51 protein-coding genes are annotated in these 56,486 nt (G+C 63.6%); 34 read left to right on the top strand and 17 right to left on the bottom strand.

The features are described 5' to 3' along the window. Positions 1–204 precede the first annotated feature (204 nt). The 3 genes from KUO17_RS18310 to plsB are packed head-to-tail and all read right to left on the bottom strand — an operon-like array spanning position 205 to position 3,835. Positions 205–894, bottom strand: a complete 690-nt coding sequence (locus KUO17_RS18310) for a DUF4197 domain-containing protein (protein ID WP_217976940.1) — start codon at positions 892–894, stop codon at positions 205–207. Between the two features lie 34 nt (positions 895–928). After that, positions 929–1,327: a YbaY family lipoprotein gene (locus KUO17_RS18315; RefSeq protein ID WP_217976941.1), complete on the bottom strand. Its 399-nt coding sequence runs from the start codon at positions 1,325–1,327 to the stop codon at positions 929–931. Between the two features lie 12 nt (positions 1,328–1,339). Continuing rightward, complete coding sequence (gene plsB, locus KUO17_RS18320; protein WP_217976942.1) at positions 1,340–3,835, bottom strand: glycerol-3-phosphate 1-O-acyltransferase PlsB; 2,496 nt, start codon at positions 3,833–3,835, stop codon at positions 1,340–1,342. A 223-nt stretch (positions 3,836–4,058) separates the two neighbouring features. Here plsB and KUO17_RS18325 point away from each other — a divergent pair, with 223 nt between their 5' ends. Continuing rightward, positions 4,059–4,268, top strand: a complete 210-nt coding sequence (locus KUO17_RS18325) for a cold-shock protein (protein WP_217976943.1) — start codon at positions 4,059–4,061, stop codon at positions 4,266–4,268. Positions 4,269–4,335: 67 nt separating this feature from the next. On the opposite strand, the gene KUO17_RS18330 is transcribed toward KUO17_RS18325, so the two are convergent. The 4 genes from KUO17_RS18330 to KUO17_RS18345 all read right to left on the bottom strand — a co-directional run bounded on the left by KUO17_RS18330 (position 4,336) and on the right by KUO17_RS18345 (position 9,508). Next, positions 4,336–4,713 (bottom strand): hypothetical protein, encoded by a 378-nt coding sequence (locus tag KUO17_RS18330; protein ID WP_217976944.1) that lies wholly within the window; start codon positions 4,711–4,713, stop codon positions 4,336–4,338. Positions 4,714–4,732: 19 nt separating this feature from the next. Beyond that, a complete protein-coding gene (locus KUO17_RS18335; RefSeq protein ID WP_217976945.1) occupies positions 4,733–5,545 on the bottom strand; it encodes a putative RNA methyltransferase in 813 nt (270 codons plus the stop codon). Continuing rightward, a complete protein-coding gene (gene dapE, locus KUO17_RS18340; protein WP_217976946.1) occupies positions 5,545–6,696 on the bottom strand; it encodes a succinyl-diaminopimelate desuccinylase in 1,152 nt (383 codons plus the stop codon). Before dapE ends, KUO17_RS18335 begins: the two co-directional genes overlap by 1 nt. Positions 6,697–6,880: 184 nt before the next feature. Next, positions 6,881–9,508, bottom strand: coding sequence for a glycosyltransferase (locus tag KUO17_RS18345; protein ID WP_217976947.1), 2,628 nt, complete (start codon positions 9,506–9,508; stop codon positions 6,881–6,883). 164 nt (positions 9,509–9,672) lie between these two features. Between KUO17_RS18345 and tcdA the strand changes: the two genes are divergently transcribed. Continuing rightward, a complete protein-coding gene (gene tcdA / locus KUO17_RS18350) occupies positions 9,673–10,497 on the top strand; it encodes a tRNA cyclic N6-threonylcarbamoyladenosine(37) synthase TcdA (protein ID WP_217976948.1) in 825 nt (274 codons plus the stop codon). Here tcdA and KUO17_RS18355 read toward each other — a convergent pair. The 5 genes from KUO17_RS18355 to pncA form a co-directional block, all read right to left on the bottom strand. Next, entirely contained in the window at positions 10,476–10,886 is a 411-nt protein-coding gene (locus KUO17_RS18355; RefSeq protein WP_217976949.1) for a SufE family protein, read from the bottom strand. The two genes, tcdA and KUO17_RS18355, sit on opposite strands and share 22 nt — an antisense overlap. Next, a complete protein-coding gene (locus tag KUO17_RS18360; protein WP_217976950.1) occupies positions 10,883–12,088 on the bottom strand; it encodes a cysteine desulfurase in 1,206 nt (401 codons plus the stop codon). The genes KUO17_RS18355 and KUO17_RS18360 overlap by 4 nt, the downstream gene beginning before the upstream one ends. Positions 12,089–12,142: 54 nt before the next feature. Continuing rightward, on the bottom strand, positions 12,143–13,177 hold the full coding sequence (gene dapD / locus KUO17_RS18365) for a 2,3,4,5-tetrahydropyridine-2,6-dicarboxylate N-succinyltransferase (protein ID WP_217976951.1): 1,035 nt from the start codon (positions 13,175–13,177) through the stop codon (positions 12,143–12,145). A gap of 39 nt (positions 13,178–13,216) precedes the next feature. After that, the gene (locus KUO17_RS18370) at positions 13,217–13,564 is read right to left on the bottom strand and encodes an ArsC family reductase (RefSeq protein ID WP_217976952.1); all 348 of its coding nucleotides are present in this window, start codon (positions 13,562–13,564) and stop codon (positions 13,217–13,219) included. Between the two features lie 68 nt (positions 13,565–13,632). Continuing rightward, positions 13,633–14,310 (bottom strand): bifunctional nicotinamidase/pyrazinamidase, encoded by a 678-nt coding sequence (gene pncA / locus KUO17_RS18375; protein WP_217976953.1) that lies wholly within the window; start codon positions 14,308–14,310, stop codon positions 13,633–13,635. Between the two features lie 159 nt (positions 14,311–14,469). Between pncA and KUO17_RS18380 the strand changes: the two genes are divergently transcribed. After that, positions 14,470–16,116: a Na+/H+ antiporter gene (locus KUO17_RS18380; RefSeq protein ID WP_217976954.1), complete on the top strand. Its 1,647-nt coding sequence runs from the start codon at positions 14,470–14,472 to the stop codon at positions 16,114–16,116. A 94-nt stretch (positions 16,117–16,210) separates the two neighbouring features. Here the strand turns inward: KUO17_RS18380 and KUO17_RS18385 are convergent, their stop codons facing one another. The 4 genes from KUO17_RS18385 to map form a co-directional block, all read right to left on the bottom strand. Continuing rightward, the gene (locus KUO17_RS18385) at positions 16,211–16,960 is read right to left on the bottom strand and encodes a M12 family metallopeptidase (protein WP_217976955.1); all 750 of its coding nucleotides are present in this window, start codon (positions 16,958–16,960) and stop codon (positions 16,211–16,213) included. A gap of 172 nt (positions 16,961–17,132) precedes the next feature. Then, positions 17,133–18,326 carry a succinyldiaminopimelate transaminase gene (gene dapC, locus KUO17_RS18390; RefSeq protein WP_217976956.1) on the bottom strand — a complete coding sequence of 398 codons (1,194 nt, stop codon included), beginning with the start codon at positions 18,324–18,326 and terminating at the stop codon, positions 17,133–17,135. A 23-nt stretch (positions 18,327–18,349) separates the two neighbouring features. Further along, positions 18,350–21,052 carry a [protein-PII] uridylyltransferase gene (locus tag KUO17_RS18395; RefSeq protein WP_217976957.1) on the bottom strand — a complete coding sequence of 901 codons (2,703 nt, stop codon included), beginning with the start codon at positions 21,050–21,052 and terminating at the stop codon, positions 18,350–18,352. Positions 21,053–21,072: 20 nt separating this feature from the next. Then, on the bottom strand, positions 21,073–21,855 hold the full coding sequence (gene map / locus KUO17_RS18400; protein ID WP_217976958.1) for a type I methionyl aminopeptidase: 783 nt from the start codon (positions 21,853–21,855) through the stop codon (positions 21,073–21,075). A gap of 336 nt (positions 21,856–22,191) precedes the next feature. Between map and rpsB the strand changes: the two genes are divergently transcribed. The 23 genes from rpsB to ispD all read left to right on the top strand — a co-directional run bounded on the left by rpsB (position 22,192) and on the right by ispD (position 48,207). Further along, complete coding sequence (gene rpsB, locus KUO17_RS18405) at positions 22,192–22,932, top strand: 30S ribosomal protein S2 (RefSeq protein WP_163940218.1); 741 nt, start codon at positions 22,192–22,194, stop codon at positions 22,930–22,932. Between the two features lie 193 nt (positions 22,933–23,125). Further along, a complete protein-coding gene (gene tsf, locus KUO17_RS18410; RefSeq protein ID WP_217976959.1) occupies positions 23,126–23,989 on the top strand; it encodes a translation elongation factor Ts in 864 nt (287 codons plus the stop codon). Positions 23,990–24,168: 179 nt separating this feature from the next. Continuing rightward, entirely contained in the window at positions 24,169–24,912 is a 744-nt protein-coding gene (gene pyrH / locus KUO17_RS18415) for a UMP kinase (protein WP_038614006.1), read from the top strand. Then, entirely contained in the window at positions 24,909–25,466 is a 558-nt protein-coding gene (frr, locus tag KUO17_RS18420) for a ribosome recycling factor (protein ID WP_217976960.1), read from the top strand. The genes pyrH and frr overlap by 4 nt, the downstream gene beginning before the upstream one ends. A gap of 18 nt (positions 25,467–25,484) precedes the next feature. Beyond that, positions 25,485–26,240 carry a polyprenyl diphosphate synthase gene (uppS, locus tag KUO17_RS18425; RefSeq protein WP_163940212.1) on the top strand — a complete coding sequence of 252 codons (756 nt, stop codon included), beginning with the start codon at positions 25,485–25,487 and terminating at the stop codon, positions 26,238–26,240. Beyond that, positions 26,240–27,055 (top strand): phosphatidate cytidylyltransferase, encoded by an 816-nt coding sequence (locus tag KUO17_RS18430; RefSeq protein ID WP_217976961.1) that lies wholly within the window; start codon positions 26,240–26,242, stop codon positions 27,053–27,055. Before uppS ends, KUO17_RS18430 begins: the two co-directional genes overlap by 1 nt. Next, a complete protein-coding gene (gene ispC, locus KUO17_RS18435; protein WP_217976962.1) occupies positions 27,052–28,242 on the top strand; it encodes a 1-deoxy-D-xylulose-5-phosphate reductoisomerase in 1,191 nt (396 codons plus the stop codon). Before KUO17_RS18430 ends, ispC begins: the two co-directional genes overlap by 4 nt. Before the next feature lie 57 nt (positions 28,243–28,299). Continuing rightward, a complete protein-coding gene (rseP, locus tag KUO17_RS18440; RefSeq protein ID WP_217976963.1) occupies positions 28,300–29,652 on the top strand; it encodes an RIP metalloprotease RseP in 1,353 nt (450 codons plus the stop codon). Positions 29,653–29,727: 75 nt separating this feature from the next. Further along, positions 29,728–32,076 carry an outer membrane protein assembly factor BamA gene (bamA, locus tag KUO17_RS18445; protein WP_217976964.1) on the top strand — a complete coding sequence of 783 codons (2,349 nt, stop codon included), beginning with the start codon at positions 29,728–29,730 and terminating at the stop codon, positions 32,074–32,076. Positions 32,077–32,121: 45 nt separating this feature from the next. Then, a complete protein-coding gene (locus KUO17_RS18450) occupies positions 32,122–32,625 on the top strand; it encodes an OmpH family outer membrane protein (RefSeq protein ID WP_163940206.1) in 504 nt (167 codons plus the stop codon). A 2-nt stretch (positions 32,626–32,627) separates the two neighbouring features. Then, complete coding sequence (lpxD, locus tag KUO17_RS18455) at positions 32,628–33,683, top strand: UDP-3-O-(3-hydroxymyristoyl)glucosamine N-acyltransferase (protein WP_217976986.1); 1,056 nt, start codon at positions 32,628–32,630, stop codon at positions 33,681–33,683. A gap of 111 nt (positions 33,684–33,794) precedes the next feature. Further along, positions 33,795–34,235, top strand: a complete 441-nt coding sequence (gene fabZ, locus KUO17_RS18460; protein WP_217976965.1) for a 3-hydroxyacyl-ACP dehydratase FabZ — start codon at positions 33,795–33,797, stop codon at positions 34,233–34,235. After that, the gene (lpxA, locus tag KUO17_RS18465) at positions 34,232–35,008 is read left to right on the top strand and encodes an acyl-ACP--UDP-N-acetylglucosamine O-acyltransferase (protein ID WP_217976966.1); all 777 of its coding nucleotides are present in this window, start codon (positions 34,232–34,234) and stop codon (positions 35,006–35,008) included. The genes fabZ and lpxA overlap by 4 nt, the downstream gene beginning before the upstream one ends. Position 35,009: 1 nt before the next feature. Beyond that, positions 35,010–36,137, top strand: a complete 1,128-nt coding sequence (gene lpxB, locus KUO17_RS18470) for a lipid-A-disaccharide synthase (protein WP_217976967.1) — start codon at positions 35,010–35,012, stop codon at positions 36,135–36,137. Continuing rightward, complete coding sequence (gene rnhB, locus KUO17_RS18475; protein WP_217976968.1) at positions 36,138–36,767, top strand: ribonuclease HII; 630 nt, start codon at positions 36,138–36,140, stop codon at positions 36,765–36,767. Positions 36,768–36,869: 102 nt separating this feature from the next. Then, positions 36,870–40,391 (top strand): DNA polymerase III subunit alpha, encoded by a 3,522-nt coding sequence (gene dnaE / locus KUO17_RS18480; protein ID WP_217976969.1) that lies wholly within the window; start codon positions 36,870–36,872, stop codon positions 40,389–40,391. A gap of 106 nt (positions 40,392–40,497) precedes the next feature. Further along, positions 40,498–41,445 carry an acetyl-CoA carboxylase carboxyltransferase subunit alpha gene (locus KUO17_RS18485; protein ID WP_217976970.1) on the top strand — a complete coding sequence of 316 codons (948 nt, stop codon included), beginning with the start codon at positions 40,498–40,500 and terminating at the stop codon, positions 41,443–41,445. Positions 41,446–41,585: 140 nt separating this feature from the next. Further along, positions 41,586–42,869 carry a tRNA lysidine(34) synthetase TilS gene (tilS, locus tag KUO17_RS18490; protein ID WP_217976971.1) on the top strand — a complete coding sequence of 428 codons (1,284 nt, stop codon included), beginning with the start codon at positions 41,586–41,588 and terminating at the stop codon, positions 42,867–42,869. A 271-nt stretch (positions 42,870–43,140) separates the two neighbouring features. Then, a complete protein-coding gene (locus tag KUO17_RS18495; RefSeq protein ID WP_217976972.1) occupies positions 43,141–44,769 on the top strand; it encodes a CTP synthase in 1,629 nt (542 codons plus the stop codon). A gap of 3 nt (positions 44,770–44,772) precedes the next feature. After that, the gene (gene kdsA, locus KUO17_RS18500; RefSeq protein WP_217976973.1) at positions 44,773–45,618 is read left to right on the top strand and encodes a 3-deoxy-8-phosphooctulonate synthase; all 846 of its coding nucleotides are present in this window, start codon (positions 44,773–44,775) and stop codon (positions 45,616–45,618) included. A gap of 154 nt (positions 45,619–45,772) precedes the next feature. Then, positions 45,773–47,062 carry a phosphopyruvate hydratase gene (gene eno, locus KUO17_RS18505; protein WP_217976974.1) on the top strand — a complete coding sequence of 430 codons (1,290 nt, stop codon included), beginning with the start codon at positions 45,773–45,775 and terminating at the stop codon, positions 47,060–47,062. Positions 47,063–47,221: 159 nt separating this feature from the next. After that, the gene (gene ftsB / locus KUO17_RS18510; RefSeq protein ID WP_163949056.1) at positions 47,222–47,500 is read left to right on the top strand and encodes a cell division protein FtsB; all 279 of its coding nucleotides are present in this window, start codon (positions 47,222–47,224) and stop codon (positions 47,498–47,500) included. After that, positions 47,497–48,207, top strand: coding sequence for a 2-C-methyl-D-erythritol 4-phosphate cytidylyltransferase (ispD, locus tag KUO17_RS18515; RefSeq protein ID WP_217976975.1), 711 nt, complete (start codon positions 47,497–47,499; stop codon positions 48,205–48,207). Before ftsB ends, ispD begins: the two co-directional genes overlap by 4 nt. 103 nt (positions 48,208–48,310) lie before the next feature. Here ispD and KUO17_RS18520 read toward each other — a convergent pair whose 3' ends face one another. Then, entirely contained in the window at positions 48,311–49,207 is an 897-nt protein-coding gene (locus KUO17_RS18520; protein WP_217976976.1) for a LysR substrate-binding domain-containing protein, read from the bottom strand. 106 nt (positions 49,208–49,313) lie between these two features. Here KUO17_RS18520 and KUO17_RS18525 point away from each other — a divergent pair, with 106 nt between their 5' ends. The 8 genes from KUO17_RS18525 (at position 49,314) to rpoS (ending at position 56,455) form a co-directional block, all read left to right on the top strand. Next, complete coding sequence (locus tag KUO17_RS18525; RefSeq protein ID WP_217976977.1) at positions 49,314–50,426, top strand: S-(hydroxymethyl)glutathione dehydrogenase/class III alcohol dehydrogenase; 1,113 nt, start codon at positions 49,314–49,316, stop codon at positions 50,424–50,426. Between the two features lie 8 nt (positions 50,427–50,434). Next, positions 50,435–51,283: an S-formylglutathione hydrolase gene (gene fghA, locus KUO17_RS18530; RefSeq protein WP_217976978.1), complete on the top strand. Its 849-nt coding sequence runs from the start codon at positions 50,435–50,437 to the stop codon at positions 51,281–51,283. 76 nt (positions 51,284–51,359) lie between these two features. Further along, entirely contained in the window at positions 51,360–51,833 is a 474-nt protein-coding gene (ispF, locus tag KUO17_RS18535) for a 2-C-methyl-D-erythritol 2,4-cyclodiphosphate synthase (RefSeq protein WP_217976979.1), read from the top strand. Next, positions 51,830–52,888 (top strand): tRNA pseudouridine(13) synthase TruD, encoded by a 1,059-nt coding sequence (gene truD, locus KUO17_RS18540; protein WP_217976980.1) that lies wholly within the window; start codon positions 51,830–51,832, stop codon positions 52,886–52,888. The genes ispF and truD overlap by 4 nt, the downstream gene beginning before the upstream one ends. Then, complete coding sequence (surE, locus tag KUO17_RS18545) at positions 52,876–53,625, top strand: 5'/3'-nucleotidase SurE (RefSeq protein ID WP_217976981.1); 750 nt, start codon at positions 52,876–52,878, stop codon at positions 53,623–53,625. The genes truD and surE overlap by 13 nt, the downstream gene beginning before the upstream one ends. Next, positions 53,625–54,302, top strand: a complete 678-nt coding sequence (locus KUO17_RS18550; protein ID WP_217976982.1) for a protein-L-isoaspartate(D-aspartate) O-methyltransferase — start codon at positions 53,625–53,627, stop codon at positions 54,300–54,302. The genes surE and KUO17_RS18550 overlap by 1 nt, the downstream gene beginning before the upstream one ends. Before the next feature lie 175 nt (positions 54,303–54,477). Beyond that, positions 54,478–55,338, top strand: a complete 861-nt coding sequence (locus KUO17_RS18555; RefSeq protein WP_217976983.1) for a peptidoglycan DD-metalloendopeptidase family protein — start codon at positions 54,478–54,480, stop codon at positions 55,336–55,338. 109 nt (positions 55,339–55,447) lie between these two features. After that, positions 55,448–56,455, top strand: a complete 1,008-nt coding sequence (rpoS, locus tag KUO17_RS18560) for an RNA polymerase sigma factor RpoS (protein WP_217976984.1) — start codon at positions 55,448–55,450, stop codon at positions 56,453–56,455. The last annotated feature ends 31 nt before the right edge of the window (positions 56,456–56,486 follow it).

The following is a 56,486-nucleotide window of genomic DNA, read 5'->3' on the forward strand; positions in this document are numbered from 1 at the left end:
ATGGAGAGACAACATCTGCTTGCAATCCAACCCGGCCGAATGTGCATTCGATTGAGCCTCGATTGACGCTGTAACGCAACGATCGCAGCTCAAACCGAAGCGACCTGGCGGGCTCCCACAGGTACACCACTTGCCTCAAGAACAGTGGTGTACCTGTGGGAGCTGGCTTGCCAGCGAATGGGCCGCATAGCGGCCCCAAAGGCCCTAGAGGGCGCCGAAGACCTTCTTGGCCAGGCTCGTTGCCGCAGCCGCCGGGTTCTCGCGGATCGTCGCTTCCTGCTTGCCGATCATCTCGAACAGGCCGTTGAGCGCCTGCTCGGTCACATACCCCTCGACGTTGGCATTCTTGCTGTCCAGCAAGCCCATCGACGATGCCTGACCGGCAAAGCTGTTGTACTGCTTGGCCAGCCCGACCTGGTCGGTGGCCTGCTTGACGATCGGCAGGAACTTGGCGCGGATCTGCTCGCGGCTGGTCTTGCTCAGGTACTGGGTGGCGGAGTCATCGCCGCCGCTCAGGATGCTCTTGGCATCGGCCACGGTCATCTTCTTCACCGCATCCACCAGCAGCGCCTGGGCCTGCGGTACCGCCGCCTCGGCAGCCTTGTTCATGCTCGCTTCCAGCTGGTCGACCTGCGCGCCCATGCCGAATTTCTTCATGGCCTTGGCCGCCTTGCCGAGGTTGCCCGGCAATTCGATGCGCACGTCCGGGTTATTGCTGAAGCCCCCCGGGGTACCCAGTTGCTTGACTGCAATCTGCGCACCCTGGGTCAGGGCGTCTTTCAGGCCGCCCGAGGCGTCTTTCTGCGACAGGTCACTCAACGACAGGGCCAGTGCACTGGCCGACAACAGCAGGCCGGCACACAGGCCGGTAAAGGTTAGAGCAGGGCGCAACATGGCAGCATCCTTATCCAGGGGCAAAAAAACAGGTTCAGCGAACCGCGTCGAGCTTGATCCGCACAGGTTGCGTATCGGTGCCGTCGAGCTGCACGCCGTGGTGCTCGGTAGTGATGAACAATAGCTCGCCGTCCAGTTCGATGCGTGCGCTCACGGCATAGCGATGGCCCGGCTTGACCTGCGCCGGGTCGTAGCTGAGGTGGAAGGCCAGCGGCACCTGGCCCTTGACCGGGCCACGCTGGTTGGCCAGGGTCACGGCCGGGGCATCGGCCAGCGACACGTCCTGCAGGCTCACACTCAAGGTGGCCGCCGGTGGCAGGGCGATGCGTTGCAGGTAGTACACTTCGCCGTCCAGGCTGGCCTTGGACGGTGCCGGGATGCTGCTGCAGGCAGCCAGCAGGCTGCCCAGCACAGCCAGGGTCAATGTTTTCATCAGCTTCTCCAATCAGGCCTCTTCTGAAGCGTGTTCAATGATTTCTTCGCTGCGCTGCAGGGCCACCTGGCGAATCGACAGGCGCACCTCCGCCGAAAGCACGCGCTTGGCGGCGCCCTCGGCCAGCTCGCTCAGTTTTTCATGGTAGCCGAGCTTGCCGGCCGCATCCGGGCGCAATACGCCCTGCTCGATCTGGGTCTGGATAAAGTGGCGGAACAGGCTCTTGTCGAAGAACTCCGGGGCATTCAGGCCATGCAGGATCGACAGGCGCTGGGCCATGACCACACACAGGTCTTCCAGCTCTTCGGCGCTCAGGGTGTGCTGGCCGCTGTTGAGCAGCAGGGCGGTGGCCATGTAGAAGCGCTGCAGGGTCTGGGTGATGGCCCGCGCCAGCAGGGTCAACAGCACGAACTGGCGCGAACTCGGTGCCGGGCGCAGGTACACGCCGTTCTCGTAACGCAGCAGGCCCTGTTCGACGAACGCCTCCAGCCATTGGTCGATCACGCCATCCAGCTCGTTCGCGTCCCAGCGTATGAACAGTTCCGACTGCAGGTACGGGTACAGCGCATGGGTGTACTTGCCGATCAGGTCGCGGCTGATCCGCGAACTGCTCTGGAAGAAGCTTGCCAGCAACGCCGGCAGGGCGAAGATGTGCAATACGTTGTTGCGGTAGTAGGTCATCAGTACCGCGTTGTTTTCGTCCAGGTACAGGATGCGCCCCAGTGCGTCCTGTTGCTCGGCCAGCAGGTCCATGCCGCGCACATGGCTGATCAGGGCCAGGCCGTCGCCTTCGGGCAGTGTGGTGTGCGCCGAGTAAGGCACATGGCGCAGCAGCGCCAGGTACAGGTCCAGCACCCGCGCCAGCGCGCGTTCGTCCAGCGCCAGGCGGCTGGTGGACAGCAGCGCCAGGGCCACCAGGTTGACCGGGTTGATCGCTGCCGCTTCGTTCAGGTGCCGGGCGACCTTTGCACCCAGGCGCGAGGTGGTTTCGTTGAGCCAGGCCGGGCGGAACTGCGGGCCGTGCTCCTGTTCGCGCCAGCCCGGTTGCTGCTGGTCGAGGAAGCTGGCCAGGCGGATCGGTTCGCCGAAGTTCACCGCGACCTGGCCGAAGCGCTGCTTGAGCGCGCCAATGACCTTGAAGATGTCGAAGATCGATTCCTTTTTCTTGCTCGCCCCGCGCAGTTCGCCCAGGTAGGTGCGGCCCTCGAGCACGCGCTCGTAGCCGATGTACACCGGCACGAACACGATCGGGGTGCGCGAGGAGCGCAGAAAACTGCGCAGGGTGATCGCCAGCATGCCGGTCTTGGGCTGCAGCATGCGCCCGGTGCGTGAGCGCCCGCCCTCGACGAAGTACTCCACGGGGAAACCCTTGGTGAACAGGGTGTGCAGGTACTCGTTGAACACTGCGGTGTACAGCGGGTTGCCCTTGAAGGTACGGCGCATGAAGAATGCACCGCCCCTGCGCAGCAGGCTGCCGATCACCGGCATGTTGAGGTTGATCCCGGCGGCGATGTGCGGCGGCGTCAGGCCGTTGCGAAACAGCAGGTAGGACAGCAGCAGGTAGTCGATGTGGCTGCGATGGCACGGCACGTAGATCACTTCGTGGCCGGGGGCGATGCCTTGCACCTGTTCGATATGGTTGACCTTGATGCCGTCGTAGATCTTGTTCCAGAACCAGCTCAGCACCACTTCCAGGAAGCGGATGGCGGTGTAGGTGTAGTCCGAGGCGATCTCGTTGCCGTAGCGCAGGGCCAGGGCTTCGGCCTTGGCCAGCGGGATCTTCTCGCGCTCGGCTTCGTCGCTGATGGCCTGGCGTACCAGCGGGTCGTGGACCAGGCCCTTGACCAGGTTGCGTCGGTGCGAGATGTCGGGGCCGATGACGGCGGTCTTGAGGTTGCGAAAGTGCACCCGCAGCAGGCGCTGGGCCATGCGCACGGTGCGCTCGTGGCCCTTGTTGTGGTCGACCAGCTCGCGCAGGTGGATGGGCGCCGAGAACTGCACGCGGGTCTTGCGCCCCAGGATCAGCACGGTGAGCAGGCGTCGCAGGCGCCCGGTGACGGCCCAGCTGTCGGCGAACAGCAGCTTCCACGGGCTGGACTCGCTGGCCGGCGACTGGCCCCAGAACACGCTGACCGGAATGATCTGCGCGTCCTGCTCGGCATGCTGGCTGATCAGGTCGACCAGGCGCGTCAACGTCGGCGGCGCACCGCGCTTGTCGTGGCGGCCAAGCCAGTCGGGCTCGGGGGTGAGGTAGAAGAACGCCGCAGGCTCCATCAGTGGGCCCACCGAAACGGGCAGCACCGGGCGTGGCAGCCCGGCTTTGGTGCATTCGCGATCGAGCACGGCCAGGTCTGTGAGCGCGGGCGACTGCAGCACATAGAACACCGGACGGCTGCGGTCCAGGTTCAGCGAAAAGGAGGACGGGTTGATGGTCTCGGAGCGCACCCACAGGTACAGCAGACGACGCAGGGCGCCGAAGATCAGGCGGCGCAAGGGGGATCGGGTCATTCGGTAGGTGCCCTGGGTGATGAGAGGCGAGTACTGGCTCGGACGGTTAGTGTGCCGTATCCGCGCAAGTTCAGCAAAAAGCGGCCGGGTCATAAAAATTAATGAATGGCTGCGTTATAGTCGGTCCGCCGCTTGCAGGATAAATCCGCAAGCGGCGTAGGCAGGTGCCTGGTGAGGCCCTGTCGACAAGGCGATTCCAAAATAAAAATCCGGAGTAGTTCAGATGTCGTCTCGTGAGACTGGAAGTGTGAAGTGGTTCAATGACGCCAAGGGCTATGGCTTCATTCAGCGTGAAGGCGGGGCTGACGTGTTCGTGCATTACCGCGCAATCCGCGGTGAAGGGCATCGCACCCTGCTTGAGGGGCAACAGGTTGAATACAACCTGACCGAGGGGCAGAAGGGCTTGCAGGCTGAAGATGTAGTGGGGCTCTAAAGCGGCAAGCTATCAGCTGCAAGCTGCAAGTTGACCGTGCTCACTTGCAGCTTGCAGCCAGCGCCGTCTATTGCGTGCGCCAGGTGATCTCTTCCTCGCCGTCGGCACTGACGCGAATCCAGCGGTCGGCGTCTTCCTCGCCTTCCTCTTCCACCCAGCTGCCCGGGGCGCAACGCACTTCGACGTTGAGCGCGGCAAACGCGGCGCGGGCGCAGGCGATGTCGTCTTCCCATGGGGTCTGGTCGCTCTCCAGGTACAGGCTGTTCCACTTGCCTACGGCCTTGGGCAACCAGGTAACAGGCACGCTACCGGCGGTGCACTTGTAGGTCTGGCCTTTCTGCTGCCAGTCGCTGCACGGGCCAAGGGCCTCGCCCAGCCAGGCGGCGATCTGCTTGTGATCGACGTCGGCGTCCTTCAGGTAAATCTCGATATCGGGTTGGCGCATGGGGCTCTCCGGGTGCGGCTCAGTCTTGCAGCACAAAGTAATCGTAACGCATGGACACCGTGACCTCTAAAGGTTCGGCCTGGTCGATGACGGCAGCGCGCTTGTCGGCGCTGGCCCGCCAGCCATGTGGGGTCATGGCCAGCAGGTTGGCCCGGTCGGCCGGGGCCGCCAGGCTCAGGCCAAAGCTCAGCACTTCGCTGTGGGCGTGTTGCATGCCTTCGGGCACCAGGGCCAGGTGCTTGTCATCGGCATAGTCGCGCACTTCATCATAGAGCTGCTCGCGCAGCTCCATCAGGTGGCCGCGGGTGGGGCCGACGCGCATCAGGCCGCCGCCAGGGCTGAGCAGGCGCCTGGCCTCCTGCCAGTCGAGCGGGCTGAACACGCTGGCCAGGAATTGGCAGCTGGCATCGGCCAGCGGTACGCGCGCCATGCTCGCCACCAGCCAGGTCAGCGCCGGGTTGCGTCGGCACGCACGCTTGACCGCCTCGCGCGAGATGTCCAGCGCATAGCCGTCAGCCTCGGGCAGCGCGTCGGCCAGTTGCGCGGTGTAGTAACCCTCGCCGCAGCCGATGTCGAGCCAGCGTGCGGCGGCGCGTTCGGCGGCAAGCTCGGCCAGGCGGCGTGCCACCGGAGCATAGTGCCCGGCGTTGAGAAAGTCGCGGCGCGCCTCGACCATCGCCTGGTTGTCACCGGGGTCGCGGCTGTTCTTGTGTTGCACCGGCAACAGGTTCAGGTAACCCTGGCGCGCACGGTCGAAACGGTGCCCGGCCGGGCAGCCGACACCGTTGTCCAGGGTGCTGAGTGCAGCGCTGCAGATCGGGCAGATGAGCATCAGGCAAGCAGCCGGGTCAGGGTCTGGTAGTAGATCTCGGTCAGCACGTCGAGGTCGCTGGCCAGCACCCGCTCGTTGACCTGGTGAATCGTGGCATTGACCGGGCCCAGCTCGACCACCTGGGTACCCAGGGTGGCGATGAAGCGCCCGTCCGAGGTGCCGCCGCTGGTGGAGGCCTGGGTGTCGCGACCGGTCACCGCCTTGATGCTGGCCGAGACGGCGTCGAGCAGTTCGCCCGGCTCGGTGAGGAACGGCAGGCCCGACAGTGCCCAGTCTACCTGCCAGTCCAGCCCATGCTTGTCGAGGATGGTCGCCACGCGTGCCTGCAGGCCTTCAACGGTCGATTCAGTGGAGAAGCGGAAGTTGAACAGCGCGCTCAGCTCGCCCGGTACCACGTTGGTGGCGCCGGTGCCGGAATTGAGATTGGAGATCTGGAAGCTGGTCGGCGGGAAGAATGCGTTGCCTTCGTCCCAGTGCTCGGCAGCCAGTTCGGCCAGGGCCGGGGCGGCCAGGTGGATCGGGTTCTTCGCCAGGTGCGGGTAGGCCACGTGGCCCTGCACGCCGCGTACGGTGAGCCTGGCACCGAGCGAGCCGCGTCGGCCGTTCTTGACCACGTCACCGACCAGGGTAGTGCTCGACGGCTCGCCGACGATGCACCAGTCCAGGCGCTCGTTGCGCGCGGCCAGGCGCTCGATCACGGCCTTGGTGCCGTGGTGGGCCGGGCCTTCCTCGTCACTGGTGATCAGGTAGGCGACCTTGCCCTTGTGGTTGGGGTAGTCGGCGACGAAGCGTTCGGTGGCCACCACCATGGCGGCCAGGCTGCCCTTCATGTCGGCCGCGCCGCGCCCGCAGAGCATGCCGTCGGCATCGATCAGGGCATCGAACGGGTCGTTGGCCCAGGCCTGCACGGGGCCGGTGGGCACCACGTCGGTGTGGCCGGCGAAGCACAGCACGGGGCCGTCGTCGCTGCCGTGGGTGGCCCAGAAGTTGTCGACGTCTTCGATGCGCATGGGTTCGAGCATGAAGCCGGCATCGCCCAGGCGCTGCATCATCTGTTTCTGGCAGTCGAAGTCGAGCGGCGTCACCGAAGGACGACGGATCAGGTCGCAGGCCAGTTCAAGGGTAGGCGAGAGGTCGGCTGGGGCCGTCATGAAAGACTCCGGGGTACAAGGCTGGGGTGCAAAAAGAAGGGGCGTTATCTTATAGCAAAAGTGCGGGGAAGGGACTGTGGATCTGTGCTGTCTGTCCGGGCCTCTTCGCTGGCAAGCCAGCTCCCACAGGGATTCGGGTACGCCGAGGACCCCGTGGGAGCTGGCTTGCCAGCGAAGCGTTTAATCAGGCCGCAGGCGCAGGCTGCGTGGCATCCGCAGGCTTGGGCAGCGACGACAGCAGCGCCATGATCAGCGCCGCCAGGTAAGGCAGCGACTGCACCAGCAGCATCGCCACCCAGAAACGCATGTCATTGCTCGGCAGGCCCTGCACCAGGAAGATCCCCAGCGCCGCGCCCCACAGCAGCAACATGATGAACAGTTCCTCGCGCGCCTCCGACAGCGCCACCAGCACGCCATGGCTGTCGGCGTTCTTGGGGGTGCGGAAGAACGGAATGCTGCTGGTGAAGAAGCCGTACAGCACCGCCTTGGCGATGGTGTGCGACAACGCCAGCCCCGCCAGCGCCGCCGAGAAGGCATCCTTGAGGTTGACCCCCACCGCGCGGCGGTACAGGAACACGATCTTGCCTACCTTGAACACGAACAGTGCCAGCGGCGGGATTGCGAAGATCAGCAGCGGCGGATCGACCCGCTGCGGCACGATGATCATCGCCGCCGACCACAGCAGCGCACCCACGGTGAAGAAGATGTTCATGCCGTCGGCCACCCACGGCAGCCAGCCCGCCAGGAAGTGGTAACGCTGGCCACGGGTCAGTTCGGTGTCCTTGCCGCGCAGCAGGCTGGCGGTGTGGCGCTTGATGATCTGGATCGCGCCATAGGCCCAGCGAAAGCGCTGCTTCTTGAAGTCGATGAAGGTGTCGGGCATCAGGCCCTTGCCATAGCTCTCGTGGGAGTAGGCGGCCGACAGCCCCTTCTCGAACACGCGCAGGCCAAGCTCGGCGTCCTCGCAGATGCACCAGTCGGCCCAGCCCAGCTCTTCGAGCACCGAGCGCCGGGTCATGGTCATGGTGCCGTGCTGGATGATCGCGTCACGGTCGTTGCGGGTGACCATGCCGATGTGGAAGAAGCCCTTGTACTCGGCGTAGCAGAGCTTCTTGAAGGTGCTCTCGTTCTGGTCGCGGTAGTCCTGCGGCGACTGCACCACGGCGATCTTCGGGTCGGCGAAGTGCGGCACCATGTGCTTGAGCCAGTTGCGATCGACGCAGTAGTCCGAGTCGATCACCGCAATCACTTCGGCATCCTTGGCGGTGTGCGGGATCAGGTAGTTCAGCGCGCCGCCCTTGAAGCCGGCCAATGGCGCGACGTGGAAGAACTTGAAGCGCTCGCCCAGCAGTTCGCAGTGCGCCTTGATCGGCTCCCACACCGCCGGGTCCTTGGTGTTGTTGTCGATGATCAGCACTTCGTAGTCGGGGTAGTCCAGTGCTGCCAGCGCATTGAGCGTCTGTTTGACCATTTCCGGCGGTTCGTTGTAGCACGGCACATGCACCGACACTTTCGGTCGGTATGCGCTGTCGGCCTCCACCGGCAGGAACAGCCGTCGGCGCTTGTGCGTCCACACGGCCTCGGCCAGTTCATGGGCTTCGGTGAGCAGCACGATGAACACCCCGAGTGCACCCAGCGCCAGCAGGCAGCCCACCGTCAGGCTGAACCAGGTGCTGTATTGCTGGCTGTAGTCATAGCCGATCCATACCAGCACCGAGCCGCACAGGAACGCGATGAACGTGAGGAAGGTGCGCCCGCGCTGTCGCAGCGCCGAGCCGTCGATCAGCAGCAGGGTCAGCGAGAGCATCGCCAGCACCACCGAGCCGACCGCCAGCACCCGCCATTGCGGGATGGCTACCACCGGGCCCTCGAAGTTGAACTTCTGCTGGCGGCTGGCGTTGAACACGCCCCAGTAGGCACCGGCCGAACCTTCGTCGCTGGCCTTCCAGGGCTGGTCGTAGGCTTCGATCACGAAGTAGTTGTAGCCACGCCGGTTGAGTGTGTTGACCAGCGTGCGCAGGTAGATGGCCTGGTCGGCCTGGGAGGCATCGGCGCCACCGCGCTCGCGCGCGTCGTTGCTGGAGTTGATGTCCGAACGGCGTCGACCATTGCTCGGCCAGCCGACCTCCGAGAGCAGCAACGGCTTGCGCGGGAACAGTTGCTTGAGGTCGCGGGCACGGTCGAGCACGAACTGTCCGGCGTCCTTCATGGGGATGAACTCCCAGTACGGCAGGATGTGCGCGGCGATCAGGTCGGCATGCCTGGCCAGTTCCGGGTTTTCTTTCCAGATATGCCACTGCTCGCTGGTGGTCACCGGCACCTTGACGGCGGCGCGCACCCGGTCCATGTACTCGATCAGTGCCTGAGGGGTAACGTCATCGCGAAACAGCGCCTCGTTGCCGACCATCACCCGCACGACGCTGCGCGAGGTGTTGGCCAGTTGGATGGCGGTTTCGATTTCGCGCTCGTTGCGCTCAAGGTCGGGGCTGATCCATACGCCCAGGGTCACGCGCAGGCCGAACTCTTCGGCCAGGCGCGGGATCAGTGCCTGTGTGCCCTCCACGGTGTAGATACGGATGCTGTCGGTGAGCTTGCTCATCTGCTCGAGGTCTTCGCGCAGTTCAGCCTCGCTCGGGTACTGGGCCTTTTGCGGGCTTTGTCCCAGGCGGAACGGCGAATACGAGAAGCCTGAGATCTGCTCCGGCCAGTTGGGGGCGGACACCGGGCGGTTGATCAGCGCCCAGAACCCGGTGAACAGCGCAGCAATCGCCATGACTACCACCAGGTTGATACCAAATTTACGCGATGACATAGATAGTTCGGGTTCCGAAGGGGGGAACAGGCGGGGATGACCTCACACATTAAAGCAGGGTTGGCGCCGATCTGGCCAATCGGCGCCGTACGGTCTGTCTATTGCAGGCTGTCATCCTGCGCTGTGGGGCCTATAATGCGCGCCGGTTTTTTCAGGGTTCGGCCATGACTACAGAAGATCCACGCTTTGCCGGTGTTGCCCGGTTGTACGGCCAGCAGGGCTTGCAGCGCCTGCGCACGGCGCATGTGGCGGTTGTCGGTATCGGCGGTGTCGGCTCGTGGGCGGCCGAGGCCATGGCGCGCAGTGGGGTTGGCGAAATCTCGCTGTTCGACCTGGATGACGTTTGCGTCAGCAATACCAATCGTCAGTTGCATGCCATGCAGGGCAACATCGGTAAATCCAAGGTCGAGGTGATGGCCGAGCGCCTGCGTGCGATCAACCCCGCGTGCACGGTGCACGCGGTGGTGGATTTCGTCACGCGTGAAAACCTGGCCCAGACCATTACCGACCATATCGATTGCGTGATCGACTGCATCGACAGCGTGATGGCCAAGGCCGCACTGATCGCCTGGTGCAAGCGGCGCAAGATCCAGGTGATCAGCACCGGCGGGGCCGGCGGGCAACTGGACCCCACGCAGATCCAGGTGGCGGACCTGAACCGTACGGTGAATGACCCGCTGGCGTCCAAGGTGCGTTCCACGCTGCGTCGCGACCACGGATTCTCGCGCAATGTCAGCCGCAACTACGGCGTGCCTTGTGTGTTCTCCACCGAACAGTTGCGCTACCCGCTGCCTGACGGCGGTATCTGCCTGCAGAAGAGCTTTGTCGGGGATGGCGTCAAGCTCGACTGCTCGGGGGGCTTTGGCGCGGTGATGATGGTCACCGCGACCTTCGGCATGGTCGCGGCGAGCAAGGCGGTGGAAAAACTGGTGGGCGGCAAGCGTCGCCCGGCCGACCGTGCGCTGGCTCAGGCGCCTGCAGCGAGCTGAGCCATGCGTTGCAGCACGGCGTTCAGGCCGTTGCTGCGTGAAGGCGAAAGCTGACGGCCCAGGCCCAGCTGGGTGAACCAGGCGGGCAGGTCGAGTTGCTGAAGGTCGGTACTGCTCAGCCCTTCGACGCGCACCAGCAGCAAGGCCAGCAGGCCGCGGATCAGGCGCGCGTCACTGGCGGCATTGAAGTGCCAGCACCCCTCGTGCAGCTCGGCCACCAGCCACACCTGGCTCTCGCAGCCGTGTACCCGGTTAGCCTCGCACTGTTGCGCCGGGCTCAGCGGCGCCAGGCGCTCGCCCCACTGCATCAGCAGGCGCGCGCGCTGTTCCCAGCCGGCAGCCTGCTCGAACGCGCTCAGCGCTTGCTGTGCAGCGCTCGGCAGGCTCATCGCAGCAGATCCAGGGCCTGGTCCAGGGCGCCGAATAGGCGCTCCAGGTCGTCGGAATCGTTGTACAACCCCAGCGAAACACGCAAGGCCCCGTCCAGGCCGAGGCTGTTGACCAGCGGCATGGCGCAGTGGTGCCCGGCGCGCACGGCGATTCCCTGCTCGGTGAGCAGGTGGGCGAGGTCGGCGTTGTGCACGCCCTCGACGACGAAACTGGCCAGCGCCAGTTCCGGCGCGCCCAGCACGCGCACCCCTTCACGGTCGTGCAGGCCGCGCAGCAGATGGCGGTGCAGGGCGGCTTCGTGGTCGAGCACGGCCGCACCGTCCAGGCTGGCCAGGTAGTCCAGGCTCGCACCCAGGCCGATCACACTGGCAATCGGCGGCGTTCCGGCTTCAAAACCCAGCGGGGCGGGGCGAAAGCTCGACTGCTGGTAGCCGGCCAGTTGCACCATCTCGCCACCGAACTGCCAGTGGCGCAGCAGGCTCAGCGCCTCGCTGCGCCCATAGAGCACACCAAGGCCATCCGGGCCATACAGCTTGTGGCTGGAGAACACGTAGAAGTCGCAGCCCAGTTGCTGCACGTCATGCCGGCCGTGCACCACGCCCTGGGCGCCATCGACCACGCTCAGGGCGCCCTGGGCGCGGGCATGTTCGAGCAGTGGCTGCAGCGGCTGCCAGGTACCCAGCACGTTCGACAACTGGCTCACGGCCAGCACCCGGGTACGCGGGCCGATCAGTTGCAGCGCCGCGTCCAGGTCGATATGGCCCTGTGCATCGATCGGCAGGATCACCAGCTTCAGGCTGCGGCGCTGGGCCAACTGCTGCCAGGGCAGCAGGTTGGCGTGGTGCTCCAGGGCGCTCACGGCGATCTCGTCGCCGGCCTCCAGGCGCCATTCCAGGCCGTAGGCCAGCAGGTTCAGCGCCGAAGTGGCGCCGTGGGTGAAGACGATCTGCTGCGCGTCGGCGGCATTCAGCCACGCAGCGACCTTCTCGCGACTGGCTTCGAACGCCTGGGTGGCGAGGGCACCGGGCAGGTGCTGGGCACGGTGCACATTGGCGGCACCATGGGTGTAATAGTGGCTCAGGGCATCGAGCAGGGCTTGGGGTTTCTGCGTGGTGGCCGCGTTGTCCAGGTAGGTCTGGTGCTGGCGTTGCAGGGCGGCGATGGCAGGGAAGTCTGCGCGCCAGGGAGAGGGCTGGAACATGATGTATAGGGCCTGATATCGGGTCTGGCAGAGGGCCAGACCCGATCGTACCACTTAGTTGTGGGCGTGCAGCGCTTCGTTCAGTTCGATGGCCGACTTGTGAGTCTTGCACTCGACAGCGCCGTTGAGCGAATTGCGGCGGAACAGCAGGTCGGTCTGGCCAGCCAGGTCACGGGCCTTGACCACCTTGACCAGCTCGTTGTTCTCGTCGAGCAGGTTTACCTTGGTGCCCGCGGTGATGTACAGGCCGGCCTCGACGGTGTTGCGGTCGCCCAGCGGGATGCCGATGCCGGCGTTGGCGCCGATCAGGCAGCCTTCGCCGACCTTGATGATGATGTTGCCGCCGCCCGACAGGGTGCCCATGGTCGAGCAGCCGCCGCCCAGGTCCGAGCCCTTGCCGACGAATACGCCGGCCGACACGCGGCCTTCGATCATGCCCGGGCCTTCGGTGCCGGCGTTAAAGTTGACGAAGCCTTCGTGCATGATGGTGGTGCCTTCGCCGATGTAGGCACCCAGGCGCACGCGGGCGCTGTCGGCGATACGCACACCGGTCGGCACCACGTAGTCGGTCATTTTCGGGAACTTGTCCACCGAGAACACTTCCAGCAGCTCGCCCTTGAGGCGGGCTTCGAGTTGCTGTTCGGCGAGTTCGACCAGGTCGATGGCGCCCTGGCTGGTCCAGGCCACGTTCGGCAGCAGCGGGAAGATGCCGGCCAGGCTCAGGCCGTGCGGCTTGACCAGGCGGTGCGACAGCAGGTGCAGCTTCAGGTAGGCCTCTGGCGTGGAGCTCAGGGTAGCGTCTTCGGCGAGCAGGGTGGCGACCAGCGGCTTGTTGCTTTCGGCCAGGCGGGTCAGCAGGGCAGCCTGGGCAGCGTCGACGCCCTTGAGGGCCTCGGCCAGTTGCGCGGCTTGCGCGTTGCTGAAGGCGATGGCCTGGTTGCCACCTTCGTAGCCCAGGATCGGGGCGACGGCCGCGACCAGCTCGGCGGTCGGGTTGAGCAGTGGCTGCGCGTAGAAGACTTCCAGCCAGGCGCCTTGACGGTTTTGAGTGCCGACGCCGAAGGCCAGGCTGAACAGGGAAGTGGACATGCAGATACCTCTTGCGAAATTAAGTGAAAGCGACGCGGCTCAGCGCACGGCTGCCGCGTACAGGTCCGGTTTGAAGCCGACCAGGGTCTTGTCGCCCAGGTCGAGTACCGGGCGCTTGATCATCGAGGGTTGCGCCAGCATCAGCTCGACGGCCTTGGCCTGGTCGAGGTTGGCCTTCTGCGCGTCATCGAGCTTGCGGAAGGTGGTGCCCGCACGGTTCAGGACCACGTCCCAGCCGTGCTCGTCGCACCAGCGATCGAGGTGCTCCCGGTCGATGCCCTGGGTCTTGTAATCGTGAAAGTCGTACTGGATGTGCTGTTCTTCAAGCCAGGTACGGGCTTTCTTCATGGTGTCACAGGCTTTGATGCCAAAAAGAATATAAGCCATTGAACGTCAAGGGCGTACGGGTAATCCCGCAGCAGCCCCGAAACTCCTCGAAGAATGGGTGGGCTGGATTATGCGACATCATCGGGCAGGGCGCCACGGCTGCTGGCGCCCAGTTGCTGCGCCTGGATGAACTGCACCCCGGCGGCCTGCATCTGCGCCAGGGCGCTGGCCTGCGAGCCGTCGGTATCGATGGCGCGGCAGGCATCGAGCACCACGAAGGTGGTGAAGCCCTCGCGGCGCGCGTGCAGGGCCGACCAGGCTACACAGAAGTCCAGCGCCAGGCCGCACAGGTACAGGGTGTCGACGCCCTGCTCGCGCAGGTAGCCGGCCAGGCCCGTAGGGGTTTGCTGGTCGGCCTCGGTGAACGCCGAATAGCTGTCGACCCTTGGGTTACCGCCCTTGCGCACGATCAATTGCGCGTGGGCAATGTCCAGTTGCGGGTGGAACTGCGCGCCCTGACTGCCTTGTAGGCAGTGGTCGGGCCAGAGTGTCTGCGCGCCGTATGACAGTTCGATGACCTCGAACGGTTTTTTGCCCAAGTGGCTCGAGGCGAACGAGGCATGCCCGGCCGGGTGCCAGTCCTGGGCCAGTACCACACGCTGGAACTGGCGGCCGAGCTGGTTGATCAACGGCACGATCTGGTCACCGCCAGGCACCGCCAACGCGCCGCCCGGAATGAAATCGTTCTGTACATCGATGACCAGCAGGGCGCGGGTACGGCTATCGTGGTGGGAGGCATCGGTCATGGTGCACGGGTTCCTTGAAGTATCGTGTTACAGATTGCCGGGCCCTCTGCGACTTAGGTGCAGCGGCCGGCGACGCCCCGTAACCGGTAACATGTTGTTTCAATGGCGCATCTGCCAGCCCTTGAGCGTATGTGAAAACGAAAAGGAAAAACACGCCGTATGCAGTCAGCCTATACCGTCCTCATCCTGTTGATGCTGGTCAGTGTCTCGAAACTGGTCGGGCGGGTGGTCCCGCTACCGTTGCCGCTGGTGCAGATCGCTGCCGGCGCGTTGCTGGCCTGGCCGACCCTGGGCCTGCACGTGGCACTGGACCCGGAGCTGTTCCTGTTTCTGTTCCTGCCGCCGCTGCTGTTCTCCGATGGCTGGCGCATGCCCAAGCGCGCGCTGTGGCGCCTGCGCGGGCCGATCCTGACCCTGGCGGTGGGGCTGGTGCTGTTCACCGTGGTCGGTGCCGGTTACTTCATCCACTGGATACTGCCCAGCGTTCCCTTGCCGGTGGCTTTTGCGCTGGCGGCGGTGCTGTCGCCCACCGATGCCGTGGCGGTGTCGGCAATCACTCAGGACCGCCTGCCCACGCCACTGATGCACATGTTGCAGGGTGAGGCATTGATGAACGATGCGTCGGGCCTGGTGACGTTCAAGTTCGCCCTGGCAGCGGCCATCACCGGGGTGTTCTCGCTGACCGAGGCCAGCCTGACCTTCGTGCTGGTGGCCCTGGGCGGCCTGGCGATCGGCGTGGCGCTGAGCTGGCTGGTGGGGCGCGGGCGCATGTGGATGATCGCGCGCGGCTGGGACGACCCGGCCACCCATGTGGTGTTCATGCTGCTGTTGCCGTTTGCCGCGTATGTGCTGGCCGAGCGCCTTGGCGCTTCAGGCATTCTCTCGGCGGTGGCCGCTGGGATGATGCAGAGCTGGCTCGACCTGTTGCCGCGCCAGACCAGCACGCGACTGCTCAACCGCAGCGTGTGGTCGCTGCTGGAGTTCGCCTTCAACGGCCTGATCTTCCTGCTGCTGGGCCTGCAGTTGCCGGACATCATCAAGGCGGTGACCAGTCATGAGGTCTCGCTGTGGCCGACCTTGTTCTACCGTTGTCTGGATGTGGTAGCGATCTTTCTGGTGTTGCTGGCGCTGCGGTTCATCTGGGTGCAGAGCATCTGGCGGCTGATCGGGGTGATCCGGCGCTGGCGCGGCAAGGAAGACCTGGTGCTGGTGCCCAACGCACGGTCTTGCTGGCTGCTGACCGTGGGCGGCGTGCGCGGGGCGGTGACCCTGGCGGGCGTGATGTCGGTGCCGCTGCTGATCGGCGCCGGCCAGGCGTTTCCCGAGCGCGACCTGCTGATCTTCATTGCGGCGGGGGTGATCCTGCTGTCGCTGGTATCGGCCTGTATCGCGTTGCCGTTGCTGCTGCGCGGGGTGCAGAAGAGCCCGGACGACGCAGTGCTGCACGAGGCCCAGGAGGCCTGGCGGCGCACGGCCGAGGCGGCGATCCATGCGCTGGAGGCCGAGGAACTGGTGGAGCCGGGGGCGCCACAGGATGCAGCCCAGGCGGCATTGGCCGCGGAATTGAAGGCACGCCTGATGGCCGAATACCGGCAGCAGTTGGACGCCTTCAACGACAGTGCCGAGGCCCAGGCGCTGGCGGCGCAGATGGATCAGCTGGAGCGGCGCCTGCGCCTGCGTGCGCTGCGGGCGCAGCGCCTGGAATTGTACAAGCTGCACCGTCAGCACCAGATCGGCGATGACGTGGTGCGTCAGGTGCTGGGCGAGCTGGACATGAGCGAGGCCAACCTGGGCCCGGTCAGGTAAACCGTCGGGGCCGCGTGGCGGCCCCGTCGTATCCCATGAGTGGCGTGGCCCGGTGGCTGGAGGATCTGCACCGGCGTGAGGTCGGTTCGCCTGGTCAGTCGTGCGGGTAGGCCAGGCGCATGAATTCGCAGTCTTTCTCGCTGAGTGCGTTGTTGATTCCGCATTCCCAGTCGCCGACCGTGAACCGCTGCTCGACGGGGTAGTGCATTACCGAGCTGGTGTCATAGTCGGTTTTGATCAGCCCGACGTCCTCGCGTTTATCAAGAAAATTGCTGCGCACGTCTTGCTCGGTGGTGCTCCACTCGGCCATGTAGGTACTGATAACCATGGCTTCGTCCCAGGGGATGTCGGCGTCAGGGTGCAGGTGCTCGTGGTCGGCACCGAACACGTGACCGAACTCGTGCAGCGCGTTGTATTGGTACAGTTCGTGTTCACTGGTCAGGCCAAGGCTCACGTTCGGGAGGTTGGCGTGTTCAGGGCTCAGGGCATCGGTGCCGCAGGCCGCCCAGCTGTAATAGGCTCCCGGATTCGTCGCCACCCGCAGGTCGGCCTGCATGTCGTCATCGTCCACCAGCTCCAGGTTCAGGTTGGCGTTGGACAGATCGATCCATTGGCGAGCCAAGGCATAGAAGTCCGACTTCAGTGACGGGGTTTTGACCTTCAGGAACGACACCGTCAGCGTACGCCCTGGCAGCCAGAGCTTGCCAGTGGCGCCCAGTGAGCGCTTGCGACGACCACCACTGCCTGTGCTGCCGGCGTTGCGAGGGTTTTCAGTGACTGCCAGCTCGTAGGATGCGTGCGGGTCGATTGCGATGGCTGGTCGGGGAAGGTAGAGGCTGAACATGCGAAACTCCTTTGGTTGGAAGCCTGGAGTCTGCGGGTGGGGCACTGCGTGCGGGCGGTAGTTATGTAGTGCTGGCCGGCCTGAGGCTGCCCCTTTGCAAGGCAGCCCCAGGTCTGGAGGTGTGGGTGTGACAGCGCTGCGAGTCTATCCGCTGGCTGTCTGGGCGCTGGCCTCAGCCTTCGACGAATGCACGGATGCGCTGCGCCGCTTCGACACATTCGGCCAGCGGTGCAACCAGTGCCAGGCGCACGCGCCCGGCCCCCGGATTCACACCGTCGACTTCACGTGACAGGTAGGAGCCCGGCACCACGGTCACGTGCTGCTGCTCGAACAGGTCGCGGCAGAACTGTGCATCGTCACCCTTCACCTTGGGCCACAGGTAGAAACCGCCGTCAGGCTTTTGCACGTCCAGCACCGGCCCGAGGATCTCCAGCACGGCGTCGAATTTCTCGCGATACAGGTCGCGGTTCTGCAGCACGTGGGCTTCGTCGTTCCAGGCCGCGATGCTCGCCAGCTGGGTCTGCACGGGCATGGCGCAGCCATGGTAGGTGCGGTACAGCAGGAACGCCTTGAGCACATCGGCGTCACCGGCCACGAAGCCCGAGCGCAGGCCCGGCAGGTTGGAGCGCTTGGACAAACTATGGAACACCACGCAGCGCTTGAAGTCGCTGCGGCCCAGTTCGACGCAGGCACTGAGCAGGCCGGGCGGCGGGGTTTGCTCGTCGAAGTACAGCTCGCTGTAGCACTCGTCGGCCGCAATCACGAAATCGTGTTGGTCGGCCAGGGCGATGAGTTTTTTCAAAGTGTCCAGCGGCACCAGCGCGCCGGTCGGGTTGCCTGGCGAGCACAGGAACAGGATCTGGCAGCGCTGCCAGATCTGGGCCGGCACCGCGTCGAAGTCCGGGTTGAAGCCGTTGCTGTCCAGGCACGGCAGGTAGTGCGGCTGGGCGCCGGCCAGAAACGCTGCGCCCTCGTAGATCTGGTAGAACGGGTTGGGGCTGACGATCAGTGCGTCTTCAGCGCGATTGACCACGGCCTGGGTAAAGGCGAACAGCGCTTCGCGGGTGCCATTGACCGGCAGCACATGGCGCGCGGCGTCGAGCCAGCCGCCTGGTACGCCAAAACGCCGCTCGCACCAGTGCGCGATGCTCTCGCGCAGCGCGGGCAGGCCCAGGGTGGTCGGGTACACCGCCATCTTGTCGAGGTTGTCGGCCAGCGCCTTGGCCACGAACGCCGGCGAGGCGTGCTTGGGCTCGCCGATCGACAGGGCGATGGCGCGCTTGTCCGCGGCCGGCGTCACGCTACCCAGCAGGGCACGCAGTTTCTCGAACGGGTAGGGCTGGAGCTGGTTCAAAGCGTTGTTCATTGGCGCTGGGTCTCGTCAATCGTTCAAAGGGTGAGGCGGGTCATCTCGACGCCGCTGGCCTGGTCGACGCGCAATTGCTCGACGATCGCGGCCTGCAGGCGACGGCACAGTTCGGGGTCGGACAGCGGCTGGTTGTCGGCGTCGGTGATGAAGAACACGTCTTCCACCCGTTCGCCCAGGGTCGCGATCTTGGCGTTCTGCAGCGACAGGTCGAACTCCAGGAAGATCTTGCCGATACGCGCCAGCAGGCCCGGTCGATCGGGGGCGCTGAGCTCCAGGATGGTCACCGGGCGGTGCGCATCGTTGAGGATGGTCACCTGCGGCGCGAAGGTGAAGTGCTTGAGCTGGCGCGGTACCCGGCGCTGGATGATGGTCGGGTAGTCGTCGGGGTTGCGCAGCGCCTCGGTCAGGCCCTCGCGGATCTGCTTGATGCGCTGGGGGTTGTCACCGATCGAGCCGCCATCATTGTCGAGCACGATATAGGTGTCGAGGGTGAACTGGCTGCTGGAGGTGATGATGCGTGCATCGTGGATGTTCAGGTTGAGCTGGTCCATCGCGGCCACGGTCACGGCGAAGAAATCGTGCTGGTCGGGGGCATAGATGAAGATCTGCGTGCCGCCCTCGAATTCGCGCTGGGTGGTCTCCTTGATCAGCACCAGCGGGCCGCCATCGGCGGGCTGCTGCAGGATCGCGTCGGAGTGCCAGGCAACGTCCGCGGCGGTGTGGCGCAGGAAATAGTCATCGCCCAGTTGCGACCACAGCTGTTCGACGTCGTCCGGGTCGGTGCCCTCGCGCACCAGGATGTCGAGTGCGGCGCTCTGGGTCTGGCGGATCTGCTCTTCGCGCTCCAGCGGGTTTTCCAGGCCGCGGCGCAGCGCGCGCTTGGTCTCGGTGTAGAGTTGGCGCAGCAGGCTGGCACGCCAGGAGTTCCACAGGCTCGGGTTGGTTGCGTTGATATCGGCCACGGTGAGCACGTAGAGGTAGTCCAGGTGCACCAGGTCGCCCACCAACTGGGCGAAGTCATGGATCACCTGCGGGTCGGACAGGTCCTTGCGCTGGGCGGTGGTCGACATCACCAGGTGGTTCTGCACCAGCCACACGATCAGCCGGCTGTCCCAGGCCGGCAGTTGATGCCGGTCGCAGAACACCTGCGCATCGACCGCGCCCAGTTCAGAGTGATCGCCCTGGCGGCCCTTGCCGATGTCGTGGTACAGGCCGGCCAGGTAGATCAGCTCGGGCTTGGGCAGGCGGCCCATGAGCTTGCTGGCCAGCGGGAATTTCTCCGACACCGGGGTGTACTGCAGTTTGCGCAGGTGCTTGATCAGGTTCAGGGTGTGCGCATCGACCGTATAGATGTGGAACAGGTCGTGCTGCATCTGCCCGATGATCAGGCCGAACTCCGGCAGGTAGCGCCCCAGGATGCCGTAGCGGTTCATGCGACGCAGGTTGCGATGGATGCCGATCTCGCACTTGAACAGCTCGATGAACAGGCTGGTGTTGCGAATGTCGTTGCGAAACGCTTCGTCGATCAGGTGCCGGTGCTCGCGCAGCAGGCGGATGGTATCGGCGCGCACCCCCTTGATCTCCGGATGCTGGGCCATCAGCACGAAGATCTCCAGCATCGCGAACGGGGTGCGCTTGAACACGTTGCTGCGCACCGCCTCGATGTAACCGTCATGCAGCTGGAAGCGCGGGTTCAGCGGTTGCGTGCTGCTGGAGCTGTCATCGGCGAGGATCACTTCCTCGAAGTGCTGGATGATCAGGTCACTGAGCTCGGCAATGCTCATCACCACCCGGTAGTACTGCTGCATGAACTGTTCGATGGCGCGCTTGGGGTTCTCGTCGGCAAAGCCCAGCAGCGCGGCGATGCTGCGCTGGTGGTCGAACAGCAAGCGGTCTTCGGCACGCCCGGCCAGCATGTGCAGGGCGTAGCGCACCTTCCACAGGAATTCCTGGGACGAGGCCAGCAGGTTGTTTTCGCTCTCGAGCAGAAAGCCTTCGCCGGCCAGCGCGTGCAGGTTGAGCGTGCCGTACTGGCGGCGGGCCACCCACAGCACGGTCTGGATGTCGCGCAGGCCGCCCGGCGAGCCCTTGACGTTGGGCTCCAGGTTGTATTCGGTGTCGTTGTACTTGTGGTGCCGGGCCTTCTGCTCGGCGCGCTTGGCCAGGAAGAATTCCTTGCTTGGCCACATGTGGGCAGTGCTGGTGACCTCGAGCATGCGCTGGCGCAGGCGCTCGGGGCCGCAAATGGTGCGACTTTCCATCAGGTTGGTGACAACCGTGAGGTCGGCCCGCGCCTGCTCGGCGCATTCATCTACCGAGCGCACGCTCTGGCCGACTTCCAGGCCGATGTCCCAGAGCAGGGTCAGGAAACGCTCGATGGAGTCGCGAAACACCTCGTGGTCGGCGCTGTCGAGCAGGATCAGCAGGTCGATGTCGGAGTAGGGGTGCAGTTCGCCGCGCCCGTAGCCGCCGACCGCGATCAGGGCGATATCGGCCTCGTCGCTCCAGTCGAACTGATGCCAGGCCTGGTGCAGGATGTTGTCGACGAACCAGGCGCGGTCCTCGATCAGCCGGCGGATCTCGCGGCCGCTGCGAAAGCGCCCGTCGAGCACCTCGCCGGCCTGGCGGATGGCTTTCTTGAAGGCCGCGATAGGGCTGGCCTTGAGAGCCAGTTCCGCCTGGAACTGGCCGCGGTCGAACAGCTCGGGATCCACCTGGGGCATCGATTAGCGTTCCTGTCGGGTCAGGCCGAAGTGCGAGGGATGGTGTCGTCTTTGCGCAGGGTGAAGATCTCGTAGCCGCTGGCAGTGACCACCAGGGTGTGTTCCCACTGTGCCGAGAGCTTGCGGTCCTTGGTGATGGCAGTCCAGCCGTCGCCCAGTACCTTGGTGTCGGCCTTGCCCTGGTTGATCATCGGCTCGATGGTGAAGGTCATGCCTTCCTTGAGTTCCATGCCGGTGCCGGCGCGGCCGTAGTGCAGGATCTGCGGCTCTTCGTGGAACACCTTGCCGATGCCGTGGCCGCAGAACTCGCGCACCACCGAAAAGCCGTTCTTTTCGGCATGCTTCTGGATCACTTCGCCGATGTCGCCCAGGCGGCAGCCCGGCTTGACCAGCTCGATGGCCTTGTACATGCATTCCTGGGTGACCTGCGACAGGCGCTCGGCCCAGACCGGCACGTTGCCGACGTGGAACATGCGGCTGGTGTCGCCGTGGTAGCCGTCCTTGATCACGGTCACGTCGATGTTCAGGGTGTCGCCATCCTTGAGCGGCTTGTCGCCGGGGATGCCGTGGCACACCACGTGGTTGACCGAGGTGCAGATCGACTTGGGGAAGCCCTTGTAGTTGAGCGGCGCCGGGATCGCGCCCTGCACGTTGACGATATAGTCGTGGCACAGGCGGTCGAGGGTTTCGGTGGTCACGCCGGGTTTGACGTGCTCTTCGATCATCTCCAGGACTTCAGCGGCCAGGCGGCCGGCGACGCGCATCTTTTCGATGTCTTCGGCGGTTTTGATGTTGACGGTCATTGCAGGCTCTCTACACGGCGCGCGCAGGCGCAGATAAACGGGAAAGTCGCGATTCTAGCAGAGCGCGGCGGCTGGCTGGGGCTTGGGCTGGCGGGCTTTGCCTCTTTTTATGTTCACGGGCCTGGGCCCCTCGCGCGCAAGTCTCTGGGCTCGATTGTTTTTTCCGGTTTCTCTCGGCCCACTTGTGTGGTATAAAATGCGCCGCTTTCGGGGATAGCCCCGTCAGCTCAAACCCACACACGTGTCGACACGATGGCCTGGGTGCTCCTGATTCTCGAATCCGGGGTTGGTCATTGGGATACGTGGAGGCCCAACCCGACTTATCAAGGAACTATCATGTCCCAAGTCAACATGCGCGATATGCTGAAGGCCGGTGTGCACTTCGGTCACCAAACCCGTTACTGGAATCCGAAAATGGGTAAATACATTTTCGGCGCGCGCAACAAGATTCACATCATCAACCTTGAAAAAACCCTGCCAATGTTCAACGAGGCACTGACCTTCGTAGAGCGTCTGGCCCAGGGCAAAAACAAGATTCTGTTCGTCGGCACCAAGCGTTCCGCTGGCAAGATCGTTGCTGAAGAAGCAGCACGTTGCGGTTCGCCGTACGTCGATCACCGCTGGTTGGGCGGCATGCTGACCAACTACAAGACCATCCGTGCTTCGATCAAGCGTCTGCGCGACCTGGAAACCCAGGCCGAAGATGGTACTTTCACCAAGCTGACCAAGAAAGAAGCGCTGATGCGCAGCCGCGATCTGGAAAAACTGGATCGCAGCCTGGGTGGTATCAAGGACATGGGCGGCCTGCCTGATGCCCTGTTCGTGATCGACGTTGACCACGAGCGCATCGCTATCACCGAAGCCAACAAGCTGGGCATCCCGGTCATCGGCGTTGTCGATACCAACAGCAGCCCGGAAGGCGTTGACTACATCATCCCAGGCAACGATGACGCCATTCGCGCCATCCAGCTGTACATGGGTTCGATGGCTGACGCCGTTATCCGTGGTCGCAACAATGTTGCCGGCGGCACCGAAGTGTTCGCAGAAGAAGCAGCTGCACCGGCTGCTGAAGCCTGAGTAACTGACGCTTAGCGTCGACTCGGCACGCAAAAAGGGGGCTTGGCCCCCTTTTTGCCACCTTGAAATCCTCTTGTCAGCGTCGCCGTTGCATCATTGCTGACTGCATGTGCTCTGGCAGTGGATTTCCAGAATTGAACGCCCGTCAAGTATCGGGTGGAATGGTTGAAAACCTATCCAAGAGGAATTTGAAATGGCAGCAATTACTGCAGCGCTGGTCAAAGAACTGCGTGAGCGTACCGGCGAAGGCATGATGGATTGCAAGAAAGCCCTGGAAAAGGCTGACGGCGACATCGAAAAAGCCATTGATGACATGCGTGCTTCGGGCGCCATCAAGGCTGCTAAAAAGGCTGGCAACGTTGCCGCCGAAGGCGCCATCGCCATCAAGGCCGACGACAAGTCCGCCGTCCTGCTGGAAGTCAACTCGCAGACCGACTTCCTGGCCCTGCAAGACGACTTCAAGAACTTCGTCGCTGAAAGCGTTGAAGCGGCTTTCGCTGAAAAACTGACCGACGCCGCGCCGCTGATCGCTTCGCGCGAAGCAGCCCGTGAAGCCCTGGTCGCCAAGGTTGGCGAGAACGTCAACATCCGTCGCCTGGTGCGCGTTGAGGGTGACGTTGTCGGTACCTACCTGCACGGCAACAAGATCGGTGTTGCTGTTGTCCTGAAGGGCGGCGACGTCCAGCTGGCCAAAGAAATCGCCATGCACGTGGCTGCAAGCAACCCTGAGTTCCTGCTGCCGTCGGAAGTTTCGGCTGAAGCGATCGAACGCGAAAAAGCGGTGTTCCTGCAGCTGAACGAAGAGAAGATCAAAGGCAAGCCTGAGAACATCGTCGAGAACATGGTCAAGGGCCGTATCTCGAAGTTCCTGGCCGAAGCCAGCCTGGTCGAGCAAGCGTTCGTCATGAACCCGGAAATCAAGGTCGGCGAACTGGCCAAGAAAGCCGGTGCTGAAATCGTTTCCTTCACCTACTTCAAGGTAGGCGAAGGCATCGAGAAGCCAGTCGACAACTTCGCTGAAGAAGTTGCCGCACAGCTGGCTGCTGCCAAGCAGTAAGACAGAGTCACCTCTGTCGCCCCAAAGAGGCTGCCCGCTCACGCGCGCAGCCTCTTTGTCAAAGCGGGGGCGGTTTACAAGATCGCCCCATGCTGGCGCAGTCGCTGCGCCACGCTACAGTTAGCAGGCTGAAAACAGCCCGCCAGATTTTTTTCAAAACGCCGCAGGAGAGATTCGCAATGGCTCAGCAGGGCAGTGGTTATCAAGCTCGCTATAAACGCATTCTACTCAAGCTTAGCGGCGAGGCCCTGATGGGCTCGGAAGAGTTCGGCATCGATCCCAAGGTGCTGGACCGCATGGCGCTGGAAGTCGGCCAACTGGTCGGTATCGGTGTTCAGGTCGGCCTGGTCATCGGCGGTGGCAACCTGTTCCGTGGCGCCGCGCTCAGCGCAGCGGGCATGGACCGCGTTACCGGCGACCACATGGGCATGCTGGCCACGGTGATGAATGCACTGGCCATGCGTGACGCGCTGGAACGGGCCAACATTACCGCCATCGTCATGTCGGCGATCTCCATGGTGGGCGTGACCGATCACTACGATCGGCGCAAGGCCATGCGCCACTTGAACTCGAAAGAAGTTGTGATTTTCGCTGCGGGTACCGGCAACCCGTTCTTCACCACCGACTCCGCCGCTTGCCTGCGCGCCATCGAAATCGATGCCGACGTGGTATTGAAGGCAACCAAGGTCGATGGTGTATACACTGCAGACCCATTCAAGGACCCGCATGCCGAGAAGTTCGATCATCTGACCTACGATGAAGTGCTGGATCGCAAGCTGGGGGTAATGGACCTGACGGCAATCTGCCTGTGCCGCGACCACAAGATGCCGTTGCGCGTCTTCAACATGAACAAGCCTGGCGCCCTGCTGAACATCGTGCACGGTGGCGCTGAAGGAACCCTGATCGAGGAAGTTCAAAAATGATCAACGAAATCAAGAAAGACGCCCAAGAGCGCATGCACAAATCGCTGGAATCGCTGGCCCACGCGTTCAGCCGCATCCGTACCGGTCAGGCGCACCCCAGCGTCCTGGAAGGCGTCATGGTGCCTTACTACGGTACCGACACGCCGATCAAGCAAGTGGCCAACATCACCGTGAAAGATGCCCGTACCCTGCAGGTCGTGGCGTTCGAGCGCAACATGCTCGGTGCTGTCGACAAGGCCATCGGCAGTGCCGGCCTGAACCTCAACCCGACCAACCTGGGCGAGTTGCTGCTGATCACCATGCCGGCCCTGACCGAAGAGACCCGCAAGGGCTTCACCAAGCAGGCCCGTGAAGCGGCTGAAGATGCTCGCGTTGCCGTGCGCAACATCCGTCGCGACGCCATCAGCCAGTTCAAGGACCTGGTCAAGGAAAAGGAAATCAGCGAAGACGACGAGCGTCGTGCCGCTGACGACATCCAGAAGCTGACCGACAAATTCGTGGCCGACATCGAAGTGGCCGTGAAGCAGAAAGAAAAGGACCTGATGGCCGTTTAAGGGCCGGGACTTTTTTCAATGGAAAAGACCAAGCAGGGTGTGCCGTCCGTGGTGCCGCGCCATGTCGCGATCATCATGGACGGAAATAATCGCTGGGCGAAAAAACGCCTGTTGCCGGGCGTTGCCGGGCACAAGGCGGGTGTCGACGCGGTGCGCGCGGTCATCGAGGTGTGCGCCGAGGCCAAGGTCGAGGTGCTGACCCTGTTCGCCTTCTCCAGCGAAAACTGGCAGCGCCCGGCCGAAGAGGTCGGCGCGCTGATGGAGCTGTTCTTCACGGCGCTGCGCCGTGAGGCCAGGCGGCTCAATGAAAACAACATCAGCCTGCGTATCATCGGTGATCGCTCGCGCTTTCATCCCGAGTTGCAGGCTGCCATGCGCGAAGCCGAGGCGCTGACCGCCGGCAGCAACCGCTTCATCCTGCAGATCGCCGCCAACTATGGGGGGCAGTGGGATATCGCCCAGGCCGCCCAGCGCCTGGCGCGTGAAGTACAGGCCGGGCATCTGCGCCCGGAAGACATCACCCCCGAATTGCTGCAGCCGTGCCTGGCCACGGGCGACCTGCCGTTGCCGGACCTGTGCATTCGCACCGGTGGCGAGCACCGCATCAGCAATTTCCTGCTGTGGCAGCTGGCGTACGCCGAGCTGTACTTCTCCGACCTGTTCTGGCCGGACTTCAAACACGAGGCCATGCGCACTGCATTGGCCGATTTCGCTTCGCGCCAGCGCCGCTTCGGTAAAACCAGCGAGCAGGTCGAAGCTGGAGCCCGTGCTTAATGCTTAAACAACGCATCATCACTGCGCTGATCCTGTTGCCGATTGCCCTGTGCGGGTTCTTTTTGCTGGATGGGGCGAGCTTCGCCCTGTTCATCGGCCTGGTGGTTACCCTGGGCGCCTGGGAATGGGCACGCCTGGCCGGGCTTGTCGCCCAGGGCCTGCGTGTGGCCTATGCGGCCGTGGTCGCCGGGCTGCTGATGCTGCTGCACCTGATGCCCGACCTTGCGCCCTGGGTGCTGGGGGCGTCGGTACTGTGGTGGGGGCTGGCCACCTGGCTGGTGCTCACTTACCCGCGCAGCAGTGAACTCTGGGCGAGTGCGGCGTGCCGCCTGCTGATCGGCCTGCTGGTGTTGCTGCCGGCCTGGCAGGGGCTGGTGCTGATCAAACACTGGCCAATGGGCAACTGGCTGATCCTGGCGGTCATGGTGCTGGTGTGGGGCGCCGACATCGGTGCGTATTTCTCGGGCCGGGCCTTCGGCAAGCGCAAGCTGGCACCACAGGTCAGCCCGGGCAAGAGCTGGGAAGGGGTCTACGGTGGCCTGGCGCTGAGCCTGGTGATCACGGCGGTGGTCGGTGTGAGCCGCGACTGGAGTGCCGGTGAACTGATCCTTGGCCTGATCGGCGCTGCCGTGGTGGTGCTGGTGTCAGTGGTGGGCGACCTGACCGAAAGCATGTTCAAGCGTCGCTCCGGGATCAAGGACAGCAGCAATCTGTTGCCGGGCCATGGCGGCGTTCTGGACCGTATCGACAGCCTGACGGCGGCGATCCCGGTGTTTGCGGTGCTGTTGTGGGCTGCCAATTGGGGCGCACTGTGAGCCGTGCTCAGCGTATTACCGTGCTGGGCGCTACAGGCTCGATCGGCTTGAGTACGCTGGACGTCATTGCGCGCCATCCCGAGCGCTACCAGGTGTTTGCCTTGAGCGGCTATTCGCGCCTGGCCGAGCTGTTGGCCTTGTGCCTGCGTCATGCGCCGGCGTTTGCCGTGGTGCCTGGCGCGGCGGCGGCGCAACAGCTGCAGGCCGATCTGCGTGCCGCCGGCTCGCGCACCGAGGTGCTGGTGGGCGAAGCAGGCTTGTGTCAGGTGGCGGCCGACCCGCAGGTGGATGCGGTGATGGCGGCCATCGTCGGTGCGGCGGGCCTGCGCCCGACCCTGGCGGCGGTGGAGGCCGGCAAGAAGGTGTTGCTGGCCAACAAGGAAGCGCTGGTGATGTCCGGTGCGCTGTTCATGCAGGCGGTCCAGCGCAGTGGCGCGGTGCTGCTGCCGATCGACAGCGAGCACAATGCGATCTTCCAGTGCCTGCCTGGCGATTATGCCCGTGGCCTGGCCCAGGTGGGCGTGCGCCGTATCCTGCTGACGGCCTCGGGCGGGCCATTTCGCCAGACCCCGCTGGAGCAGTTGGCGCACGTCACGCCCGAGCAGGCCTGTGCTCACCCGAACTGGTCGATGGGGCGCAAGATTTCCGTCGACTCGGCGAGCATGATGAACAAGGGCCTGGAGCTGATCGAAGCGTGCTGGCTGTTCGATGCGAAGCCGGCCCAGGTCGAGGTGGTGATCCACCCGCAAAGCGTCATCCACTCGCTGGTCGACTATGTCGACGGCTCGGTGCTGGCGCAGTTGGGCAACCCGGACATGCGCACGCCGATCGCCAACGCGCTGGCCTGGCCCGAGCGGATCGACTCGGGCGTGGCGCCGCTGGATCTGTTCGCCATTGCCCGGCTGGACTTCGAGGCGCCGGATGAGCAGCGCTTCCCGTGCCTGCGTCTGACACGCGAAGCGGCCGAGGCGGGCAATAGCGCGCCGGCGATGCTCAATGCTGCCAACGAAGTGGCAGTCGAGGCATTTCTTCAGGGGCGCATCCGCTTTGTGCAGATCGCGAGTATCATCGAACACGTGCTCGATCAGGAGCCGGTCGTTGCAGTGCCTACGCTGGGCGCGGTGTTTGCCGCCGACCAATGTGCGCGCCGCCTGGCCGGGCACTGGTTGGAGCGTCACGGGTGCTGACGTGAAACGCCGCCATGGGTTGCGCCAGCACCTGCTGAACGTCATTCGGAGAAAGACATGAGTGCGCTCTACATGATTATCGGCACCCTGGTGGCATTGGGTGTGCTGGTCACCTTTCACGAGTTCGGTCACTTCTGGGTGGCGCGGCGCTGTGGCGTCAAGGTATTGCGGTTTTCCGTAGGCTTCGGCATGCCGCTGGTGCGCTGGCATGACCGTCACGGCACCGAATTCGTGGTCGCGGCCATCCCGCTGGGCGGCTACGTGAAGATGCTCGACGAGCGTGAGGGCGAGGTGCCTGCGCACCAGCTCGACCAGTCGTTCAACCGCAAGAGCGTGCGCCAGCGCATCGCGATCGTGGCTGCCGGCCCGATCGCCAACTTCCTGCTCGCCATCGTGTTCTTCTGGGCCCTGGCGATGCTCGGCAACCAGCAGGCGCGTCCGGTCATCGGCGATGTCGAGGTCGGTAGCCTGGCCGCCGTGGCAGGCCTTGGGGCAGGGCAGGAGATCGTTGCGGTCGATGGCAAGCCGACCAATGGCTGGGCGGCAGTCAATCTGCAACTGGTGCGCCGTCTGGGTGAGAGCGGTGCGTTGCAGGTCAGCGTGCGCCAGGAGGGCGCCAGCGCCGACAGCAGCCACACGATCAAGCTTGATGATTGGCTCAAGGGCGCCGACGAGCCCGACCCGATCCGCTCCCTGGGCATTCGCCCGTGGCGCCCGGCGCTGGCACCTGTGCTCGCCGAGCTGGATCCAAAAGGCCCGGCGCAGGCCGCCGGTCTGAAAACCGGTGATCGCCTGCTGGCCCTCGACGGCCAGGCATTGACCGATTGGCAGCAAGTGGTCGACCGTGTGCGTGGCCTGGCAGGCAGCCGTATCCTGCTGAGCGTCGAGCGCGACGGTGCGCCGCTGGAACTGCCGGTGACCCTGGCCAGCCGCGGCGAGGGCAAGAGTGCCAGTGGTTATCTGGGGGCTGGCGTCGCCCCGGTGGAATGGCCGCCGGCCATGTTGCGCGAGGTTACCTATGGCCCGCTCGAAGCCTTTGGCGAAGGGGTTTCACGTACCTGGAACATGAGCGTACTGACCCTGGATTCGCTGAAGAAAATGCTGTTCGGCGAGCTCTCGGTAAAAAACTTGAGCGGACCGATAACCATTGCTAAAGTGGCGGGCGCTTCAGCCCAGTCCGGTGTTGGGGATTTCCTGAATTTCCTCGCCTACCTGAGCATTAGCCTGGGGGTTCTTAATTTGCTGCCCATTCCTGTACTGGATGGGGGGCATTTGCTGTTTTACCTGATCGAATGGGCGCGTGGTCGTCCGTTGTCGGATCGGGTGCAAGGTTGGGGGGTCCAGATCGGTATCAGTTTGGTAGTCGGGGTGATGTTGCTGGCCCTGATAAACGATTTGGGTCGACTGTAACGCTTCGCTCAATTGCGAACCTGCCGCACTCCTGCGGCGGGTCGTTTATTGCCAGTTGGAATAAGAAAGGACTTCATGAAACGTCTGCTGCTAACTGCGGTTCTCGCCGTACTGATGATCGCTGAAGTTCACGCCGAGTCCTTCACCATCTCCGATATTCGTGTCAATGGTCTGCAGCGGGTTTCCGCGGGCAGCGTGTTCGGCGCTTTGCCATTGAACGTTGGGGACGAGGCCGATGATCGGCGCCTGGTGGATTCCACCCGCGCGCTGTTCAAGACCGGTTTCTTCCAGGACATCCAACTGGGTCGCGACGGCAACGTCCTGATCATCACTGTGGTCGAACGTCCCTCGGTGTCGAGCATCGAGATCGAAGGCAACAAGGCGATCAGTACCGAAGACCTGATGAAGGGCCTGAAACAGTCGGGCCTGGCCGAAGGTGAAATCTTCCAGCGCGCCACCCTTGAAGGTGTGCGTAACGAGCTGCAACGCCAGTACGTCGCCCAGGGCCGCTACTCGGCCGAGGTCGACGCCGAGGTGGTGCCGCAGCCGCGCAACCGCGTGAGCCTGAAGATCAAGATCAACGAAGGCACGGTCGCGGCCATCCAGCACATCAACGTCGTGGGCAACACCAAGTTCAGCGACGACGAGCTGGCCAGCCTGTTCGAGCTCAAGACCACCAACTGGCTGTCGTTCTTCAAGAATGACGACAAGTACGCCCGCGAAAAACTCTCCGGTGACCTGGAGCGTCTGCGTTCCTACTACCTGGACCGCGGCTACATCAACATGGACATCGCCTCCACCCAGGTGTCGATCACCCCGGACAAGAAGCACGTCTACATCACGGTCAACGTCAACGAAGGCGAGAAGTACACCGTTCGTGACGTCAAGCTGTCCGGCGACCTGAAGGTACCGGAAGACCAGGTCAAGGCGCTGATGCTGGTGCAGCCTGGCCAGGTGTTCTCGCGCAAGGTGATGACCACCACGTCCGAGCTGATCACCCGTCGCCTGGGCAACGAAGGCTATACCTTCGCCAACGTCAACGGCGTGCCACAGCCTCACGATGATGACCATACCGTCGACATCACCTTCGTGGTCGACCCGGGCAAGCGCGCCTACGTCAACCGCATCAACTTCCGTGGCAACACCAAGTCCGAAGACGAAGTGCTGCGTCGCGAAATGCGTCAGATGGAAGGTGGCTGGGCGTCGACCTACCTGATCGACCAGTCCAAGACCCGTCTGGAGCGTCTGGGCTTCTTCAAGGAAGCCAACGTCGAGACCCCGGCCGTACCGGGCACCGACGACCAGGTCGACGTCAACTACAGCGTCGAAGAACAAGCCTCCGGTTCCATCACCGCCAGTGTCGGTTTCGCCCAGAGCGCGGGCCTGATCCTGGGTGGTTCGATCAGCCAGAACAACTTCCTGGGTACCGGTAACAAGGTCTCCATCGGCCTGACCCGTTCGGAATACCAGAGCCGCTACAACTTCGGCTTCGTGGACCCCTACTGGACTGCCGACGGCGTCAGCCTGGGTTACAACGCCTTCTACCGCACCACCGACTACGATGACCTCGACGTCGACGTGGCCAGCTATGCGGTGGACAGCCTGGGTGCGGGCGTCAGCGTCGGCTACCCGATCAGCGAGACCTCGCGCCTGACCTTCGGCCTGACTGCCCAGCAGGACAAGATCAAGACCGGCCGCTACACCGTTGACGAGATCTTCGACTTCGTCAAAGAGGAAGGCGACAACTACCTGAACTTCAAGGCCTCGGCCGGCTGGTCCGAATCGACCCTGAACAAGGGCGTGCTGGCCACCCGTGGCCACTCGCAGAGCCTGGTGCTTGAAGCGACCACGCCGGGCAGCGACCTGTCGTTCTTCAAGCTCGACTACCGTGGCCAGCTGTTCAAGCCGATCAACAACGACTACACCCTGCGTCTGCACACCGAGCTGGGTTATGGTGATGGCTTCGGCGGTACCTCGGGCCTGCCGTTCTACGAGAACTACTACGCCGGTGGCTTCAACTCGGTACGTGGCTTCAAGGACAGCAGCCTGGGGCCGCGCAGCACGCCAAGTACCGGCAAGAACCCTGGCACCGCGCTCGACCCGGACCAGGATCCCCTGCCGTTCGGCGGCAACGTGCTGGTACAGGGTGGTATGGAACTGCTGTTCCCGCTGCCGTTCGTCAAGGACCAGCGCTCGCTGCGCACCTCGGTCTTCTGGGATGTGGGTAACGTGTTCGACACCAACTGCGGTTCCAAGCCTGATTGCGAGAAGGTCGGCCTGGGTGGCCTGGCCAGCTCGGTCGGTCTGGGCGTGACCTGGATTACCGCACTGGGCCCGCTGAGCTTCAGCCTGGCGATGCCGGTGAAGAAACCGGACGAAGCCGATACCCAGGTGTTCCAATTCTCTCTGGGTCAGACCTTCTAAGGGTCTGCCCCGCGTAAACGACAACGGATTCTGTAGGAGTGCATCGTGCGTAAGTTGACTCAACTGGCTGTACTGGCTGCGACCCTGATCGCGACCCCGGCATTTGCCGAGATGAAAATCGCCGTTCTGAACTATCAGATGGCCCTGCTGGAATCGGACGCGGCAAAGAAGTACGCAGTCGATGCCGAGAAGAAATTCGGCCCGCAACTGACCAAGTTGAAAAACCTGGAAAGCAGCGCCAAGGGCATCCAGGACCGTCTGGTCAAGGGTGGCGACAAGATGGCCCAGGGCGAGCGTGAGCGTCTGGAGCTTGAATTCAAGCAAAAGGCTCGTGACTTCCAGTTCCAGTCCAAGGAGCTGAACGAAGCCAAGGCCGTGGCCGACCGCGAGATGCTCAAGCAGCTCAAGCCCAAGCTCGACGGTGCCGTGGAAGAAGTGATCAAGAAAGGTGCCTTCGACCTGGTGCTCGAGCGTGGCGCGGTCATTGATGTCAAGCCTCAGTTCGACATCACCCGCCAAGTCATCGAGCGCATGAACCAGTCCCGTTGAACATGACGGCGACCATGAAACTCGGCCAGTTGGCCGAGTTCCTCGGGGCCACCCTCAGTGGCCCGGCGGAACTCGACATCACCGGCCTTGCGACGCTGCAGGAAGCAGGCCCGGGGCAATTGAGCTTCCTGGCCAACCCGCAGTACCGCAAATTTCTGCCTGAGAGCAAGGCCGCTGCGGTCCTGCTCAAGGCTGCCGATGCCGAAGGGTTTGCCGGTCATGCATTGATCGTGGCCGACCCGTACCTGGCCTACGCACGTGTTTCTCACCTGTTCGATCCAAAGCCCAGGGCTGTGGCGGGAATTCATCCCAGCGCCGTGGTAGCGGCGGACGCTCAGGTCGATGCCAGCGCCAGTGTCGGTGCTTGTGCGGTGGTCGAAAGCGGTGCCCGTATCGGCGCCGGCGTCAGCATCGGTGCGCACTGCTTTATCGGCGCCCGCTGTGAAATCGGCGAGGGCGGCTGGCTGGCTCCGCGCGTCACGCTGTACCACGATGTGCGCATCGGCAAGCGCGTGGTGATTCAGTCCGGCGCGGTGCTGGGTGGTGAAGGCTTCGGTTTTGCCAATGAGAAGGGCGTGTGGCAGAAAATCGCCCAGATCGGTGGGGTGAGCATTGGTGACGACGTCGAGATCGGGGTCAATACCGCTATCGATCGCGGCGCTCTGGCCGATACCCGTATCGGTAATGGGGTCAAGCTCGACAACCAGATCCAGATCGCCCATAACGTACAGATCGGCGACCACACCGCAATGGCTGCGTGTGTCGGTATTTCCGGCAGTACCAGGATCGGCAAGCATTGCACCATTGCCGGCGGTGTTGGCATGGTCGGACACATTGACGTGTGTGATGGCGTTTTCGTTTCGGGGATGACCATGGTCACCCGTTCCATCACCGAACCAGGTGCCTATTCGTCAGGTACCGCCATGCAGCCGTTGGGCGAATGGCGCAAGAGTGCTGCTCGCATTCGCCAGCTGGACGAGATGGCCAAACGTCTTCAGCAGGTGGAAAAGCGACTCGAGGCCGTGACCTCGGGCGACAAAGCTTCATCAGAAGGCTGATACCATTTCCTGATCAAGGGCGCCCAGCCGCTAGACTGCGCTCCTGATTTGCTAAAGGAGCGCTGCCCGAATGTGCGCGCTCCCTATCTTTACTACAGGCTTCCCCCAGAAATGATGGACATCAACGAGATTCGCGAATACCTGCCTCACCGTTACCCGTTCCTGCTGGTGGACCGTGTGGTGGACCTGGACGTCGAGGCCCAGCGCATTCGTGCCTACAAGAATGTCAGCATCAACGAGCCTTTCTTCAACGGTCACTTCCCGGCGCACCCGATCATGCCCGGCGTGCTGATCATCGAAGCGATGGCCCAGGCGGCCGGCATCCTTGGCTTCAAGATGCTCGACGTCAAGCCGGCCGACGGCACCCTGTACTACTTCGTCGGTTCCGACAAGCTGCGCTTCCGCCAGCCCGTGCTGCCGGGTGATCAACTGATCCTCGAAGCCAAGTTCATCAGTTGCAAGCGCCAGATCTGGAAGTTCGAGTGCAATGCTTCGGTTGACGGCAAGCCGGTATGCTCGGCCGAGATCATCTGCGCGGAACGCAAACTATGAGTTTGATTGACCCTCGGGCAATCATCGACCCCTCGGCGAAGCTTGCCGACGGCGTCGAGGTCGGCCCATGGTCGATCGTCGGTGCCGGGGTCGAGATCGGGGAAGGGACCGTGATTGGTCCGCATGTGATTCTCAAAGGGCCGACCCGCATCGGCAAGCACAACCGTATCTATCAGTTTTCCTCGATCGGTGAAGACACCCCTGACCTGAAGTACAAGGGTGAGCCGACGCGGCTGGTGATTGGCGATCACAACGTGATTCGCGAAGGCGTGACCATTCACCGCGGCACCGTGCAGGACCGTTCCGAAACCACTCTGGGTGATCACAACCTGATCATGGCCTATGCCCACATCGGGCATGACAGCGTGATCGGCAACCACTGCATCCTGGTCAACAACACTGCGTTGGCCGGGCATGTGCACGTCGGCGACTGGGCGATCCTGTCCGGCTTTACCCTGGTGCACCAGTTCTGCCATATCGGCGCCCACAGTTTTTCCGGCATGGGCACCGCGATCGGCAAGGATGTCCCGGCGTTCGTCACCGTGTTCGGCAACCCCGCCGAGGCACGCAGCATGAACTTCGAAGGCATGCGCCGTCGTGGTTTCAGCGAAGATGCCATCCATGCCCTGCGCCGCGCCTACAAGGTGGTGTACCGCCAGAGCCTGACCGTCGAGCAGGCTCTGGCCGAACTGGCCGAACCTGCCCAGCAGTTCCCCGAAGTCGACCTGTTCCTCAAGTCGATCCAGGACTCTGCTCGCGGCATTACGCGCTGATATGACCGAACTTTGCGTAGCGCTGGTGGCCGGCGAGGCCAGCGGCGACATTCTGGGCGCGGGCCTGATGCGTGCGCTCAAGGCACGTCACCCGCACGTTCGCTTTATCGGCGTCGGCGGCCCGCTGATGGAAGCCGAGGGGTTGAGCTCCTATTTCCCCATGGAGCGTCTGGCGGTGATGGGCCTGGTCGAAGTGCTGGGCCGCCTGCGTGAGCTGCTCAAGCGCCGCAAGCTGCTGATCCAGACGCTGATCGAGCAGAAGCCGGACGTGTTCATCGGTATCGATGCGCCGGACTTCACCCTCAACATCGAACTCAAATTGCGTCAGGCCGGGATCAAGACCGTGCACTACGTCAGCCCCTCCGTATGGGCGTGGCGGCAGAAGCGTGTGTTGAAGATCCGCGAAGGTTGCGACCTGATGCTGACGCTGTTTCCGTTCGAGGCGAAGTTCTACGAAGAACAGGGCGTACCGGTGCGTTTCGTTGGCCACCCGCTGGCCGATACCATCCCGCTGGATGCCGACCGTGCTGCCGCGCGCAGCGCTCTGGGCCTGCCCGAGGGGCCGCTGGTGGCCTTGATGCCCGGCAGCCGTGGCGGCGAGGTCGGGCGCCTGGGCGAGCTGTTCCTGGACACCGCGCAACGCTTGTGCGCCCTGGTGCCGGGGGTGCGCTTCGTGTCGCCCTGTGCCAACCCGACGCGCCGCGCCCAGCTCGAACAGATGCTGGCCGGTCGCGACCTGCCGCTGACGCTGCTCGATGGCCAGTCGCACCAGGCCCTGGCGGCCTGTGATGCGGTGCTGATCGCCTCGGGCACGGCCACGCTGGAGGCGCTGCTGTTCAAGCGCCCGATGGTGGTGGCCTACCGAGTGGCGCCGTTGACGTACTGGATTCTCAAACGTCTGGTCAAAAGCCCTTATGTGTCGTTGCCCAACCTGCTGGCGCAGCGCCTGCTGGTGCCGGAGTTGCTGCAGGAGGCCGCCACCAGCGAGGCCCTGGCACAAACCCTGGCCCCGCTGGTAACCGGTGGCGCGCAACAGACCGAGAGCTTCGACCAGATTCACCGCACCCTGCGCCGCGACGCCTCCAACCAGGCGGCCGAGGCGGTGCTGGCCTTGCTGGAACACAGATAGATGCAAATCGGATTGGACTTCAACCTGGTCGAAGACCTGGTCGCCGGGGTTGACGAAGTCGGCCGTGGCCCGCTGTGCGGCGCGGTGGTCACCGCGGCCGTGATTCTGGACCCGAACCGGCCGATCCTGGGCTTGAACGATTCGAAGAAACTCACCGAGGCGCGCCGCGAGAAACTCTTCGACGAGATCTGCGAAAAGGCCCTGAGCTTTCACATTGCCCGTGCCGAAGTCGAAGAAATCGACGAGCTGAACATTCTGCACGCCACCATGCTGGCCATGCAGCGCGCGGTCGAAGGCCTGCACATCACGCCCAAACTGGCGCTGATCGACGGTAATCGTTGCCCCAAGCTCAATGTGCCCTCGGCGCCGGTGGTCAAGGGTGATAGCCAGGTGCCGGCGATCGCTGCTGCCTCGATCCTGGCCAAGGTCACCCGTGACCGCGAAATGGCCGCGTTCGAGCTGATCTATCCGGGCTACGGCATCGGCGGGCACAAGGGCTACCCGACGCCGGTGCACCTGGAAGCCCTGGCGCGCCTGGGCCCCACGCCGATTCACCGGCGCTCGTTCGCCCCGGTGCGTGCGGCCTTCGAAGCCCGTGGCCTGCAGGGTGACAGCCTGCTGATGGTGTAGGCGCCACCTCCGCTGGGCCGGTGTCACCCCGCACTGGCTGTAGTTTTGATCGAGGCCCGGTACAATCCGGGCCTTGTTGTTTTGTGCTGCTATAGGATCATCATGTCGGCTTCTTTCGTTCATCTTCGCCTGCACACCGAATTCTCGCTGGTCGATGGCCTGGTGCGGATCAAGCCGCTGGTCAAGGCCCTGGCCGGGATGAACATGCCGGCGGTGGCCGTCACCGACCAGAGCAACATGTGCTCGCTGGTCAAGTTCTACAAGACCGCCATGGGCAGCGGGATCAAGCCGATCTGCGGTGCCGACCTGTGGCTGTCCAACGCCGACCCCGACCTGCCGCTGTCGCGTATCTGCCTGCTGGCCATGGATGCGCAGGGTTACCGCAACCTTACCGAGCTGATTTCGCGGGGCTGGATGGACGGCCAGCGCAACGGCGTGGTGGTGATCGAGCGTGAATGGATCGCGCCGGCCAGCGAAGGCCTGATCGCGCTGTCGGCAGCCCGCGAGGGTGACATCGGCATGGCGCTGCTGGGCAACAACCCGCTCGAAGCCGAAGCCTTGCTGCGCAACTGGATGGCGATGTTCCCCGAGCGCTTCTACGTCGAAGTGCAGCGCACCAACCGTAACGGCGACGAAGAGTACCTGCATGCTGCGGTGGCCCTGGCCGACCGGCTGGGTGCGCCGCTGGTGGCCACCAACGATGTGCGCTTCATCAAGCAGACCGACTACGACGCCCACGAAACCCGCGTGTGCATCGGCGAAGGCCGCGCACTCGACGACCCGCGCCGCTCGCGCAACTACAGCGACCAGCAGTACCTCAAAAGCCCGGAAGAAATGGCCGAGCTGTTCAGCGACCTGCCCGATGCCCTGGCCAACACGGTCGAGATCGCCAAGCGCTGCAATATCCAGGTGCAGTTGGGCAAGCACTTCCTGCCCGACTTCCCGACGCCCAACGGCATGGGCATCGACGACTACCTGCGTCACGTGTCCCATGAAGGCCTGGAAGAGCGCCTGGCGGTGCTGTGGCCCAAGGACACCACGCCCAACTATGAAGAGAAGCGCCAGGTCTACCTCGACCGCCTGAAGTTCGAACTGGACATCATCATCCAGATGGGCTTCCCCGGTTACTTCCTGATCGTTATGGACTTCATCAAGTGGGCCAAGAACAACGGCGTGCCGGTGGGCCCGGGCCGGGGCTCGGGTGCCGGCTCGCTGGTGGCCTACGTGCTGAAGATCACCGACCTCGACCCGCTGGCCTACGACCTGCTGTTCGAACGCTTCCTGAACCCGGAGCGGGTCTCGATGCCCGACTTCGACGTCGACTTCTGCATGGACGGTCGCGACCGCGTGATCGAGTACGTGGCCGACGCCTACGGGCGTAATGCGGTGAGCCAGATCATCACCTTCGGCACCATGGCGGCCAAGGCCGTGGTGCGCGACGTGGCGCGGGTGCAGGGCAAGTCCTACGGCCTGGCCGACCGTCTGTCGAAGATGATTCCGTTCGAAGTCGGCATGACCCTGGAGAAGGCCTACGAGCAGGAGGAAATGCTGCGCGACTTCCTCAAGACCGACGAGGACGCCAAGGAAATCTGGGACATGGCCCTCAAGCTCGAGGGCGTCACCCGCGGTACCGGCAAGCACGCCGGCGGCGTGGTCATCGCACCGACCAAGCTCACCGACTTCTCGCCGATTGCCTGCGATGAAGAGGGCGGCGGTCTGGTCACCCAGTTCGACAAGGATGACGTCGAGGCGGCGGGCCTGGTGAAGTTCGACTTCCTCGGCCTGCGCACCCTGACCATCATCAAGTGGGCGATGGAGACGATCAACCGCGAGCAGGCCAAGGTCGGCCTGCCGGACCTGAACATCGACTTCATCCCGCTGGACGACAAGAAAACCTACGACCTGCTGCAGAAGGCCGAAACCACGGCCGTGTTCCAGCTTGAATCGCGGGGCATGAAGGAGCTGATCAAGAAGCTCAAGCCCGACTGCCTCGAAGACCTGATCGCACTGGTGGCGCTGTTCCGTCCCGGCCCGCTGCAGTCGGGCATGGTGGACGACTTCATCAACCGCAAGCACGGCCGCGCCGAGCTGGCCTACCCGCACTCCGATTACCAGTACGAAGGTCTCAAGCCGGTACTGGCGCCCACCTACGGCATCATCCTGTACCAGGAACAGGTGATGCAGATCGCCCAGGTGATGGCCGGCTACACCCTTGGCGGTGCGGACATGCTGCGTCGCGCCATGGGCAAGAAGAAGCCCGAGGAAATGGCCAAGCAGCGTGGCGGTTTCATCGAAGGTTGCGCCAGCAACAACATCGACCCGGACCTTGCGGGCAACATTTTCGACCTGGTGGAGAAATTCGCCGGTTACGGCTTCAACAAGTCCCACTCCGCCGCCTACGGCCTGGTGTCGTACCAGACCGCCTGGCTCAAGACCCACCACCCGGCTGCGTTCATGGCCGCGGTACTGTCGGCGGACATGCACAACACCGACAAGGTCGTGACCCTGATCGAGGAAGTGCGCAGCATGAAGCTGCGCCTCGATGCGCCGGATGTGAACACCTCCGACTTCAAGTTCACGGTCAACGATGACGGTCGTATCGTGTACGGGCTGGGCGCGATCAAGGGCGTGGGCGAGGGGCCGGTCGAGGCCATCGTCGAGGCGCGCAGCAGTGCCCCGTTCAAGGACCTGTTCGATTTCTGCGAGCGGGTCGACCTCAAACGCATCAACAAGCGCACCCTCGATGCGCTGATCCGCAGTGGTGCGCTGGACCGTCTGGGGCCATTCTTCCATGACGAGATCAAGGCCTACCAGGCCAACATCGACCGCAACCGTGCAGTGCTGCTGGGCGCGATGGAAGAGGCGATCAAGTCGGCCGAACAGACCGCGCGCACCCATGACAGCGGGCACTCGGACCTGTTCGGCGGCCTGTTCGTCGAGGCCGACGCCGATGTCTACGCCAACCATCGCAACGCCCGCGAGCTGACCCTCAAGGAACGCCTGCGCGGCGAGAAGGACACCCTGGGCCTGTACCTGACCGGTCACCCGATCGACGAGTACGAGGGCGAGATACGCCGTTTCGCGCGCCAGCGCATCATCGACCTCAAGCCTGCGCGCGATACCCAGACCGTGGCCGGCATGATCATTGCGTTGCGCGTGATGAAGAACAAGAAGGGCGACAAGATGGGCTTCGTGACCCTCGACGACCGCTCGGGGCGGATCGAGGCGTCGCTGTTCGCCGATGCCTTCATGGCGGCGCAGTCGTTGCTGCAGACCGATGCGATGGTGGTGGTGGAAGGGGAGGTGAGCAACGACGATTTCTCCGGCGGCCTGCGTCTGCGGGTCAAGCGCGTGATGAGCATGGAGGATGCGCGGACCAACCTGGCCGAAAGCCTGCGCCTGAAGATTCACGCCGACGCGCTCAAGGGCGATCGGCTGGCCTGGCTCGGCGAGCTGTTCAAGCGCCACCGTGGTGCGTGCCCGATCAGCATGGAATACACCGGCAGCGACGCCCGCGCCTTGCTGCAATTTGGCGAGAGCTGGCGTATCGACCCGGCGGATGGACTGATTCAGGCCCTGCGTGACCAGTTCGGGCGTGAGAACGTCTTCCTGCAATATCGATGAATTGATGAATTTTTAATCTCGACCTGAATGCGCCTGATCCCTTAAGGTAGGGCGCCAAACGGATCAACCGGCCGGCCGCCTGGCCGTCGACCCAAGACGGATGCCTATGAACCCGAATTTTCTGGATTTCGAACAGCCGATTGCTGACCTGCAAGCCAAGATCGAAGAGCTGCGCCTGGTCGGCAATGACAACTCGCTGAACATCGGCGATGAAATCGCCCGTCTGCAAGACAAGAGCAGCACGCTGACCGAAAGCATTTTCGGCAACCTGACCAGTTGGCAGATCGCGCGTCTGGCGCGTCACCCGCGTCGCCCGTATACCCTGGACTACATCGATCACATCTTCACCGAGTTCGACGAGCTGCATGGCGACCGTCACTTCTCCGACGACGCCGCGATCGTGGGCGGCATTGCGCGCCTGGACGACCAGCCGGTGATGGTGATCGGTCACCAGAAAGGCCGTGAAGTGCGCGAGAAGGTGCGCCGCAACTTCGGCATGCCGCGTCCTGAGGGCTACCGCAAGGCGTGCCGCCTGATGGAAATGGCCGAGCGCTTCAAGATGCCGATCCTGACCTTCATCGATACCCCGGGTGCTTACCCAGGCATCGATGCCGAAGAGCGCAACCAGAGCGAAGCGATCGCCTGGAACCTGCGCGTCATGGCGCGCCTGAAAACCCCGATCATCGCCACCGTGATCGGTGAAGGTGGTTCGGGCGGTGCGCTGGCGATCGGCGTGTGCGACCAGTTGAACATGCTGCAGTACTCCACCTACGCGGTGATCTCGCCGGAAGGCTGCGCCTCGATCCTGTGGAAAACCGCAGAGAAGGCAGCGGACGCGGCCGAAGCCATGGGCATCACTGCCGAGCGCCTGAAGGGCCTGGGTATCGTGGACCAGGTGATTGCCGAGCCGTTGGGCGGCGCGCACCGTGATCCGGCCAAGACCTCGGCCAATATCCGTGCCTCGCTGACCGAGCAGTTGGACATGCTCAAGGGCTTCGACAGCGATGCGCTGCTCAAGCGTCGTTACGATCGCCTGATGAGCTACGGGCTCTGATCTGACATCACCGCTGGCCCTTTCGCTGGCAAGCCAGCTCCCACAGGTAAATCGCCTGGCCTGAAGGCGGCGCGGTCCCTGTGGGAGCTGGCTTGCCAGCGAAGGGCTGCACAGCAGCCCCCGCGTGTGAGGTGCCACCGATGATCGACCTGCGCACCACGCTCTGCCCCTGGCACCAAGCCCCCGGCTGGTGCGTCGCCCTCTCCGGCGGCCTCGACTCCACTGTTCTGCTGCACCTGCTGGCCCAGAACCCGGCCATGCCCCTTCGCGCCATCCACATCCATCACGGCCTGCAAGCTGCGGCTGATGCGTGGCCAGCCCACTGCCAGCGCCTGTGCGACAGCCTGGGCGTGCCGCTGCAGGTCATCCACGTGCAGGTGCCCCCCGGCGCCAGCCTGGAACAGGGCGCGCGCGATGCGCGCTACGCAGCGTTCGTCCAGGCCTTGCGCCCCGGCGAGCTGCTGCTGACCGGCCAGCACCGCGACGACCAGGCCGAAACCCTGCTCTTTCGCCTGCTGCGTGGCGCCGGTTTGCGAGGGCTGGCGAGCATGCCGGTGCAGCGCCCGTTAGGGGCGGGCACCTTGCTGCGCCCGCTGCTGGACACCTCCCGCGATGAACTGCTGGCCTATGCCCAGGCGCACGGTTTGCAGTGGATCGACGACCCGTCCAATGACGACACCCGGTTCTCGCGCAACTACTTGCGCCATCAGATGCTGCCGATGCTGGCCCAGCGTTGGCCCCAGGCCGCTCGCAGCCTGGCACGCAGTGCCGCGCACCTTGGCGAGGCGCAGGGCCTGCTGGATGAGCTGGCGCAACAGGACCTGGCCCAGGCTGCGACGCCTGACCCGTTCGACTGGCTCGGTTGCCCCTCGCTCGACCTGCAGGTGCTGCGCCAGCTGTCGCCGGCGCGTCAGCGCAACGCCCTGCAATACTGGCTGGCCGCACGCACCCGTTTGCCCGACACGCGCCACTGGTCGGGCTGGGAGGACCTGCGCGATGCCGGCGGGCAAGGGCGGCCGCTATGGCGCCTGGCTGACGGTGAAGTGCATCGCAGCGCCGAACGCATCTACTGGCTGAGCGCCGAGTGGCTGGCGCCGCTGCAGGCTCCGGTGGCGTGGGTCGACCCGAGCCGGCCGCTGGACCTGCCCGGCAATGGCAGCCTGTCGCTCAGCGGCCGATTGCCGCAGGGGCCGTTGCAGGTGCGCTACCGTCAGGGCGGTGAGCTGTTCGAGCTGGAGGGCCGAGGCCGGCGCGACCTCAAGCGCCTGCTCAACGAGCGCCAGCTGCCACGGTTTGCCCGTGCGCGCCTGCCGCTGCTGTTCCTGGACGAGCGGCTGGTGGCGGTGGCAAACCTGTCGGGGCTGGGCCAGGCTGCCTGGCAATTGCACTGGCGCGTGCCGACAAGCGCGCAAGGTTTGAGATGAAAGGGACATTCCGGTAGACTACGCTCCCTTCTTGATACAACTTCTGTGGTTTGCTCTGAATCACGGTTGTTGCCGATTACCAAGCAGTTTTTTGCTGGGCGATTCTAAAAATGTTTAGCGAGCTTCATGCCGGGTTCTCAACCCCCGGTCTGTCCATGCGCGGCAGTTTTTTAAGATGCACTGTAATTGACGCAGGTGATCGGGGGCTTCGGCCTTCCTTCGCTTTCCCCGGCGGCACAGACCGCTTTAACGCAGACTTCTAGGGTTTTTCATGACGCGCTACATATTCGTCACGGGCGGTGTTGTTTCTTCATTGGGGAAAGGCATTGCCTCGGCTTCATTGGCGGCCATCCTGGAGGCGCGGGGGCTCAAGGTCACCATGCTCAAGCTCGACCCGTACATCAACGTCGACCCGGGCACCATGAGCCCGTTCCAGCACGGTGAAGTGTTCGTCACCCACGACGGCGCCGAGACCGACCTGGACCTGGGCCACTACGAGCGGTTCATCCGCACGACCATGACCCAGAACAACAACTTCACCACCGGCCGTGTCTACGAGCACGTGCTGCGCAAAGAGCGCCGTGGTGACTACCTGGGCGCCACCATCCAGGTGATCCCGCACATCACCGACGAAATCAAGCGCCGCATCATCAAGGGCGCAGGCGATGCGGACGTTGCCATGGTCGAGATCGGTGGCACGGTGGGTGACATCGAGTCGCAACCGTTCCTCGAGGCCATTCGTCAGCTGCGTTTCGAAGTCGGCGCCAAGCGCGCGATGCTGATGCACCTGACGCTGGTGCCGTACATCGCCACCGCCGGCGAGACCAAGACCAAGCCTACCCAGCATTCGGTCAAGGAACTGCGCTCCATCGGCCTGCAGCCTGACGTGCTGGTGTGCCGCTCCGATCACCCGATCGACAGCTCGTCGCGTCGCAAGATCGCCCAGTTCACCAACGTTGAAGAACGTGCGGTGATCGCGCTGGAAGACGCCGACACCATCTACAAGATCCCGGGCATCCTGCACTCCCAGGGCCTGGACGACTTCGTCGTCGAGCGCTTCGGCCTGCAGTGCGGCAGCGCCGACCTGTCCGAGTGGGACGCGGTGGTCGACGCCAAGCTCAACCCCGAGCACGAAGTCACCATCGCCATGGTCGGCAAGTACATGGAACTGCTCGATGCCTACAAGTCGCTGATCGAAGCGATGAGCCATGCCGGCATCAGCAACCGCACCAAGGTCAACCTGCGCTACATCGACTCCGAAGACATCGAGAACCAGGGCACTGGCCTGCTTGAAGGCGTCGACGCGATCCTGGTACCCGGCGGTTTCGGCCTGCGCGGTGTCGAAGGCAAGATCACTGCCGTGCAGTACGCCCGTGAAAACAAGGTGCCGTACCTGGGGATCTGCCTGGGCATGCAAGTGGCGGTCATCGAGTTCGCCCGTAACGTGATGGGCTGGAAAGACGCCAACTCCACCGAGTTCGATCGCGCCAGCGCTCACCCGGTCGTGGGCCTGATCACCGAGTGGGAAGACGCCACCGGCGCGGTCGAAACCCGTACCGAAGCCTCCGACCTCGGCGGCACCATGCGTCTGGGCGCCCAGGAGTGCCAGCTGCAGAGCGGCTCCAAGGTGCACGACTGCTACGCCAAGGACGTGATCGTCGAGCGTCACCGTCACCGTTACGAGGTCAACAACAACCTGCTGCCGCAGCTGGTTGAAGCTGGCCTGGTGGTGTCCGGTCGTTCCGGCGACGGCGCGCTGGTCGAAGTGGTCGAGTCCAAGGATCATCCATGGTTCGTGGCCTGCCAGTTCCACCCGGAGTTCACCTCCACCCCGCGTGACGGCCACCCGCTGTTCAGTGGCTTCGTCAAAGCTGCATTGGCTCAAAAGAACAAGGCCTGATCCATGACCCAGAAGATCATCCGCGTCGGCAGCATCGAGATCGCCAACGACAAGCCGTTCGTCCTGTTCGGCGGCATGAACGTGCTGGAGTCCCGTGACCTGGCCCTGAAGGTCTGTGAAGAGTACGTGCGGGTTACCGAGAAGCTCGGTATCCCCTACGTGTTCAAGGCCAGCTTCGACAAGGCAAACCGTTCGTCGATCAACTCCTACCGCGGCCCAGGCCTGGAAGAGGGGATGAAGATCTTCGAAGAGATCAAGCGCACCTTCAACGTGCCCGTGATCACCGACGTGCACGAGCCGCACCAGGCGCAAGCCGTGGCCGACGTGTGCGACATCATCCAGTTGCCGGCCTTCCTGTCGCGTCAGACCGACCTGGTGGTGGCCATGGCCAAGACCGGCGCGGTGATCAACATCAAGAAAGCCCAGTTCCTCGCACCCCAGGAGATGCAGCACATCCTGACCAAGTGCGAAGAGGCCGGCAATGATCAGTTGATCCTCTGCGAGCGCGGTTCGAGCTTCGGCTACAACAACCTGGTAGTGGACATGCTCGGCTTCGGCATCATGAAGCAGTTCGAGTACCCGGTGTTCTTCGACGTGACCCACGCCCTGCAGATGCCGGGGGGGCGCGCCGATTCCGCCGGTGGGCGGCGTGCCCAGGTCACCGACCTGGCCAAGGCCGGCCTCAGCCAGGGCCTGGCGGGCCTGTTCCTCGAGGCTCACCCAGACCCGGACAACGCCAGGTGCGACGGCCCGTGCGCCCTGCGCCTGGACAAGCTGGAGCCATTCCTGGCCCAGCTCAAGCAACTGGACGAACTGGTTAAGGGTTTTCCGACGGTAGAAACCGCGTAACACTCGATTCTCCGGTAAAGTACCGCCCGTTCATCCCCTGACCCTCGGGTCAGGGGCTTGTCCGCGTCAGGCCTGCCCGTGTGCCAACCGCCTGTGACGGACCCGGTTTTTTCTCAGCTGCGTTGTTTTCGTCAATTCTGGAGTGCTTACAACAATGGCAAAGATCGTCGACATCAAAGGTCGTGAAGTTCTCGATTCGCGCGGTAACCCTACCGTCGAAGCGGACGTACTGCTCGACAACGGCATCATCGGCAGCGCCTGTGCGCCGTCGGGTGCTTCCACTGGCTCGCGCGAAGCGCTGGAGCTGCGTGATGGCGACAAGAGCCGTTACATGGGCAAGGGCGTACTCAAGGCAGTCGCCAACATCAATGGTCCGATCCGCGACCTGCTGCTGGGCAAGGACCCGGTCGAGCAGAAAGCCCTCGACCTGGCGATGATCAAGCTCGACGGTACCGAGAACAAGGGCAACCTGGGCGCCAATGCCATCCTCGCCGTGTCCCTGGCCGCTGCCAAGGCTGCTGCACAGGACCAGGACCTGCCGCTGTACGCACACATTGCCAACCTCAATGGCACCCCTGGCCAATACTCCATGCCGGTCCCGATGATGAACATCATCAACGGTGGCGAGCATGCCGATAACAACGTCGACATCCAGGAGTTCATGGTTCAGCCGGTTGGCGCCAAGACCTTCTCCGACGCGCTGCGCATGGGCACCGAGATTTTCCATCACCTCAAGGCCGTACTGAAGGCCCGTGGCCTGAACACTGCCGTGGGTGACGAAGGTGGTTTCGCGCCGAACCTGGCGTCCAACGAAGACGCGCTGTCGGCCATCGCCGAAGCCATCGCCAACGCCGGTTACACCCTGGGCACCGACGTGACCCTGGCCCTGGACTGCGCCGCGAGCGAGTTCTACGAAGACGGCAAGTACAACCTGTCCGGTGAAGGCAAGTCGTTCGACGCCGAAGGTTTTGCCGACTACCTCAAGGGCCTGACCGAGCGCTTCCCGATCATCTCCATCGAAGATGGCCTGGATGAGTCCGACTGGGCTGGCTGGAAGATCCTCACCGACAAGATCGGCGAGAAGGTACAACTGGTCGGTGACGATCTGTTCGTGACCAACACCAAGATCCTGAAGGAAGGCATCGACAAGCGCATCGCCAACTCGATCCTGATCAAGTTCAACCAGATCGGCACCCTGACCGAAACCCTGGAAGCCATCCAGATGGCCAAGGCTGCCGGTTACACCGCGGTGATCTCGCACCGTTCGGGCGAAACCGAAGATTCGACCATTGCCGACCTTGCCGTAGGGACTGCTGCTGGCCAGATCAAGACCGGTTCGCTGTGCCGTTCCGACCGCGTTTCCAAGTACAACCAACTGCTGCGTATCGAAGAGCAACTGGGCAGCAAGGCTGTATACCGTGGCCGCTCCGAGTTTCGCGGCTAAGCGAGAAATGGTAAAAAGGCCGCAGGGCGTGGCTGAAAGAGGCGACTGATCTTTCTGCAACCCTTTGCTGCAAGTGCTTGTCCCACAAAGCCTGGCTTCGGCCAGGCTTCGTGCCATCAGCGTCTTGCGCAATGGCGGCTTTTTCCAGTGGATACCCTGATGCGTAGTCCCTATTGGTTGTTCCTCGTCTTGCTCCTGTTGCTCGGTGGCCTGCAGTATCGCCTGTGGGTCGGCAACGGCAGCCTGGCCCAGGTCACCGACCTCAAGCAGCAAATTGCAGAACAGCACGCTGAAAACGAGCGTTTGCTGGAGCGTAATCGCGTGCTTGATGCAGAAGTGCTGGAGTTGAAGAAAGGTATGGAAACCGTTGAAGAACGGGCGCGTCACGAGCTGGGCATGGTCAAGGAGGGTGAAACCCTCTACCAGTTGGCCCAATGACAGATGCCCTGCCTGCCTTCTGGGCAGTGATTCCCGCTGCGGGCGTAGGTGCCCGCATGGCTGCCGACCGCCCCAAGCAGTACCTGCAACTGGGCGGGCGGACGATTCTGGAACATAGCCTCGACTGTTTTCTTGGCCACCCGTGCCTGAAGGGCGTGGTGGTCAGCATTGCCGCGCACGATCCCTACTGGCCGGGCCTGGCGTGTGCCGGGGATGCGCGAATCCAGCGCGCCGCGGGTGGGCGCGAGCGTGCCGATTCGGTGCTCAATGCCTTGTTGCTGCTGCACGCCCAGGGCGCGGCCGATGGCGACTGGGTGCTGGTGCATGACGCGGCGCGACCGAACCTTGCGCGTGCCGACCTTGACCGCTTGCTGAGTGAGTTGGCGGATGACCCGGTGGGTGGCCTGCTGGCGGTGCCGGCGCGCGACACGCTCAAGCGTGCCGATGCGAATGGCCGGGTGAGCGCTACCATCGATCGCAGTACGGTGTGGCAGGCGTACACCCCGCAGATGTTTCGCCTGGGGGCGTTGCACCGGGCGTTGGCGGACAGCCTGGTGGCGGGCGTGGCGATTACCGATGAAGCGTCGGCCATCGAATGGTCGGGGCAGGCGCCGCGGCTGATCGAAGGGCGCAACGACAACATCAAGGTGACGCGCCCCGAAGACTTGGAGTGGTTGCGCCAACGCTGGGCCAATCGCGGCAATTGATCGAGTTGGCCCATTCGCTGGCAAGCCAGCTCCCACAAGGTACTACGGTGCTTTCAAGGATTGCGCATTTCCCTGTGGGCGCTGGCTTGCCAGCGAAGCTTTTCTAGACGCTGCGGTACTCGGGCAGTTGCCCCAACCCCACGCGCAGGTAGTCCACCAGCTTGCGCACCTTGGGCGATAGATGCCGCTGCTGCGGATACAGTGCCCACACCGCTGTGTTCGGCGGCTGATGCGCCTCCAGCAGCGATACCAGCGCGCCGCTGCCCAGGTGCTCCAGCACGTAGTAGTCGGGCAACTGGCACAACCCCACACCCTGCAACGCCGCATCCAGCACGGCCTGACCGCTGTTGCAGCGCCAGTTGCCCTGTACCCGTTGCGTCAGCTCGCGCCCGTCCTGCTGCAAGGCCCAGATATCGGTACTGCCAATCAGGCAGTTGTGCCGCGCCAGCTCCGAAAGGCTGTGCGGGCGGCCATAGCGCTCCAGGTACTCGGGCGAAGCGCACAGGTACATGCGCCGCGGCGCCAGCCGCGCGGCCACCAGCCGCGACTCCTGCAGGCGGCCCAGCCGGATCGCCATGTCCATGCCCTCATGCAGCAGGTCCAGGGTGCGGTTGCTCAGCTCGATGTCCACCCGCAGTTGCGGGTACTGCGCCATGAAGCGCGTCACCAGCGGCACGATGAAGCGTTCGCCATAGGCCACCGCGCAGGTCATGCGCAGCAGGCCCTTGGGTTCGCTGGTCAAATCGCCCATGGCGCGCAGCGCTTCCTCGCGCCCGTCCTGCAAGCGCTGGCAATGCTGCAGAAAGGTCTGCCCGGCCTCGCTCAAGGTCACCTTGCGCGTGCTGCGGTACAGCAGGCGTGTCTGCAAACGGTCCTCCAGGCGCGCCACCGCGCGACTCACGTGCGAGGACGATACGCCCAGGCGTTCGGCCGCCGCCGTGAACTGGCCCGACTCGGCCACGGCGACAAACTCGTCGATGCCTTCCCAGCGGCTGTTCATCGATTATCCCTGTGTGGCAATAATGTTTTGTGTTTGGTCGGATTATTCATCAAAAGACGATGAATTACACTGCAGGCCTGAATTTGAATTCCTGTGGAGAACCCTGATGATCAAGTCCCGTGCCGCCGTCGCCTTCGAGGCCAAGAAACCGCTGGAGATCGTCGAAGTCGACGTGGCCATGCCCAAGGCCGGTGAAGTGCTGCTGCGCGTGGTGGCCAGCGGCGTCTGCCATACCGACGCCTACACCCTGTCCGGTGCCGACCCGGAAGGCATCTTCCCCTCGATCCTGGGCCATGAAGGCGGCGCCATCGTCGAAGCCGTCGGCGAGGGCGTGACCTCGGTGGCCGTGGGTGACCACGTGATCCCGCTGTACACCCCCGAATGCGGGCAGTGCAAGTTCTGCAAATCCGGCAAGACCAACCTGTGCCAGGCCATCCGCGCCACCCAGGGCAAGGGCCTGATGCCGGACGGCACCACGCGTTTCTCCTACAAGGGCCAGCAGTTGTTCCACTACATGGGCACCTCGACCTTCTCCGAGTACACCGTGCTGCCGGAAATTTCCGTGGCCAAGATCCAGAAAGAAGCGCCACTGGAGAAGGTCTGCCTGCTCGGTTGCGGCGTCACCACCGGTATCGGTGCGGTGCTCAACACCGCCAAGGTCAAGCCGGGTGATACCGTGGCCATCTTCGGCCTGGGCGGCATCGGCCTGTCGGCGGTGATCGGGGCGGTCAAGGCCAAGGCCAGCCGCATCATCGCCATCGACATCAACCCGGCCAAGTTCGAGATCGCCCGTCAACTGGGCGCTACCGACTGCATCAACCCGAAAGACTACGGCCGCCCGATCCAGGAAGTGATCGTGGACCTGACCGATGGCGGCGTGGACTTCTCGTTCGAGTGCATCGGCAACGTGCAACTGATGCGCGCCGCGCTGGAATGCTGCCACAAGGGCTGGGGCGAGTCGGTGATCATCGGTGTCGCCGGTGCCGGCCAGGAAATCGCCACGCGCCCGTTCCAGCTGGTGACCGGTCGCGTCTGGCGTGGTTCGGCATTCGGCGGCGTACGCGGTCGCAGCGAGCTGCCGAGCTACGTCGACATGGCCGAGAAAGGCGAGATTCCACTGGACACCTTCATCACCCACACCATGGGCCTGGAAGACATCAACAAGGCCTTCGACCTGATGCATGAAGGCAAGAGCATCCGCAGCGTCATCCACTTCTGAGGTCTGTCATGAGCCTGGAAAACATCTCCTGCCAGAAAAGCTTCGGCGGCTGGCACAAGCGCTACCGGCACCGATCGACGGTGCTGGGCTGCGACATGGTGTTTGCCGTGTACCTGCCGCCACAGGCCGAGCAGGGCGCCAAACTGCCGGTGCTGTACTGGCTGAGCGGCCTGACCTGCACCGACGAGAACTTCATGCACAAGGCCGGCGCGCACAAGCTCGCCGCCGAGCTGGGGTTGATCATCGTGGCGCCCGACACCAGCCCGCGCGGGCCGCAGGTGCCGGGTGACCCGGATGGCGCGTGGGACTTCGGCCTGGGCGCAGGCTTCTACCTCAATGCCACCGAGCAGCCGTGGGCCAGGCACTACCGCATGCATGACTACGTGGTGCAGGAGCTGCCGGCGTTGGTGGAGGCGCATTTTCCGGCCTCCGACGCGCGCAGCATCAGCGGCCACTCCATGGGCGGGCATGGCGCGCTGGTGTGCGCGTTGCGCAACCCCGGGCGCTATGCCTCGGTCTCGGCGTTCTCGCCCATCAGCAACCCGATGGATTGCCCGTGGGGCCAGAAGGCGTTCAGCCGCTACCTGGGTGAAGACCGTTCGTGCTGGCGCCAGTGGGATGCCAGTGTGCTGATCGGCCAGGCGCAAGAGCAGTTGCCACTGCTGGTCGACCAGGGTGATCGCGATGATTTCCTGGAAAGCCAGCTCAAGCCCGAAGTGCTCGCCCAGGCGGCACAGGCGGCGGGCTACCCGCTTACGCTGCGCTTGCAGCCAGGTTACGACCACAGCTACTACTTCATCGCCAGCTTCATCGATGACCACCTGCGCCATCATGCGATGGCACTGCACCCCCTGTAGGTACGGTCCTACAAATAAGCCAAACCCCCTGCAAAGCAGGTAGAATCACGCCCTGACTCAATCAGGGCGTTTTTTTATGCGTATTGGCCACGGCTACGATGTGCACCGCTTCGCGGACGGCGATTTCATCACCTTGGGCGGCGTGCGCATTGCGCACAAGTTCGGCCTGCTCGCGCACTCCGATGGCGATGTCGTGCTGCACGCCGTGAGCGATGCCCTGCTGGGCGCTGCCGCGCTGGGCGACATCGGCAAGCACTTCCCCGATACCGACCCCCAGTTCAAGGGGGCTGACAGCCGTGTGCTGCTGCGCCACGTGGTGTCGATCATCCATGCCAAGGGCTGGAAGGTGGGCAACGTCGACGCCACCATCGTCGCCCAGGCGCCGAAGATGGCACCGCACATCGAGAGCATGCGCGCCCACATCGCCCAGGACCTGCAGGTCGAACTCGACCAGGTCAACGTCAAGGCCACCACCGAAGAGAAGCTCGGTTTCACCGGCCGTGAAGAAGGCATTGCCGTTCACGCCGTCGCCTTGTTGCTGCGCGCATGACCGAACTCGAACTGCTCGGCCCGCGCGCATCCGGCCCGGCACTGGGAACGGCCATCCTCAAGGCCACGGCGGACGATTTCCAGGTCGACGAAGTGCTCGACATTCCATTGTCCGGCGAAGGCGAGCACCTGTGGCTGTGGGTCGAGAAGCGCGACCTCAATACCGAAGAGGCGGCACGTCGCCTGGCCCGTGCCGCCGGCGTACCGCTGCGCACGGTCAGCTATGCCGGCCTCAAGGACCGTCAGGCGCTGACCCGTCAGTGGTTCAGCCTGCACCTGCCGGGCAAGGCCGACCCGGACCTGAGCGCGGCCGAAAACGAAACCCTGAGCATCCTCAAGGGCACACGCCACTCGCGCAAGTTGCAGCGTGGTGCGCACTCGGCCAATGGCTTCACCCTGCGCCTGACCGCGTTGAAGGGTGATCACGCCGCGCTGGACGCGCGCCTGCAGCACCTGCGTGCCCAAGGCGTGCCGAACTACTTCGGCAGCCAGCGCTTTGGCTTCGATGGCGGCAACGTCCACGACGCCCGCCAGTGGGCCGAGCGCAAGGCATTGCCCGAGCAGCGCAACGTGCGTTCGCGGCTGCTGTCCACGGCCCGCAGCTACGTGTTCAACCAGGTGCTGGCCGAGCGCGTCGCCGACGGCAGTTGGCAACACGCCCAGGTCGGCGACCTGCTGGCGTTTACCGACAGCCGCAGTTTTTTCCCCGCCGGTGAAGCCGACTGCAGTGACCCGCGCCTGGCGATTCTCGACCTGCACCCCACCGGGCCGCTATGGGGCGAAGGCGAGCCGGCTACGGTCGGCGCCGCTGGTGCCATCGAGCAGCGTGTGGCCGAGCAGCACGCTGCGCTGTGCCACTGGCTGGCCAACGCCAACCTCAAGCAGGAACGGCGCATTCTGCGGCTGCCCATTGGCGGCTTGACGTGGCATTATCCCGAGCCTGATATCCTGCAACTGGAATTCGTCCTTCCGGCCGGATGCTTCGCCACCGTCGTGGTGCGCGAACTCGTCGATCTGGTGCCGGCAGGGCAGACGGACAGCCCATGCGTATTCTGATTTCGAACGACGACGGGGTCACCGCCCCAGGCCTCGCCGCGCTGCATGCCGCGCTGGCGGACTATGCCGAGTGTGTGGTGATCGCACCTGACCAGGACAAAAGCGGCGCCAGCAGCTCGCTGACGCTCGACCGTCCCTTGCACCCGCACACCCTGGCCAACGGTTTCATCAGCCTCAATGGCACGCCGACCGACTGCGTGCACCTGGGCCTGAACGGGTTGCTGGAGCCGACGCCGGACATGGTGGTCTCGGGGATCAACCTGGGCGCGAACCTGGGCGATGACGTGCTGTACTCGGGTACGGTCGCGGCCGCGCTTGAGGGGCGCTTCCTGGGGGGGACCTCCTTCGCCTTTTCGCTGCTCTCGCGCTTGCCCGACAACCTGCCCACCGCCGCGTATTTCGCGCGCAAGCTGGTCGAGGCGCATTCAACCCTGCAGTTGCCACCACGGACGGTGCTAAACGTGAACATTCCCAACCTGCCGCTGGAGCATATCCGCGGCATCCAGCTCACGCGCCTGGGGCATCGGGCACGGGCTGCCGCGCCGACCAGGGTGGTCAACCCGCGTGGCAAGGAAGGCTATTGGATCGCCGTGGCCGGGGATGCCGAGGACGGTGGCCCGGGTACCGATTTTCACGCGGTGATGCAGGGCTATGTCTCGATCACCCCGTTGCAGCTTGACCGCACCTTCAACGACGCCTTCGAACGCCTTGATGGCTGGTTGGAGGGGTTGCTCTGATGCGAGAGCCGGAGGATCTGATGCGCCATGGTATCGGTTTTACTTCGCAACGAACCCGTGAACGGCTGATCCAGCGCCTGATCGAGGAGGGCATCAAGGACCAGAAGGTGCTTGAGGTGCTACGCAACACCCCGCGCCACCTGTTCGTCGATGAAGCCTTGTCGCATCGTGCGTATGAAGACACCGCCTTGCCGATCGGCAGCAACCAGACCATCTCGCAGCCGTTCATGGTGGCGTACATGAGTGAAGTGCTGCTCGAGGACGGCCCGCTGGACAAGGTGCTGGAGATCGGCACAGGTTCCGGATACCAGACCGCGGTGCTGGCGCAACTGGTGGAGCGGGTGTTCTCGGTCGAGCGCATCAAGGTGCTGCAGGACCGGGCCAAGGAGCGCATGGTCGAGCTCAACCTGCGCAACCTGGTGTTTCGCTGGGGTGATGGTTTCGAAGGTTGGCCTGCCTTGGCGCCCTACAATGGCATCATCGTCACCGCCGGCGCACCGCAGGTACCGCAGGCATTGCTTGATCAACTGGCGCCGGGCGGTCGCCTGGTCATCCCGGTAGGGGCGAGCGGCGAAACCCAGCAGTTGCTGCTGATCGTGCGTGAAGAGCACGGGTTCTCCCGACGCAAGCTGTGCGACGTACGTTTCGTGCCGTTGCTCAACGGTACGTTGAACTGAGCCGAAGTTTTTTCACCGGCGCCGAATTCCCGGAGCATTGACGGGTCTATGAGGCGTGCGGTTTCTTGAGCTGACGCACGCTGTGCGCGAGCAGTTGATCTGCATTGCGCGTGCGCTCGGTTATAATTGCAACACTATTGCATTCTTGTATCGTCACCACATAAGGGAGCGGCGGGTGAGTCACACAGTCATTCGGCAGCGCATGGGTCTATCGAGCTTCAAGCTTCTGGTGATTGCACTCGCCTTGGGTACGCTGGTTTCAGGGTGTTCCAGTACATCGTCAAGCAGCGTGGGGGTGGTCGATCGCAACAACGCCGCGCCCAAGCGCCCCGTGGTCACTACCGGGCAGTACGTGGTGCGCCCCGGCGACACGCTGTTTTCCATCGCCTTTCGTTATGGCTGGGACTACAAGGAACTGGCAGCCCGTAACGGGATTGCTGCGCCTTACACCATCCGCCCCGGCCAGGCGATCCGCTTCGGCTCCGCCACCGGTACCAGTAGCGGCTCACGCGTGGTGACCTCGACCTCGCCGTCGAGCAAGACCACGGTCACCCGGCGTCCGGCGGGTACCCCGCCACCGGCGAAAACAACGCCGACGAGCGGTTCCACTGCGCCGGCTGTCGTCGCCACCACCCCGGTTCAGGTACCGGCTTCGGAGCGTTCAGCCGGTGGCTGGGCGTGGCCGGCAAACGGTGTGCTGATTGGAAAATTTGCTTCAAACGGTAGTTTGAATAAAGGCATTGATATCGCGGGTGATTTGGGACAGCCTGTTTTTGCTGCGTCAGATGGTTCCGTTGTATACGCCGGAAGTGGCTTGCGGGGCTACGGCGAATTGGTAATCATCAAACACAGCGATACCTACGTAAGTGCCTACGGTCACAACCGCAGGCTTTTGGTTCGGGAGGGTCAGCAGGTCAAGGTTGGGCAGACAATTGCCGAAATGGGGTCCACGGGCACCGACCGGGTGAAGCTTCATTTCGAGATTCGCCGTCAGGGCAAACCAGTTGATCCGTTGCAGTTTCTGCCACGTCGTTGATAAGCATGTACCCGGCCTGTTCCTTCGCGTAGTGGGGACAGGCTCCAGCGTTGCCAAGGATATAGGCGCCGCTTGAGTCTGAGTTCGAACTCAGCAAAGGACTATAACAATGGCTCTCAGTAAAGAAGTGCCGGAGTTTGACATCGACGATGAGGTTCTCCTCATGGAGACCGGCATCGTTTTGGAAACGGATGTGGTGTCAGACGAACCTGCTGTATCTCCGGTTCGGACCAGGGCTAAACAAGGCTCAGCGCTCAAACAGCACAAGTATATCGATTACACTCGAGCGCTTGATGCAACTCAGTTATATCTTAACGAAATCGGCTTTTCGCCCCTGCTTTCCCCGGAGGAAGAAGTCCATTTTGCGCGTCTGTCGCAAAGTGGTGACCCCGCCGGGCGTAAACGCATGATCGAAAGCAACCTGCGCCTGGTGGTGAAGATTGCACGCCGATACGTCAACCGTGGGCTGTCGTTGCTGGACCTGATCGAGGAGGGCAACCTGGGCCTGATTCGAGCGGTCGAGAAGTTCGACCCCGAGCGTGGTTTCCGTTTTTCCACCTACGCAACGTGGTGGATCCGGCAAACCATCGAACGCGCCATCATGAACCAGACGCGCACCATCCGACTGCCGATTCATGTGGTCAAGGAGCTGAACGTGTACCTGCGTGCAGCGCGCGAACTGACCCAGAAGCTCGATCACGAACCCTCCCCGGAAGAGATCGCCAACCTGCTGGAAAAACCGGTGGGCGAGGTCAAACGCATGCTGGGCCTGAACGAACGGGTCTCTTCGGTGGATGTTTCACTGGGGCCTGACTCGGACAAGACCCTGCTCGATACCCTCACCGACGATCGGCCCACTGATCCGTGCGAGCTGTTGCAAGATGATGATCTGTCACAGAGCATCGACCAGTGGCTGGGCGAATTGACCGACAAGCAACGCGAGGTGGTGATTCGCCGCTTCGGCTTGCGCGGCCATGAGAGCAGCACCTTGGAAGATGTTGGCCTGGAGATCGGCCTTACCCGTGAACGGGTGCGCCAGATCCAGGTTGAGGGGCTCAAGCGTCTGCGCGAGATCCTCGAGAAGAATGGTCTGTCCAGCGAGTCGTTGTTCCAGTAACCGCGATGGCTGTGAAAGGCGCCTCGACTTG

This window comes from Pseudomonas aegrilactucae (genome assembly GCF_019168305.1).
GTDB classification, from domain to species: Bacteria; Pseudomonadota; Gammaproteobacteria; order Pseudomonadales; family Pseudomonadaceae; genus Aquipseudomonas; species Aquipseudomonas aegrilactucae.

Excerpts from the sequence above, each read along its gene's own strand:
- KUO17_RS18310 (WP_217976940.1), bottom strand. The coding sequence starts at position 894 with ATGTTGCGCCCTGCTCTAACCTTTACCGGCCTGTGTGCCGGCCTGCTG.
- KUO17_RS18315 (WP_217976941.1), bottom strand. The coding sequence starts at position 1,327 with ATGAAAACATTGACCCTGGCTGTGCTGGGCAGCCTGCTGGCTGCCTGC.
- plsB (WP_217976942.1), bottom strand. The coding sequence starts at position 3,835 with ATGACCCGATCCCCCTTGCGCCGCCTGATCTTCGGCGCCCTGCGTCGT.
- KUO17_RS18325 (WP_217976943.1), top strand. The coding sequence starts at position 4,059 with ATGTCGTCTCGTGAGACTGGAAGTGTGAAGTGGTTCAATGACGCCAAG.
- KUO17_RS18330 (WP_217976944.1), bottom strand. The coding sequence starts at position 4,713 with ATGCGCCAACCCGATATCGAGATTTACCTGAAGGACGCCGACGTCGAT.
- KUO17_RS18335 (WP_217976945.1), bottom strand. The coding sequence starts at position 5,545 with ATGCTCATCTGCCCGATCTGCAGCGCTGCACTCAGCACCCTGGACAAC.
- dapE (WP_217976946.1), bottom strand. The coding sequence starts at position 6,696 with ATGACGGCCCCAGCCGACCTCTCGCCTACCCTTGAACTGGCCTGCGAC.
- KUO17_RS18345 (WP_217976947.1), bottom strand. The coding sequence starts at position 9,508 with ATGTCATCGCGTAAATTTGGTATCAACCTGGTGGTAGTCATGGCGATT.
- tcdA (WP_217976948.1), top strand. The coding sequence starts at position 9,673 with ATGACTACAGAAGATCCACGCTTTGCCGGTGTTGCCCGGTTGTACGGC.
- KUO17_RS18355 (WP_217976949.1), bottom strand. The coding sequence starts at position 10,886 with ATGAGCCTGCCGAGCGCTGCACAGCAAGCGCTGAGCGCGTTCGAGCAG.
- KUO17_RS18360 (WP_217976950.1), bottom strand. The coding sequence starts at position 12,088 with ATGTTCCAGCCCTCTCCCTGGCGCGCAGACTTCCCTGCCATCGCCGCC.
- dapD (WP_217976951.1), bottom strand. The coding sequence starts at position 13,177 with ATGTCCACTTCCCTGTTCAGCCTGGCCTTCGGCGTCGGCACTCAAAAC.
- KUO17_RS18370 (WP_217976952.1), bottom strand. The coding sequence starts at position 13,564 with ATGGCTTATATTCTTTTTGGCATCAAAGCCTGTGACACCATGAAGAAA.
- pncA (WP_217976953.1), bottom strand. The coding sequence starts at position 14,310 with ATGACCGATGCCTCCCACCACGATAGCCGTACCCGCGCCCTGCTGGTC.
- KUO17_RS18380 (WP_217976954.1), top strand. The coding sequence starts at position 14,470 with ATGCAGTCAGCCTATACCGTCCTCATCCTGTTGATGCTGGTCAGTGTC.
- KUO17_RS18385 (WP_217976955.1), bottom strand. The coding sequence starts at position 16,960 with ATGTTCAGCCTCTACCTTCCCCGACCAGCCATCGCAATCGACCCGCAC.
- dapC (WP_217976956.1), bottom strand. The coding sequence starts at position 18,326 with ATGAACAACGCTTTGAACCAGCTCCAGCCCTACCCGTTCGAGAAACTG.
- KUO17_RS18395 (WP_217976957.1), bottom strand. The coding sequence starts at position 21,052 with ATGCCCCAGGTGGATCCCGAGCTGTTCGACCGCGGCCAGTTCCAGGCG.
- map (WP_217976958.1), bottom strand. The coding sequence starts at position 21,855 with ATGACCGTCAACATCAAAACCGCCGAAGACATCGAAAAGATGCGCGTC.
- rpsB (WP_163940218.1), top strand. The coding sequence starts at position 22,192 with ATGTCCCAAGTCAACATGCGCGATATGCTGAAGGCCGGTGTGCACTTC.
- tsf (WP_217976959.1), top strand. The coding sequence starts at position 23,126 with ATGGCAGCAATTACTGCAGCGCTGGTCAAAGAACTGCGTGAGCGTACC.
- pyrH (WP_038614006.1), top strand. The coding sequence starts at position 24,169 with ATGGCTCAGCAGGGCAGTGGTTATCAAGCTCGCTATAAACGCATTCTA.
- frr (WP_217976960.1), top strand. The coding sequence starts at position 24,909 with ATGATCAACGAAATCAAGAAAGACGCCCAAGAGCGCATGCACAAATCG.
- uppS (WP_163940212.1), top strand. The coding sequence starts at position 25,485 with ATGGAAAAGACCAAGCAGGGTGTGCCGTCCGTGGTGCCGCGCCATGTC.
- KUO17_RS18430 (WP_217976961.1), top strand. The coding sequence starts at position 26,240 with ATGCTTAAACAACGCATCATCACTGCGCTGATCCTGTTGCCGATTGCC.
- rseP (WP_217976963.1), top strand. The coding sequence starts at position 28,300 with ATGAGTGCGCTCTACATGATTATCGGCACCCTGGTGGCATTGGGTGTG.
- bamA (WP_217976964.1), top strand. The coding sequence starts at position 29,728 with ATGAAACGTCTGCTGCTAACTGCGGTTCTCGCCGTACTGATGATCGCT.
- lpxD (WP_217976986.1), top strand. The coding sequence starts at position 32,628 with ATGACGGCGACCATGAAACTCGGCCAGTTGGCCGAGTTCCTCGGGGCC.
- fabZ (WP_217976965.1), top strand. The coding sequence starts at position 33,795 with ATGATGGACATCAACGAGATTCGCGAATACCTGCCTCACCGTTACCCG.
- lpxA (WP_217976966.1), top strand. The coding sequence starts at position 34,232 with ATGAGTTTGATTGACCCTCGGGCAATCATCGACCCCTCGGCGAAGCTT.
- lpxB (WP_217976967.1), top strand. The coding sequence starts at position 35,010 with ATGACCGAACTTTGCGTAGCGCTGGTGGCCGGCGAGGCCAGCGGCGAC.
- rnhB (WP_217976968.1), top strand. The coding sequence starts at position 36,138 with ATGCAAATCGGATTGGACTTCAACCTGGTCGAAGACCTGGTCGCCGGG.
- dnaE (WP_217976969.1), top strand. The coding sequence starts at position 36,870 with ATGTCGGCTTCTTTCGTTCATCTTCGCCTGCACACCGAATTCTCGCTG.
- KUO17_RS18485 (WP_217976970.1), top strand. The coding sequence starts at position 40,498 with ATGAACCCGAATTTTCTGGATTTCGAACAGCCGATTGCTGACCTGCAA.
- tilS (WP_217976971.1), top strand. The coding sequence starts at position 41,586 with ATGATCGACCTGCGCACCACGCTCTGCCCCTGGCACCAAGCCCCCGGC.
- KUO17_RS18495 (WP_217976972.1), top strand. The coding sequence starts at position 43,141 with ATGACGCGCTACATATTCGTCACGGGCGGTGTTGTTTCTTCATTGGGG.
- kdsA (WP_217976973.1), top strand. The coding sequence starts at position 44,773 with ATGACCCAGAAGATCATCCGCGTCGGCAGCATCGAGATCGCCAACGAC.
- eno (WP_217976974.1), top strand. The coding sequence starts at position 45,773 with ATGGCAAAGATCGTCGACATCAAAGGTCGTGAAGTTCTCGATTCGCGC.
- ftsB (WP_163949056.1), top strand. The coding sequence starts at position 47,222 with ATGCGTAGTCCCTATTGGTTGTTCCTCGTCTTGCTCCTGTTGCTCGGT.
- ispD (WP_217976975.1), top strand. The coding sequence starts at position 47,497 with ATGACAGATGCCCTGCCTGCCTTCTGGGCAGTGATTCCCGCTGCGGGC.
- KUO17_RS18520 (WP_217976976.1), bottom strand. The coding sequence starts at position 49,207 with ATGAACAGCCGCTGGGAAGGCATCGACGAGTTTGTCGCCGTGGCCGAG.
- KUO17_RS18525 (WP_217976977.1), top strand. The coding sequence starts at position 49,314 with ATGATCAAGTCCCGTGCCGCCGTCGCCTTCGAGGCCAAGAAACCGCTG.
- fghA (WP_217976978.1), top strand. The coding sequence starts at position 50,435 with ATGAGCCTGGAAAACATCTCCTGCCAGAAAAGCTTCGGCGGCTGGCAC.
- ispF (WP_217976979.1), top strand. The coding sequence starts at position 51,360 with ATGCGTATTGGCCACGGCTACGATGTGCACCGCTTCGCGGACGGCGAT.
- truD (WP_217976980.1), top strand. The coding sequence starts at position 51,830 with ATGACCGAACTCGAACTGCTCGGCCCGCGCGCATCCGGCCCGGCACTG.
- surE (WP_217976981.1), top strand. The coding sequence starts at position 52,876 with ATGCGTATTCTGATTTCGAACGACGACGGGGTCACCGCCCCAGGCCTC.
- KUO17_RS18550 (WP_217976982.1), top strand. The coding sequence starts at position 53,625 with ATGCGAGAGCCGGAGGATCTGATGCGCCATGGTATCGGTTTTACTTCG.
- rpoS (WP_217976984.1), top strand. The coding sequence starts at position 55,448 with ATGGCTCTCAGTAAAGAAGTGCCGGAGTTTGACATCGACGATGAGGTT.